Source organism: Allobosea sp., from assembly GCF_051860145.1.
Lineage (GTDB): Bacteria > Pseudomonadota > Alphaproteobacteria > Rhizobiales > Beijerinckiaceae > Allobosea.
In genome coordinates this window covers 397,854-454,324 of the sequence record NZ_JBHYEM010000001.1, presented here as the reverse complement: position 1 = coordinate 454,324, position 56,471 = coordinate 397,854, and the positions used below count along the sequence as shown (strand labels likewise).

The 56,471-nt window shown below is 65.1% G+C and carries 52 protein-coding genes and 1 pseudogene (1 of these 53 only partly in view); 24 read left to right on the top strand and 29 right to left on the bottom strand.

Annotation, left to right across the window (positions count from 1 at the left end; translation table 11 throughout):
* From ACTIF2_RS02110 to ACTIF2_RS02090, 5 genes are all read right to left on the bottom strand, one after another.
* Window positions 1-826, bottom strand: partial view of a hydantoinase B/oxoprolinase family protein gene (locus ACTIF2_RS02110; RefSeq protein ID WP_439495360.1) — the 5' end (the start) only. The gene continues 935 nt to the left of window position 1, outside the view; the window shows 826 of its 1,761 coding nt (coding positions 1-826); the start codon lies at window positions 824-826; its stop codon lies off the left edge, out of view.
* A gap of 12 nt (window positions 827-838) precedes the next feature.
* The gene (locus tag ACTIF2_RS02105) at window positions 839-2,878 is read right to left on the bottom strand and encodes a hydantoinase/oxoprolinase family protein (protein WP_439495359.1); all 2,040 of its coding nucleotides are present in this window, start codon (window positions 2,876-2,878) and stop codon (window positions 839-841) included.
* Window positions 2,879-3,139: 261 nt separating this feature from the next.
* The gene (locus tag ACTIF2_RS02100; protein WP_439495358.1) at window positions 3,140-4,192 is read right to left on the bottom strand and encodes an NAD(P)/FAD-dependent oxidoreductase; all 1,053 of its coding nucleotides are present in this window, start codon (window positions 4,190-4,192) and stop codon (window positions 3,140-3,142) included.
* Window positions 4,189-4,395 carry a hypothetical protein gene (locus ACTIF2_RS02095; protein WP_439495357.1) on the bottom strand — a complete coding sequence of 69 codons (207 nt, stop codon included), beginning with the start codon at window positions 4,393-4,395 and terminating at the stop codon, window positions 4,189-4,191. Before ACTIF2_RS02095 ends, ACTIF2_RS02100 begins: the two co-directional genes overlap by 4 nt.
* Window positions 4,395-4,592: a hypothetical protein gene (locus ACTIF2_RS02090; RefSeq protein WP_439495356.1), complete on the bottom strand. Its 198-nt coding sequence runs from the start codon at window positions 4,590-4,592 to the stop codon at window positions 4,395-4,397. The genes ACTIF2_RS02095 and ACTIF2_RS02090 overlap by 1 nt, the downstream gene beginning before the upstream one ends.
* A gap of 87 nt (window positions 4,593-4,679) precedes the next feature.
* On the opposite strand from ACTIF2_RS02090, the gene ACTIF2_RS02085 reads away from it, so the two are divergent.
* Window positions 4,680-5,618, top strand: coding sequence for a LysR substrate-binding domain-containing protein (locus tag ACTIF2_RS02085; RefSeq protein WP_439495355.1), 939 nt, complete (start codon window positions 4,680-4,682; stop codon window positions 5,616-5,618).
* Window positions 5,619-5,710: 92 nt separating this feature from the next.
* On the opposite strand, the gene ACTIF2_RS02080 is transcribed toward ACTIF2_RS02085, so the two are convergent.
* The 11 genes from ACTIF2_RS02080 to ACTIF2_RS02030 all read right to left on the bottom strand — a co-directional run bounded on the left by ACTIF2_RS02080 (window position 5,711) and on the right by ACTIF2_RS02030 (window position 15,712).
* Window positions 5,711-6,832 (bottom strand): mandelate racemase/muconate lactonizing enzyme family protein, encoded by a 1,122-nt coding sequence (locus ACTIF2_RS02080; RefSeq protein ID WP_439495354.1) that lies wholly within the window; start codon window positions 6,830-6,832, stop codon window positions 5,711-5,713.
* Window positions 6,833-6,885: 53 nt separating this feature from the next.
* On the bottom strand, window positions 6,886-7,245 hold the full coding sequence (locus ACTIF2_RS02075) for a RidA family protein (RefSeq protein WP_439495353.1): 360 nt from the start codon (window positions 7,243-7,245) through the stop codon (window positions 6,886-6,888).
* Window positions 7,246-7,293: 48 nt separating this feature from the next.
* Entirely contained in the window at window positions 7,294-8,661 is a 1,368-nt protein-coding gene (locus ACTIF2_RS02070) for an FAD/NAD(P)-dependent oxidoreductase (RefSeq protein WP_439495352.1), read from the bottom strand.
* A complete protein-coding gene (locus ACTIF2_RS02065) occupies window positions 8,658-8,990 on the bottom strand; it encodes a (2Fe-2S)-binding protein (RefSeq protein ID WP_439495351.1) in 333 nt (110 codons plus the stop codon). The genes ACTIF2_RS02070 and ACTIF2_RS02065 overlap by 4 nt, the downstream gene beginning before the upstream one ends.
* A complete protein-coding gene (locus tag ACTIF2_RS02060; protein ID WP_439495350.1) occupies window positions 8,980-10,116 on the bottom strand; it encodes an NAD(P)/FAD-dependent oxidoreductase in 1,137 nt (378 codons plus the stop codon). The genes ACTIF2_RS02065 and ACTIF2_RS02060 overlap by 11 nt, the downstream gene beginning before the upstream one ends.
* Before the next feature lie 97 nt (window positions 10,117-10,213).
* Complete coding sequence (locus tag ACTIF2_RS02055; RefSeq protein WP_439495601.1) at window positions 10,214-11,008, bottom strand: ABC transporter permease; 795 nt, start codon at window positions 11,006-11,008, stop codon at window positions 10,214-10,216.
* 11 nt (window positions 11,009-11,019) lie between these two features.
* The gene (locus tag ACTIF2_RS02050; protein ID WP_439495600.1) at window positions 11,020-11,841 is read right to left on the bottom strand and encodes an ABC transporter permease; all 822 of its coding nucleotides are present in this window, start codon (window positions 11,839-11,841) and stop codon (window positions 11,020-11,022) included.
* A 40-nt stretch (window positions 11,842-11,881) separates the two neighbouring features.
* Window positions 11,882-12,949 carry an ABC transporter ATP-binding protein gene (locus ACTIF2_RS02045; RefSeq protein WP_439495349.1) on the bottom strand — a complete coding sequence of 356 codons (1,068 nt, stop codon included), beginning with the start codon at window positions 12,947-12,949 and terminating at the stop codon, window positions 11,882-11,884.
* A gap of 48 nt (window positions 12,950-12,997) precedes the next feature.
* Window positions 12,998-14,101 carry an ABC transporter substrate-binding protein gene (locus ACTIF2_RS02040; protein ID WP_439495348.1) on the bottom strand — a complete coding sequence of 368 codons (1,104 nt, stop codon included), beginning with the start codon at window positions 14,099-14,101 and terminating at the stop codon, window positions 12,998-13,000.
* 88 nt (window positions 14,102-14,189) lie between these two features.
* Window positions 14,190-15,131 (bottom strand): LysR substrate-binding domain-containing protein, encoded by a 942-nt coding sequence (locus ACTIF2_RS02035; RefSeq protein WP_439495347.1) that lies wholly within the window; start codon window positions 15,129-15,131, stop codon window positions 14,190-14,192.
* A 14-nt stretch (window positions 15,132-15,145) separates the two neighbouring features.
* Window positions 15,146-15,712, bottom strand: a complete 567-nt coding sequence (locus ACTIF2_RS02030) for a helix-turn-helix domain-containing protein (RefSeq protein WP_439495346.1) — start codon at window positions 15,710-15,712, stop codon at window positions 15,146-15,148.
* A gap of 304 nt (window positions 15,713-16,016) precedes the next feature.
* Here ACTIF2_RS02030 and ACTIF2_RS02025 point away from each other — a divergent pair, with 304 nt between their 5' ends.
* Both ACTIF2_RS02025 and tdh read left to right on the top strand, forming a co-directional pair.
* Window positions 16,017-17,219 carry a glycine C-acetyltransferase gene (locus ACTIF2_RS02025; RefSeq protein WP_439495345.1) on the top strand — a complete coding sequence of 401 codons (1,203 nt, stop codon included), beginning with the start codon at window positions 16,017-16,019 and terminating at the stop codon, window positions 17,217-17,219.
* Window positions 17,219-18,268 (top strand): L-threonine 3-dehydrogenase, encoded by a 1,050-nt coding sequence (tdh, locus tag ACTIF2_RS02020; RefSeq protein WP_439495344.1) that lies wholly within the window; start codon window positions 17,219-17,221, stop codon window positions 18,266-18,268. The genes ACTIF2_RS02025 and tdh overlap by 1 nt, the downstream gene beginning before the upstream one ends.
* 143 nt (window positions 18,269-18,411) lie before the next feature.
* Here the strand turns inward: tdh and ACTIF2_RS02015 are convergent, their stop codons facing one another.
* The 3 genes from ACTIF2_RS02015 to ACTIF2_RS02005 all read right to left on the bottom strand — a co-directional run bounded on the left by ACTIF2_RS02015 (window position 18,412) and on the right by ACTIF2_RS02005 (window position 21,525).
* Window positions 18,412-19,542: a serine hydrolase domain-containing protein gene (locus tag ACTIF2_RS02015; protein WP_439495343.1), complete on the bottom strand. Its 1,131-nt coding sequence runs from the start codon at window positions 19,540-19,542 to the stop codon at window positions 18,412-18,414.
* 227 nt (window positions 19,543-19,769) lie between these two features.
* A complete protein-coding gene (locus tag ACTIF2_RS02010; protein WP_439495342.1) occupies window positions 19,770-21,125 on the bottom strand; it encodes an NAD(P)/FAD-dependent oxidoreductase in 1,356 nt (451 codons plus the stop codon).
* Entirely contained in the window at window positions 21,112-21,525 is a 414-nt protein-coding gene (locus tag ACTIF2_RS02005; protein ID WP_439495341.1) for a Rid family hydrolase, read from the bottom strand. The genes ACTIF2_RS02010 and ACTIF2_RS02005 overlap by 14 nt, the downstream gene beginning before the upstream one ends.
* Window positions 21,526-21,752: 227 nt before the next feature.
* Between ACTIF2_RS02005 and ACTIF2_RS02000 the strand changes: the two genes are divergently transcribed.
* The 8 genes and pseudogenes from ACTIF2_RS02000 to ACTIF2_RS01965 all read left to right on the top strand — a co-directional run bounded on the left by ACTIF2_RS02000 (window position 21,753) and on the right by ACTIF2_RS01965 (window position 31,638).
* Entirely contained in the window at window positions 21,753-22,889 is a 1,137-nt protein-coding gene (locus ACTIF2_RS02000; protein WP_439495340.1) for an NAD(P)/FAD-dependent oxidoreductase, read from the top strand.
* 73 nt (window positions 22,890-22,962) lie between these two features.
* Window positions 22,963-24,639: a peptide ABC transporter substrate-binding protein gene (locus ACTIF2_RS01995; RefSeq protein WP_439495339.1), complete on the top strand. Its 1,677-nt coding sequence runs from the start codon at window positions 22,963-22,965 to the stop codon at window positions 24,637-24,639.
* Window positions 24,640-24,645: 6 nt separating this feature from the next.
* Entirely contained in the window at window positions 24,646-25,599 is a 954-nt protein-coding gene (locus tag ACTIF2_RS01990; protein ID WP_439495338.1) for an ABC transporter permease, read from the top strand.
* Entirely contained in the window at window positions 25,599-26,492 is an 894-nt protein-coding gene (locus ACTIF2_RS01985; RefSeq protein WP_439495337.1) for an ABC transporter permease, read from the top strand. Before ACTIF2_RS01990 ends, ACTIF2_RS01985 begins: the two co-directional genes overlap by 1 nt.
* 52 nt (window positions 26,493-26,544) lie before the next feature.
* Window positions 26,545-27,447 carry a LysR substrate-binding domain-containing protein gene (locus tag ACTIF2_RS01980; RefSeq protein ID WP_439495336.1) on the top strand — a complete coding sequence of 301 codons (903 nt, stop codon included), beginning with the start codon at window positions 26,545-26,547 and terminating at the stop codon, window positions 27,445-27,447.
* A gap of 317 nt (window positions 27,448-27,764) precedes the next feature.
* Window positions 27,765-29,954 (top strand): TonB-dependent receptor, encoded by a 2,190-nt coding sequence (locus tag ACTIF2_RS01975; protein ID WP_439495335.1) that lies wholly within the window; start codon window positions 27,765-27,767, stop codon window positions 29,952-29,954.
* A gap of 23 nt (window positions 29,955-29,977) precedes the next feature.
* Window positions 29,978-31,129 (top strand): annotated as a pseudogene (locus ACTIF2_RS01970) (ABC transporter substrate-binding protein).
* Window positions 31,130-31,509: 380 nt separating this feature from the next.
* Entirely contained in the window at window positions 31,510-31,638 is a 129-nt protein-coding gene (locus ACTIF2_RS01965; protein WP_465248470.1) for a hypothetical protein, read from the top strand.
* A gap of 48 nt (window positions 31,639-31,686) precedes the next feature.
* On the opposite strand, the gene ACTIF2_RS01960 is transcribed toward ACTIF2_RS01965, so the two are convergent.
* Window positions 31,687-32,370, bottom strand: a complete 684-nt coding sequence (locus ACTIF2_RS01960; protein ID WP_439495334.1) for a hypothetical protein — start codon at window positions 32,368-32,370, stop codon at window positions 31,687-31,689.
* A 164-nt stretch (window positions 32,371-32,534) separates the two neighbouring features.
* The gene (locus ACTIF2_RS01955) at window positions 32,535-33,407 is read right to left on the bottom strand and encodes a MurR/RpiR family transcriptional regulator (protein WP_439495333.1); all 873 of its coding nucleotides are present in this window, start codon (window positions 33,405-33,407) and stop codon (window positions 32,535-32,537) included.
* Between the two features lie 99 nt (window positions 33,408-33,506).
* Between ACTIF2_RS01955 and ACTIF2_RS01950 the strand changes: the two genes are divergently transcribed.
* From ACTIF2_RS01950 to ACTIF2_RS01925, 6 genes are read left to right on the top strand one after another with little or no spacing between them, the layout of a single operon-like run.
* Window positions 33,507-35,117 carry an ABC transporter substrate-binding protein gene (locus ACTIF2_RS01950; protein ID WP_439495332.1) on the top strand — a complete coding sequence of 537 codons (1,611 nt, stop codon included), beginning with the start codon at window positions 33,507-33,509 and terminating at the stop codon, window positions 35,115-35,117.
* Between the two features lie 34 nt (window positions 35,118-35,151).
* Window positions 35,152-36,129 carry an ABC transporter permease gene (locus ACTIF2_RS01945; RefSeq protein WP_439495331.1) on the top strand — a complete coding sequence of 326 codons (978 nt, stop codon included), beginning with the start codon at window positions 35,152-35,154 and terminating at the stop codon, window positions 36,127-36,129.
* Window positions 36,126-37,034 (top strand): ABC transporter permease, encoded by a 909-nt coding sequence (locus ACTIF2_RS01940; protein WP_439495330.1) that lies wholly within the window; start codon window positions 36,126-36,128, stop codon window positions 37,032-37,034. Before ACTIF2_RS01945 ends, ACTIF2_RS01940 begins: the two co-directional genes overlap by 4 nt.
* The gene (locus ACTIF2_RS01935; RefSeq protein WP_439495329.1) at window positions 37,031-38,014 is read left to right on the top strand and encodes an ABC transporter ATP-binding protein; all 984 of its coding nucleotides are present in this window, start codon (window positions 37,031-37,033) and stop codon (window positions 38,012-38,014) included. Before ACTIF2_RS01940 ends, ACTIF2_RS01935 begins: the two co-directional genes overlap by 4 nt.
* A complete protein-coding gene (locus tag ACTIF2_RS01930) occupies window positions 38,011-39,018 on the top strand; it encodes an ABC transporter ATP-binding protein (RefSeq protein WP_439495328.1) in 1,008 nt (335 codons plus the stop codon). Before ACTIF2_RS01935 ends, ACTIF2_RS01930 begins: the two co-directional genes overlap by 4 nt.
* The gene (locus ACTIF2_RS01925; protein ID WP_439495327.1) at window positions 39,015-39,887 is read left to right on the top strand and encodes an alpha/beta hydrolase family protein; all 873 of its coding nucleotides are present in this window, start codon (window positions 39,015-39,017) and stop codon (window positions 39,885-39,887) included. The genes ACTIF2_RS01930 and ACTIF2_RS01925 overlap by 4 nt, the downstream gene beginning before the upstream one ends.
* Window positions 39,888-39,990: 103 nt before the next feature.
* Here the strand turns inward: ACTIF2_RS01925 and ACTIF2_RS01920 are convergent, their stop codons facing one another.
* A complete protein-coding gene (locus ACTIF2_RS01920) occupies window positions 39,991-43,101 on the bottom strand; it encodes an efflux RND transporter permease subunit (protein WP_439495326.1) in 3,111 nt (1,036 codons plus the stop codon).
* Window positions 43,098-44,210 carry an efflux RND transporter periplasmic adaptor subunit gene (locus ACTIF2_RS01915; RefSeq protein ID WP_439495598.1) on the bottom strand — a complete coding sequence of 371 codons (1,113 nt, stop codon included), beginning with the start codon at window positions 44,208-44,210 and terminating at the stop codon, window positions 43,098-43,100. The genes ACTIF2_RS01920 and ACTIF2_RS01915 overlap by 4 nt, the downstream gene beginning before the upstream one ends.
* A gap of 84 nt (window positions 44,211-44,294) precedes the next feature.
* Between ACTIF2_RS01915 and ACTIF2_RS01910 the strand changes: the two genes are divergently transcribed.
* Complete coding sequence (locus ACTIF2_RS01910; RefSeq protein ID WP_439495325.1) at window positions 44,295-44,900, top strand: TetR/AcrR family transcriptional regulator; 606 nt, start codon at window positions 44,295-44,297, stop codon at window positions 44,898-44,900.
* A gap of 108 nt (window positions 44,901-45,008) precedes the next feature.
* Here ACTIF2_RS01910 and ACTIF2_RS01905 read toward each other — a convergent pair whose 3' ends face one another.
* The 6 genes from ACTIF2_RS01905 to ACTIF2_RS01880 all read right to left on the bottom strand — a co-directional run bounded on the left by ACTIF2_RS01905 (window position 45,009) and on the right by ACTIF2_RS01880 (window position 50,789).
* Window positions 45,009-45,992, bottom strand: coding sequence for a LacI family DNA-binding transcriptional regulator (locus ACTIF2_RS01905; RefSeq protein WP_439495324.1), 984 nt, complete (start codon window positions 45,990-45,992; stop codon window positions 45,009-45,011).
* 114 nt (window positions 45,993-46,106) lie between these two features.
* Window positions 46,107-46,985 (bottom strand): ABC transporter permease, encoded by an 879-nt coding sequence (locus ACTIF2_RS01900; protein ID WP_439495323.1) that lies wholly within the window; start codon window positions 46,983-46,985, stop codon window positions 46,107-46,109.
* Window positions 46,982-47,824: an ABC transporter ATP-binding protein gene (locus ACTIF2_RS01895; protein ID WP_439495322.1), complete on the bottom strand. Its 843-nt coding sequence runs from the start codon at window positions 47,822-47,824 to the stop codon at window positions 46,982-46,984. The genes ACTIF2_RS01900 and ACTIF2_RS01895 overlap by 4 nt, the downstream gene beginning before the upstream one ends.
* Complete coding sequence (locus ACTIF2_RS01890) at window positions 47,824-48,870, bottom strand: ABC transporter substrate-binding protein (protein WP_439495321.1); 1,047 nt, start codon at window positions 48,868-48,870, stop codon at window positions 47,824-47,826. The genes ACTIF2_RS01895 and ACTIF2_RS01890 overlap by 1 nt, the downstream gene beginning before the upstream one ends.
* Before the next feature lie 84 nt (window positions 48,871-48,954).
* Entirely contained in the window at window positions 48,955-49,671 is a 717-nt protein-coding gene (locus ACTIF2_RS01885) for an RraA family protein (RefSeq protein WP_439495320.1), read from the bottom strand.
* Window positions 49,668-50,789 (bottom strand): Ldh family oxidoreductase, encoded by a 1,122-nt coding sequence (locus tag ACTIF2_RS01880; RefSeq protein ID WP_439495319.1) that lies wholly within the window; start codon window positions 50,787-50,789, stop codon window positions 49,668-49,670. The genes ACTIF2_RS01885 and ACTIF2_RS01880 overlap by 4 nt, the downstream gene beginning before the upstream one ends.
* A 353-nt stretch (window positions 50,790-51,142) precedes the next feature.
* Between ACTIF2_RS01880 and ACTIF2_RS01875 the strand changes: the two genes are divergently transcribed.
* The 6 genes from ACTIF2_RS01875 to ACTIF2_RS01850 all read left to right on the top strand — a co-directional run.
* Window positions 51,143-52,120: a Bug family tripartite tricarboxylate transporter substrate binding protein gene (locus ACTIF2_RS01875; protein ID WP_439495318.1), complete on the top strand. Its 978-nt coding sequence runs from the start codon at window positions 51,143-51,145 to the stop codon at window positions 52,118-52,120.
* A gap of 67 nt (window positions 52,121-52,187) precedes the next feature.
* On the top strand, window positions 52,188-53,297 hold the full coding sequence (locus tag ACTIF2_RS01870; RefSeq protein ID WP_439495317.1) for an isocitrate/isopropylmalate dehydrogenase family protein: 1,110 nt from the start codon (window positions 52,188-52,190) through the stop codon (window positions 53,295-53,297).
* Entirely contained in the window at window positions 53,221-54,009 is a 789-nt protein-coding gene (locus ACTIF2_RS01865; protein WP_439495316.1) for a GntR family transcriptional regulator, read from the top strand. Before ACTIF2_RS01870 ends, ACTIF2_RS01865 begins: the two co-directional genes overlap by 77 nt.
* Window positions 54,010-54,074: 65 nt before the next feature.
* A complete protein-coding gene (locus tag ACTIF2_RS01860; protein ID WP_439495315.1) occupies window positions 54,075-54,533 on the top strand; it encodes a tripartite tricarboxylate transporter TctB family protein in 459 nt (152 codons plus the stop codon).
* 10 nt (window positions 54,534-54,543) lie between these two features.
* Window positions 54,544-56,049, top strand: a complete 1,506-nt coding sequence (locus tag ACTIF2_RS01855; protein WP_439495314.1) for a tripartite tricarboxylate transporter permease — start codon at window positions 54,544-54,546, stop codon at window positions 56,047-56,049.
* Between the two features lie 148 nt (window positions 56,050-56,197).
* On the top strand, window positions 56,198-56,471 hold a 274-nt coding region (locus tag ACTIF2_RS01850; RefSeq protein ID WP_439495313.1), incomplete at its 3' end, for an SDR family NAD(P)-dependent oxidoreductase.

Sequence of the window (56,471 nt, the reverse complement as noted above, 5' to 3'; positions counted from 1 at the left end):
CGCCGATCGTGATGGTCGCGACGACCGGCACCGGCGCGCTGCCGCGTCCGTCGTCGTCAAGCCAGGTGGTGAAGCTGTGCTTTCCGGCCGGCAAGGCCGCCAGCCGGCCGCGCAGCCGCGCGGCGGTGTAGGACAGGACATCCTCGATGGCGGTCTGCGCGCGCTCGACGCCCATGCGCTGGAACACGGCCCGGGTCTCGTCGCCGCCGCGGATATTGACGGCGATCTGCACCTTCAGATCGAGACGCCGTTCCTTCATCAGCCGCGAGTTCTGGGCGATCAGGTTGAGCAGGTCCTCGTCGACGACGCCGCCACGCGCGATCTTGATGATCGGGATCCGCAGACCCTCCTCGTAGATCGTGCGGGACTCCGGCGAGATCGATCCGGGAACGCAGCCGCCGACATCGGTGTGGTGACCGATATTGGCAGCGAAGGCGACGATCTTCCCGTCAATGAAGACAGGCGTAATGATCGAAATATCGGGAAGGTGCGTGCCGCCGGCGAGATAAGGATCGTTGCAGATGAAGGCGTCGCCTTCGAGCATGTCCTCGATCTTGTAGCGCTCCAGCAGCGCCTCCATGGCGCCGAGCAACGACCCGAGATGCAGGGGGATATGGGTGCCCTGCGCCAGCAGGCGCCCGCCACCGTCGAAGATGCCGACGGAGAAGTCCCGCCGCTCCTTGATCTGGGTCGAAAACGACGATCGCATCATGTGGATCGCCATGCTCTCGGTGATGGAGAGCATGCGGTTGCTGAAGACCTCCATGGCGATGGCGTCGAACTGGCGCCCGACGTCCGGGATTGTATGCTGCGTGGTGTCGGTCATGGCTGGGTTCGCTCAGTTCGTGATGACGATGTTGCCGAAGGCGTCGATGACGGCGCTCTGTCCGGCGAGGACGACGGTCGTCGAGCTCATCTCGTCGATGATGGCGGGACCGCGGACCACGTCGCCCACGGGCAGCGCGGAGCGGCGGTAGATCGGCGTCGCGAGCCAGCCCTCCTCGGGACCGTAATAGACGCTGCGCTCGTCGGCCTGCGCCCCGGCGATGCTGGTGCCGCCGGCAAAGAAGGGCGCCATGGTCTTCGGCACCCGGCCTACCGCCTGCAGGCGGCAGCTCACGATGACGACGGGCTGGCCCGGAATGTCATAGCCGTAGCCCGCCTTGTGAGCCTCGGCGAAGCGATCGAGGAATTGATCGAGTCCGGCATCGTCGATCCTGTCGAACGGCACGCGGATCTCGTGGTTCTGGCCGGCATAATGGGCATCGATCGCCAGATTGAACGCGCGCAGCGCGGGATCGACCTTCTCCGAGACGAGCCAGCGGTCGCCGTCCTGGACCATGCCGCGCAGGGCTTCGCAGGCCTTCGCCCAGTTGTCGGCCGTCGCCGGCGCGAGCTGCATGCGCACGAAGTCGAGGCTGACGTCGGAGAGCAGTGCGCCGCGGGCGCACATCGTCCCCGGCTCCTGGGGAACGAGGATGCGGTGGATGCCGGATTCCCGCGCCACCTCCGCGGCATGCAGCGGACCGGCGCCGCCGAACGCGAACAAGGTGAGCTTTGCCACATCGTGGCCCTGTTCGGTCGTGACCGACCGGATCGCGCGGCTCATGTTGGCGGCGGCGACCTGGATGATGCCGAAGGCAGCCGCCTCCACGGAGATGCCGAGCCGGCGGGCGATGCGTTCCTCGATGCTCGCGATCGCGGCATCGCGATCCACCGGCATCCGCCCATCGAGCAGCGCGACGGGATTGAGACGATTGAGGCAGATATTCGCGTCCGTCAGGGTCGGCTCCTCGCCGCCCCGCCCGTAGGCGACGGGCCCCGGCGACGCGCCGGCGCTGCGTGGGCCGACCTTGAGGGCCTTGGCGTCATCGACATAGGCGATGCTGCCCCCGCCGGCGCCGATGACGTGGATATCGATCATCGGCAGCTTCACCGGGTAGCCGGCGACATCCCGACTCGAGGTGAACTTCGGCCGGCCATCGACGATGAGCGAGACGTCCGTGCTGGTGCCGCCCACGTCGAAGGTCACGATGTCCGGCGTGCCAGCGGCCGTGCCGACCACAGCGGCGCCCATGACGCCGGCCGCGGGGCCCGACAGACAGGTCGTGACCGGCAGGCGCTTGGCCGTCTCGATGGACAGAAGACCACCATTGGAATGGATGGTCAGCGGCGAGACGGCGATGCCGAGTTCGGCGATCTTCGCGTTCAGGCGATCGAAATAATCGGCCATCTTTGGGCCGACATAGGCGTTGAGCACGGTCGTCGAGGTCCGCTCGTACTCGCGGAACTCCGGCAGCACCTTGGACGACAGGCTGATATAGATCCCGGGCAGCTTGGACGCGATGAGGCGGGCAGCCTCCTCCTCGTGAACCGGGTTCCGATAGGCATGAATGAAGGATACTGCGATCGCCTTGACGCCCGTCTCGGCGATCTCGCCGAGCACCTCGTCCAGTTCCCCGGCATCCAGTGCACGCAGGCGCTCGCCCTTCGCATCGAGCCGTTCGTCCACCTCGCGGCGCCGATAGCGTTCGACCAGCGGGTCGGGCTTGCGGATCGCGTAGTCGTAGAGGGCCGGGCGCGTCTGCCGGCCGATGGCCAGCACGTCGCGGAAGCCCTTGGTGGTGACCAGAGCGGTTGGCACGCCCCGCCGCTCGATGATCATGTTGGTGGCGACCGTCGTGCCGTGACCGATATACGAGACGGCGTCCGGCGCGATCTTGTGGATGTCGAGGATCTGCGAGATCCCATCCACGATGGCGAGCGACGGATCGGCCGGCGTCGATGGCACCTTGAAGTACAGGTTGTCGCCAGTGCCCGCATGCGAGATCGTGAAATCGGTGAAGGTTCCACCGACATCGACGCCAATCCGATACATTATCTGTGCCTTCCTTGATGTCTTTTGGTCCAGCCGCGATTTGCCCATGCTTTCCAGGGGGTGCTCGCGCGTAAATCGGAGGCAGCGCGTGACTTGCGCCGTGGAGAGATCGATTGAGGCCGCGCGAAAGATCGACGATGAACCGGTGCGGGCTCGAAGGGCGCGGCTGAGGGCTTGACCTGCATCATGCTGCTGCTCGCCGGTGCATGAGCCGACCCGCGGAAAAGGCCTCGATCTGTCTGTTGGTGCCGCCACGGACGATCAGGTCAGCCAGGATGGCGCCGACGACGGGAACGAGCTGGAAGCCGTGACCCGAGAAGCCGAAGGCGTGATAGACGCCGCCCGCATTCGGCGAGGCACAGATGAGGGGAGATGATCGACGGTTGTCGCCTCCATGCCCGCCCAGGTCCGCACAATTCGCAGCGATTTGACCGAGGGAAAGAGATCGGTCGCCGCCCGCGCGCCCTTGGCGAGCTCCTTGAAATTGACGAAGCTCTTCTGCGCCTCGATGTCGGCGCTGCCCTGAAGCCCTCCGCCGATCACCAGGGTTCCCTGGCCTGATTGCTTGAAGGAGAGTGGCCTCCCAACGATGCTGACGACCGGTTTCAGGAGCGGTGCGACGCGCTCCGTCACCATCATCATCGAGGCCTTGAGGCCAAGCGGGATGTCGTCGCCGATCATGGCGGCGATTTTTCCCGCCCAGGCCCCTGCGGCGTTGACGACGGTCGGCGCGGCGAAATCCCCGGTCGTGGTGCGCAGCCGCCAGTCGGAGCCGACGCGCTCGATCGCCGTGACGCCGGCACCTTCGTGGATTGCGACGCCCGCGGCTTCGGCGCTCCGGCGGAACGCCAGCAAGGTCCGATGGGGATCGGCGGCACCATCGCGCCGGACGACCAACGCGGCGAGGCAATGGGGCGAGATCGCCGGAACGAGCCGCAGCAGCTCCGTTCGGTCGATCAGTTCCTCGTGCTGGTACCCGGCATCCCGCATGGCAGCGAGACGCTTCTCCAGCACGCGCAGCTCATTGGGGTGTTCCGCGACGTTGATCTGGCCATGAGCATGGAAGCCGCAACCGTCGCCGACGATCGCCTCGATATTGTGCCACATGTCCATGGATTCCAGCGCGATCGGAATCTCGGCCGGATGTCGGTTGAGCGTACGGACCCCGGCGGCCGATGCGCCGGAGGCGTGACGGCCGACCCATGACCGTTCCAGGATCGTGACGCGGCGGCCTGCACGCGCCAGATGCAGCGCGGCCGACAGTCCGTGCAGGCCACCGCCGACAACAAGGGCGTCGATCGCCTTCGCACTCATGACGCCGCATCCACGGTGTCGCGCCCTGCAAGTTCGCCGAGCGTGACGGGCTTCAGCGGCGGACGCGCCCTGTACAGGCCGACGTCCGGCACCGTCCTGGCTTCAGCGCCCGCGACGCTCTCCTTCGCCTCAGCGGCGGCAGGGACGCCGTCGATATAGAGCGTGAGGGTCTCCCCCGGCAGGTCATGCAGCTTTCGGAACATCAGATCGCCTGACGTGAAAGGATCTCATGCGGGGGGCGATGTTCATGCCGCGCGCCGAGACGGGCGAGATTTGCACGCACGCGAAAATCGGTGTCGCAGCTATCAGCAGAGATCACGACGCTACCCAAGCCCGGGAGGCCATAAGTGATTGCTGATACTATCGTTTCTGCGCCGATGACGCTGAATTCTGAACCCATGTTCCCCTCGTTGTTGACGAGGGTAAGAAGCCAGATGCTATTATGTCCAATACAAAATTACCCATATCCTATTCTCAAGGTTATACCATGCCGCGTGCCGTCACCCTTCGCCAAATCGAGGCCTTCAAGGCGCTGATTGAACACGGAACGGTTAGCCGAGCCGCAGAGGTCGTAAACATATCGCAGCCGGCGGCGAGCAAGCTGATGATGCACCTTGAGAGCGACAGCGGTCTCAAGCTGTTCGATCGTTACAAGGGCCGCCTAGCGCCAACAGCTCAGGGGCTGCGGCTCTACGAGGAGATCAACCGCATTTTCGTAGGCGTGCGCCAAGTAGACAGTGCAATCGCGTCCATCCGACGCGAGGAGCAGGCGAGGCTCGTCGTGGGCGTAATTCCTGCGCTTTCCGGTGCCTTCATCCAGCGGGCTACAATGAGCTTTCTGATGCGCAATCCGAACGTCTATTGTTTGATCAAATCGCCAAGCTCGCAATGGATTGCCGAGTTCGTTCTGACGCGCAAGCTCGATGTCGGCCTCGTCACCGCCCGGATCGACAATCCCTATATCCTTACCGAGCCACTGCTGGAGCATCCGCTGCTCTGCATCATGCCCATCGGCCACCCTCTCGCGCAACGCGAGGTCGTCCGCCCCGAACACCTGAACGGCGTTCCCTTCGTCTCATTCAACACCGATACCTACACGGGGCAGAAGGTCAGGAGCATGTTCGAAAAATATGAGGTCAAGGCCAACGTCGTGCTCACCGCAGACGCGAATCCTACCGTCTGCCAGTTCGTCGCTGCGGGGCTGGGAATCTCCCTCGTCCATCCGCTGTTTATCGCCGGGATGGAAAAATCTGTCGTCGCACGCCCTTTCGAGCCGGCAATCCCCTTGGATTTCCTGCTGTGCTTTGCCCGTGACGCCCGCAACACCGATCTCATTTCTGAATTTGCAAACGAGACGAAAGCGATGGCGTCGCGCTTCATCGAAGAACTCGCTGAATCCGGGACGTATCATCCAGCGAAGTTATAGAGCGTGATGCGAAAAAGTAGGAACCGGTTCTTCGCATCGATCCTGCTCTAACGTATTGATGCGATATGGATTCCAACTGAAGTCATCTGGCTCTAGGCAACCAGCCGTTCAGTGTCAGACGAAAGATCTCCCAGTTTGGATTCATCAATCTCAATGCCCAGCCCAGGCATATCTGAAACCGGATAGTAATCGCTCTTGATCAACGGCCCTTCTTTCACGAACTGATGTCGCGAGGGCGGATTGTTGTTCTCATACGACTCGAGGATGACGAAGTTCGTCAGGACCGCTGCAAGCGTGACGGAGGCGGCGATCGCGATCGGGCCATGCGGATTGTGTGGCGCGACGCCTATCGAATAGGTTTCGGCGGCGTGGCCAATCTTGATCGCCTCGGTCAGTCCGCCGACGCGGATGATCGATGGCTGCACCAGGCCGACGGCCTGCTTTTCGATGATCTCCGCAAATTGCCTGCGGGAATGGAAGCGCTCGCCGAAGGCAATTCTCGCATGCGTTGCCGCCGAGAGCCGTCCGAGTGCGTCGGCGCTTTGATACTCCGTCGGCTCTTCGACAAAGATCAGGTTGCAATCGGCGATCCCGGCGCAGAACTGGGCCGCCGACGCCCAGTCGAGCCGCCGCCAGATATCCACCATCAAGCCGACCGACGGACCCAGCGCGTCCCGCACCGCCTTCACTTCGGTGATGGCGCGTGGCACGTCATGCTTCATGACCTGATACTGGAATTGGTCGGGTGTGCCGAACGGATACCATTTGAGCGCCGTCGCGCCGCGCGCGACGGCAGCCCTGGCCTTCTCGATCAGATCGTCGGTCGAAGTGTAGCCGGCCCACCACTGGTTGAGGTAGACGCGGATTTTGTCACGAACGGCTCCGCCGACCAGCTTGTGCACGGGAAGGCCATATGCCTTGCCGGTTATGTCCCACAGAGCCTGGTCGATCGCGGCGAGAGCGGCCCGGCTGCTCGCTCCGTCGCTCCAGTAGACCTTGTCCTTCAGGGTCGCCCAGTGCTTCTCGACCCTGGTCGGATCCTGCCCGGCGATCGCGCGAAACCCCTCCTTGATTCCGGCGATGACGGATGGCCAGCGATGGTCGAGCGTTGCTTCGCCGACGCCGACAAGTCCCTTGTCGGTCTGGAGGACGGCCATCAGGTAATGCTTGTTCGCGTTCGGATGAACATAAGTCCGAAGCTCGGTCAGTTTCATGGTGCTGTCCTCGGGCCGGAAAGATCGGTGACGTTCGGGCCGGCGCTCGCCGCTTACTGCGACACGGCCGCCGTCACGATGATCTCGACCAGGACATCGGGCGCGCCCATCTCGCATTGAGCCGTCGCGCGCGTCGGGGCCGCATTCGGCGCGGTCCAGGCGTTCCAGACCTCGTTCATGCCTTCGAAGTCCCGGGCCAGGTCCTTGATCCAGATCTGCGCGGTCAGGAGGCGGCTCTTGTCGGTGCCGGTCTTCGCCAGGAAATCCTCGATCTTCGCGAGGGTCTGCTGCGTCTGTCCCTTGATATCCTGGCCGCGGTCATCGGCGGTCATGCCGCCGACGAAGACCATGCCGTTATAGATCACGGCGCGGCTGCGGCGCTTGTCGGTCTCGATGCGGACGATGTCGCTCATGGCGGTTCCTTTCGGTGGGCGGTGAAATTCTTGTCGGAAGGTCGTGGTCTACGGCACGAAATCGCCGAGCATGACGGGCTTGATCGGGGGGCGGATGCGGTAATATCCGACCTCTCCGGGCGCCGCGCTGCGCGCCCGGGCGATGATCTCGGTCACCGTCAGGCCGCAGAACCGCCCCTGGCACGGGCCCATTCCGCAGCGCCCGAACGCCTTGGTCTGGTTGGGGCCGAGGCAGCCCAGTTCGACATAGCGGCGGATCTGCCCTGCGGTGACCTCTTCGCACCGGCAAACCACGACGCCGGGGTCCTGCGGGATCCGGTTCTCGTCCGTCGGCCGGTACAGGGCGTTCAGGAATGGCCGGATATGGCTATGCCGCTTAAGCTCGGTCTGAAGCGCCGCGCGTCGCGCGGTGTCCACCGTGACGCCAAGACGTTCGCCGATGGCCAGGGCGGCCAGCCGACCCTGCACGGCGGAGGCTTGGGCGCCCACGATGGCGCGGCTGTCGCCTGCGACATAGAGCGTCGTCTCGCCCAGTCGTCCCCAAGGGTCCGTATCGGGAAGCCAGCAGAGTTGATCTGCATCCCAGCGGTGTTTTGCGCCTGTCGACCAGCTCAGTTGCGTGTTGGGGACGATGCCTTGATGCAGCAGCAGCAACGACGCCGGAATGCGAACCGCTTGCCCGCGATGCCTGAAGGAAAGGCTCTCGACCCGCTTCTCTCCCGCGATCGCGAGGCTGCTCGCGCCCGTGAAAACCGGGACGCCGTGGCGCCGCAGGGCCGAAAGCAGGTTGAGGCCCTTCACAAGGTCGCGCCAACCCTTCAGCGCCCCGAGAGCATGGGGCATAGCGCGCAGATGAGCTGACCGGGCGGTGGTATCGACCAGCGCTGCGATCGCCGCACCGGCCCGCAGATATTGCCAGGCGAGCAGGTACAGCAGCGGCCCGCAGCCGGCGAGGACGACCGGACCATTCGGCAGGGCTCCCGAGCCCTTCAGGAGAATCTGCGCCGCGCCGGCTCCCATGACGCCGGGCAGGGTCCAGCCGGGGATGGGAAAAGGCCGCTCCATGGCGCCGCTGGCGAGCAGGACGTGCTTGCCGGCGACCTGCTGGGACCTGCCGCTCTCGACATAATCGACAGTGCCATCCAGACCCACGTTCCAGACGACGGCGCCGCGAAGATGTCGCGCTCCGCTATTTCCGAAATCCGATGCCAGGCTGCGGCCGGCTTCGTAGTCCTTGCCGAGTATCTCGACGCGATCCGCCGGTGCGGACTCGATGTTGCGATAGATCTGGCCGCCGCTGGCGGCCTGCTCGTCGAGCAAGACGACGGACAGGTCGAGCGCGCGAGCTTCGCAGGCCGCAGCCATCCCGGCCGGGCCGGCGCCGACGATGACGAGGTCTGCCATGGCATCGCTCATGGTTCTTCTCCGAAGCTGACCTCATCCAGATGAGCGGCGCCGATCTGGCGGCGTACCGCCATCCCGTCCGTGACCGGGACGAGGCAGCTCTGCCGCGCAGGAACACCGTCGATTTCCACGAGGCATTCGAAGCAGACGCCCATCATGCAGTAGGGCGCTCGCGGTACCTGGCCGACGACGCTCGAGCGAAAGTCATGCACGCCGCCGACGAGCAAGGCCGCGGCGACGCTGATCCCGGCCGGCACCGTCAAAGGCTTGCCGTCGAAGGTGATCGTGACGGTTTCCAGATCCGCCGACCGCGGAATCGCGAACAGCGCTTCAGTGGTCATGAGAGAAGCTCGCATTGGGGTCGAGGAACCGGTCGCCCTTGAAGACGTCGAACTCGGCGGGCGCCTGTGCGAGGCCGGCCATCCATGGCCCGATCACGAAGCTATGGGCGGCGGCGAGGGTGACGCCGCTGTGGCTGGTCGCGACATAGGCGCCCGGGCACGAGGTCGAGCCCTGATAGATCGGGTGCCCATCCGGCGTCAGCGGCCGCAGCGCTCCCCAGGCCCGGACGAGGCGTGCCCGGGCCAGTGCGGGAAAGGTCGCGACGGCGCGGCGCGCCAGCCCTTCGATCTTCTCGGTCGTCGTGCCGTCGTCCAGCCCGACATCCTCCGAGGTGGAGCCGATCTGCACGCTGCCTTCGCAGGTCTGCCTGCATTTGTTCGTCGGGTAGTTGAGAAACGGCTTGAGCCGCTCCGTGATCAGGACCTGGCCGCGGGTCGAGGAGACCGGCGCATGCAACCCGACCTGCGGCGCCAGCCGGGCATTGCCGAGACCCGCGGCCAGCACCAGCCGCTCGCTCTTCCAGCGCTGGCCGTCGATCGCGAGAGCTTCGAACAGCCCGCTGCCGCGATCGTACTGGACGTCGGCGACGTCGACGCCGGTGATGACGTCGGCTCCCCTGTGGCGCAGGGCCGCGTGCAGACCACGCAACAGCTGCAGCGGGTTCGCGTGACCGTCCAGCGGACAGAAGCTGCCGCCGACCACGGACGGGCCGAGACCGGGCAGATATTGCCTGAGCTCGGACGGGTCCATCATCTGGTAGGGGATGCCGCCGACCTCACGATCGATCCTGTCCAGCAGGTCGGCGCGCGCCCTGACATCCGCTTCGCTGAACCCGAGCCAGAAGCCGCCGGGCTGCTGCAAGCCGGCATCGACGTCAGTCAGCTCGAGCAGTTCCTTCTGCAGCTCGGGCCAAAGCTTCAGTGCATCGCGGCTCCAGCTTGCATATCGCGGCATCTTGCCGCCCTTGCTCGACACCCAGACGAGCCCGAAATTGCCCCGCGAAGCCCGGAAGGCGACGTCGCCCTGATCGAGGACGCGGACCTGCATCCCGGCGCGCGTCGCACCATAGGCGATCGCCGCTCCGACAAGGCCGCCTCCGACCACAGTCATTGTCTGGTTGCTCATGTGCAACTCCAGTCCGCGCCCCTTCGCATCGCGAATTTCGGGCGCACATATCCTGTCCCCGCCCAAGGATGGCGGAGCTCATGCAGGTTCGAGTGAGCTATTTCTTGCCGATGAGGACCTTGTCCAAACCGACCATTCGGTCGAGCGCGAACATGAATGCCATCGTTCCGATGATCAGGATCGTCGAGACCGATGTCGTCACCGGATCGGTCAGCTGGGCTATGCGGTTGTACAGCGCGACTGGCAGCGTCGTCGTTCCCGGCGTTGCCACGAAGATCGTCATCGTGACCTCGTCGAAGCTCTGGATGAACGCCAGGATCCATCCGGCCGCCACGCCCGGCAGGATCAGCGGCAGGAGAATGCGACGAAAGGCGACGAAGCGTGATGCGCCAAGCGACCTGGCCGCGGATTCGGCGTCGCGTTCGAGCCCGATCACGGCAGCCAGCGTCAGCCGCAGCGAATAGGGCACGACCGTGAGCGCATGGACGAGTGCCAGAGCGACGAAGGAGCCAGTCAAATCCATGATGGAGAAGAAGCGCAGGAATGCGACGCCGAGCACGACATGGGGGATCATCAGCGGCGACATCAGGAACGCCATCAATCCGTCACGACCGATGAAGCGATGCCGCGCGATGGCGAGCGCCGCAGGCACGGCGACGAGCGACGCCAATGTCGCTGAGGCCAGGCCGAGCCAGACCGACAGCCAGAATGCGCTGATCAGCTCGGGCGCGGCCAGGATCTCGCGATACCAGCGCAGCGAGGCGCCGTCGAACGGCATCGAGATGTATTCCTTGTCGGACAGCGACACCAGCATCACGACGACGAGCGGTGCGATGATGAAGCCGGTGAGCAGCGCGTGGAATATCAGCGCCAGCGGTCCATTCTTTCCGATTTCCTGGCCGCTCATGCGAACACCTGCTTGAAACGCCGCTCCACGAGCCGGTTGCATCCGACGATGATGAGGATGTTGGCGATGAGAAGCAGGACCGCGATGGCGGCTCCGAGCGGCCAGTTCAGCGAATTGAAGAACTCGTCATAGAGCGTCGTGGCGACGACCTTGACCCGGCGGCCGCCGATGATCGCCGGCGTCGCATAGGCCGATGCGGACAGGGCGAACACGATGATCGCGCCTGAGAGTATCCCGGGCATGAGCTGAGGCAGGATGATGCGGCGAAAGCTCGTCAGCGGCCCGGCCCCGAGCGACCTCGCGGCATGTTCGACCTGGCTGTCGAGCCGTTGCAGCGCGCTCCAGACCGCGATGATCATGAACGGCAGGAAGACGTGGGTCAGGACGATGACCACGCCCGTCATGGAGAAGAGCAGCCGCAAGGGCTGATCGACCAGGCCAAGCCGCAGAAGCACGGAATTGACCAGGCCCTGGCTGCCGAGCAGGACCGACCAGCCCAGCGTGCGGACCACTACCGAGATCAGCAACGGGCCGAGAATGACGACAAAGAAGGTGCCGCGCCAAACAGGCTTCATCTTCGCCAGGATCAGCGTTTCCGGCACGCCGAGAACGATGCACAGGGCTGTGACGCCAAGGGCCATGCCGCCGGTGCGAAGGAATATTTCCTGGTAGTAGCCGTCGAACAGGATCTCGATGTAGTTGCCGAGACTATAGGTCGGCTGGATTCCGCGCATGCCGTCGAATGCGTTGAACGAGAGGATCGCCGTCAGGGCCAATGGCACGGCGAGCAGGCCCAGGAACAACGCCAGGGCCGGCATCGACAACACCCATGGAGACCCGCTCCCTTGGACTGCCCGGTCAGCCATGTGTCACCTCCGGCGCAATGACCCGCAGGTCCTCGGCGTGCCAGCTGACGCCGACCGCGTCTCCCTCCTGGGGCTGCGTCGTCCCGAGGTTTTGCGTGGTGACGCGCAGCGTGCCGACATCGGTGTCGACCTCGTAGATCCAGAGGCCGCCGAGGAACAGCCGCGTGCTGACCCGCCCGGCCACCGTCGCCTCGTCGCCAGGGCCGATCCGGAGGCGTTCCGGGCGAACGAACACCTTGATCTCGGAGCCGACACCGCTTTGCTCGGTCGGCGCCGAAAATGACGAGGAACCCACGCGAATGACGGCCGCGCCGTCGCGCCAGGACGCAATCTGCCCGGTCAGGACGTTGGTGTGCCCGAGGAACTTGGCCGCGAACTCCGTGGTCGGCCTGTCATAGAGCTCTTGTGGGCTGCCGAGCTGCGCGATCCCGCCATTGGTCATGACGGCGATCCTGTCGCTCATCGTCATCGCTTCGACCTGGTCATGGGTCACCAGGATCGCGGTGATGCCGAGCCGTCGCTGCAGCGCCCGGAGCTCGACATGCATCTCGCCGCGGAGCTTGGCGTCGAGATTCGACATGGGCTCGTCCAGCAGCAGGACGCGGGGGCGGATCGCAAGCGCACGAGCGATGGCGATCCGTTGGCGCTGGCCGCCCGAAAGCTGCGACGGGTACCGATCCTCGAGGCCGGAGAGGCGCACCATGGCGAGCGTTTCGTCGATGCGCTTGCGCAATTCGGCGCCCTTCACGCGCCGCATCTCCAGGCCGAAACCGATATTCTGAGCCACGCTCATATGCGGGAACAGCGCATAGCTCTGGAAGACGACGCCCATGTCGCGCTTTTCCGGCACGATGTCGGTCAGATCCTGTCCATCGACCACGACGCTGCCGGTGGTTGGCGGCACGAACCCCGCGACCATCTGCAATGTCGTGGTCTTGCCGCATCCCGAAGGGCCGAGCAGAGACAGGAATTCTCCCTGCTCGACCTCCAGATCCACGCCCCGAACCGCCTGGACGGGGCCATAGGTCTTCGACAGGTCTCGTAAAGACAAACTGCTCATATGACGGCTTTCGCTTGGACGGCTGGCGTGATCAGCGGAGAGCCGCGCTCACCTTTCGATCGTGCGGTTCCAGCGGTTCGTCCATTCGGCGCGCTTCTTGTTGATCTCGTTCCACTGCATCGGAATCATGTTGCCGACCCGGTTTCCGCCATAGGGCACCCCGGCGGCCAGCTTGTCGTCCAGCTTGGTCAATCGGTTCGTCGGCCCGAGGCCCTCCGAGGCGAGCTTGGCCTGGACTTCGGGCGTCACCAGATATTGCAGGAACGCCTGAGACGCCTCAGGGGCGCTGTTCTGAACGACCGGGCAGGCGCCCAGCACGAGCGCCGGCGCGCCTTCCTGGGGATAGACGAACTCGATGGGGAAACCGGTGTTCTTCAGCGCTATCGCGCGACTGCTGCCCCAGACCGCGACGTCGACATCGTTGTTCTGGAACATTTCGGCGAGCTTCGCGGGCGACGACGACCAGCTCAGGACATTCGGCACGAGATCCTTGCGAATGGCCTCGAAGCCCGGCTCGATGTTCCTCTCATCGCCGCCATTGATGCGGGCGAACATCACCAGCGTATGAACGCCATAGGTGCCCGACAGCGAAGATGCGGTGAAGCGCTGGGAGTATTTCTTGTCGGTCAGGTCCTTCCAGGACGTCGGAGGAGCCCAGCCCTTCTTCTCGAAACTCGCCTTGTTGTAGGCGATTCCGGTCCCGACGAGGCCGATGCCGATGCCGTTCCCACCGAAATGGGCGAAGGTGTAGACATCCTTGTAGACCGGCGCGTCAGCGAGCTTGTCGCAATATCCGTACTGGATCGCCTGATACAGCGGGCCGTCGTCGACGATGGCAACGTTGATCTCCTGCTTGCCGCTCTGCGCCTGCAGTTTCGCAACGATCTCGCTCGAAATCCCGGGAACGTAGGTGATCTTCACGTTGTGCTTGGCTTCGAATTCGGGAATGATCTGCGCCTGGATCAGTTTTTGCGTGCTTCCGCCAGGCCCTGCCACGTACATCACCTGCTGAGCATAGGCAGGCGAGCCAATAGCCGCCACGCCGGCGAGCAATAGGGTTCGTAGATACGTCATTATCCCCTCCGAATTTGCTTCGGTAAATCTGCAGACAGGGGCGCATCGCTCCCGCTCCAAAATCCTGCAGACGTCCAAGACTATTAACCGGCTCTCATTGGAGCAAATAGAAATGAGCCGAGGGGCTATGCGCTGATGATATAGGGGGCGGGTCCGGGCACGGGCCTCAGTCGGACAAGCGCCCCATGCCTGCCGCATGCGATTGCAGAGCCGCAAGCGCGTCCTGCTCTTCGCTCGTCACGAGCTTCAGGACCTCGACAAAGCTCGCGACCAGGCGATCTTCAGGGCGGGCTTTGGAGTAGATCACCATTGCGGCGTGTTTGAGCGCCGGGCGGAAGGGGCGCATCACGACGCCCATATGGCGGAAGTCCTGCGCTGCTAAGGGGTTGACGATGGCGAGGCCGAGCCCTTGCGCGACGAGGGAGCAGGTGATCGAGCTATAGGAGGTCTCGAGGGTGATCCGGCGGCCGACGCCGGCCCGCTCAAAAACCTCGTCGACGGCGGAGCGTCCGAAGTCGTTTCGGGCAAACGAAATATAGGGCTCTCCCGCCAGATCCGCCGGCTCGACGCATGTCTTGGCCGCGAGACGGTGGTGCTTCGGCATCAGGCACACGCCATCGATCTGGTATAGTTCCTCGCTTTCGAAGCCATAGCTTTCGGTGAGATGCGAGACGATGCCGATATCGCAGAACTGGTCGTCGACCCATTGCGAGACTGCCGTGGAATGCCCGGCATGAATCGAGATGCTCGCTTCCGGGTAGATTTCAGCGAAGCGTTTGATCGTCCGGGGGATCAAGCCGAGGGCCAGTGTCTGGATCGCCGCGATTCTCAGGATGCCGCCGCTGAACCTGCGGATGCGATTGGCGGCTTCGTCGAGACGCTGCAATCCGACGAAGCTGCGCTGCACCTCTTTGAAGAACGAGACCCCGTCGCTTGTCGGAACGACCTTCCCCGGCAATCGATCGAACAAGCGCAACCCGGTGGCTTTTTCCAACTGCGCGATCGATCGGCTGACATTGGGTTGAGATGTGTGAAGGATGCGGGCGGCGGCCGTCGTGGAGCCTGAGACCATGACGGCCCGGAATGCCTCCACATGAGAAAGCCGCATCTCCCCGCCTTTCCCTACCTGTAGAGCACGACAAGGAAACCGCGTGCCGATTTGTCGCCTGCATTGGCGATGCAATGCGAAGTATCAGCGGGGTAACGAGCCGTTTCGCCTTCCTTGAGGGCCATGACGCTCTCGCCACACGTGACTTCGAAGCCCTCCGTCAGGGCTGTGAAATGCTCGAATGTTCCAGATGCATGTGGGTCGCTATCCAATCTACCGCCGGGCTGCATCTCCACGTCATACCATTCCGTTTGACCGGCAAGCCGCGGAGAGCTGAGGATCTTCAATCTGCAAAGTCCGTCCGCACTCCGAATTTCAGGCGTGTGCGTCTTCGTCGTGATCTCGACGTGGTCCGGGCTTGCCGCCGCGCTGCTTGTGCCGACAAGGTCCGAGAACTCAATGTCGAGCGCTTGCGTCAAGCTCCAGACGACGGCGAATGTCGGGTTGGCCTCTCCTCGCTCGATCTGGCTGAGCATCGACTTCGAAACGCCGGATTGGACCGAGAGCTGCTCGAGCGTCAGCTTTCGCAGCTTGCGCTCCTTCTGGATGGCTGGCCCGATCCGCGGCGTTCTCTGAGACATCCTCGCCTGCTTTTGGACTGGGCCGGACGCGCGCGCAGCGGCTTCGTTCCCGTATATAGGATTTTTCCTGTTTCTCAAAATTTATGGTGCCTTGCCACGCTGATCTCGTCTTTATCGCATATGCGGGAGAGAGACGACTAGAGGCGGATGGCTTCATCCGGCTCCATCGGCAGCGACAGCGGAGATGGCGACCCACTCAAGATGAGCCATCGCGCGGGGTCTGGCCCCGCGGGTGCCTTGCCCTCCCTTGACAAATATCCATTATATCGGAATCGTTCTTCGTCGCCGGAAAAGTGAGGACGCCATGACATCGAGTGTCGACGATCGCATTCGCGAGCTGCTCTCGCAGATCCGGGCCGACGGTCTCTACAAGCAGGAGCGGCTCATCGCCGGCCCGCAGGGGGGAACCGTCCGCATTCGGTCCGGCGGCGTGGAGCGCGAGGTCGTCAACCTGTGCGCCAACAACTATCTCGGGCTGGCGAGCCACCCCGACGTGGTCGCAGCGGCCAAGGCAGGATTGGACGAGTTCGGCTTTGGGATGGCGTCGGTGCGCTTCATCTGCGGCACGCAGACTTTGCATCGAGAGCTCGAACAGACGATCGCCCGCTATCTGGGGAAGGATGACGCTGTCCTGTTCGCGGCCTGCTTCGACGCCAATGGCGGGGTGTTCGAGCCGCTCCTGGAAGCGGATGACGCCATCATTTCGGACTCGCTGAATCACGCCTCCATTATCGATGGCGTGCGTCTTTGCAAAGCCAAGCGCTACCGTTTCGCCAATGGCGACATGAATGAGCTCGAAGACCGGCTGAAGGAAGCCGATCGAAATGGCGCGCGCTTCAAGCTGATCGCAACGGACGGCGTCTTTTCGATGGACGGTTACGTCGCCAATCTTCCGGCCATCTGCGATCTGGCCGAGCGCTACGGCGCGCTCGTCATGGTCGACGACTGCCACGCCACCGGCCACCTCGGAGAATCTGGACGCGGGACCCCGGCATTGACCGGCGTCAAGCAGCGGGTCGACATCGTCACCGGAACGCTTGGCAAAAGCCTGGGCGGCGCGATGGGCGGGTTCGTCGCAGCCTCGCAGCCGATCATCGATCTGCTGCGGCAGCGATCGCGGCCCTATCTCTTCTCCAACAGCCTTGCTCCCGCCGTCGCGGCCGGTTCGATCAAAGCAATCGAAATTGCCCAGGGCGCGGATGACAGGCGCCAGAAGCTGGCGATCCATTCCGGGCGTTTCCGGTCCGGTCTGGAAAACGCCGGGTTCGAACTCCTTCCAGGGGTGACGCCGATCATTCCCGTGATGCTCCACGAAGCGCCTCTGGCGCAGAAGATGGCGGCCGCGCTCGATGAACGCGGCGTCTACGTCGCCGGGTTTTTCTATCCGGTCGTCCCGAAGGGCAAGGCGCGCATCCGGACCCAGATGTCTGCAGCTCTCACTGAAAAGGATGTGGACCACGCGGTCGACGCCTTTGCCGACGCCGGCAAAGCGTTGGGCATCATTTGATGGTCAATAGAGGTGTTCTCATGAAGGCTCTCGTTAAGTGGGACGCGCAGCCCGGCTTGCTGCTGGACGACCGCCCGGTCCCGTCGATCGGACCGGACGATGTTCTGATCAAAATCAAAAAGACCGGGATCTGCGGCACCGACATCCACATTTACTCTTGGGACGAATGGGCACAGCGGACAATTCCGGTTCCGATGGTGATTGGTCATGAATATGCCGGTGAGATCGTCGAGCTCGGTGCGAATGTTCGGAATTTGGCAGTCGGCCAGCGCGTCTCCGGCGAGGGACATGTCGTCGGCATGAAGAGCCGGGCGGCGCGGGGCGGGCGCTTCCATCTCGACCCCGAGACCAAGGGCGTGGGCGTAAACATCCCCGGTGCTTTTGCCGAATATCTTCGGCTCCCGGCATTCAACGTCGTTCCCCTACCGGATTCGATCGATGACGAACTCGGCGCCATCCTCGATCCTCTCGGCAATGCCGTTCACACAGCCTTGTCGTTCGACCTTGTTGGCGAGGATGTGCTCGTCACCGGTGCCGGTCCAATCGGTATCATGAGCGCGGCCGTCGCGCGCCACGCCGGCGCACGACACGTGGTGATCACCGATATCAACCCGACCCGCCTCGCTCTCGCTGCGCAAGTGGCGGACATCGAACCCGTCGACGTCAGCAAGGAGGATCTGAACTCCGTCATGGACCGTCTTGGCATGAAGGAGGGTTTCGATGTCGGGCTGGAGATGAGCGGCGCGCCGGCGGCGCTCGACCAGATGGTCGAGCATCTCGTCATGGGCGGGAAAATCGCGATGCTCGGCATTCCAGCGAGGCCCGCAACGGTCGATTGGACCAAGGTCGTTTTCAAGATGCTGACGATCAAAGGTATCTATGGACGCGAGATGTTCGAGACATGGCACAAAATGCTCGCGATGCTCGAAAGCGGTCTCGATATCCGCAAAGTGATCACGCACCGTCTGCCGGCGCGCGAGTATGAAAGCGGCTTCGAAATCATGATGAGCGGCGATAGCGGTAAAATTGTCCTGGATTGGACAATATAACCCTCGGAATCACGCTCTCCTGTTGGCTCGGGCGGGCCGTGGCAGCAGAGGTTTTCGACGGCATGACCCATGACGAGCTTGCCGATTTCCGTCCAGGCAGGATTGGCCACCCGCAGCTCAACGCTGGCGGGCCCGTCGGAGTCTTAAAGAGCCCTTCCGAGGGCTGCGAAGAAAGCGTCGTCGTTGATCTCGAGGCGACTCCGATACCCCGGCTTGGAGCGTGCGCTGAGGACGACGACGACGAGCCCCTTGTGCGGGTTGATATGGATGAATTGACCGTAGATTCCCTCGGCCTGGAAGGTGCCCTCCAGGGCCGAATCCTCAAGCACGGGAATCCACCACATGTAACCGTAAGGGATACGTTCGCTGCCGATGTGATAGGCGGAGCCCGCCTCCGCGTTCCAGCCGTCGGGCAGGAACCTGTCGCCGCCGATACGGCCTTCATCCAGCACGAACTGCCCGAAGCGCCCATAGTCCCGCAGCCGGGCATTGAAGCCGCTCCCCGAAATGGTCATTCCGTCCGGGCATTCCGACCACCAATGGGCATCCGCCTCCGTGCCGAGGCGATGCCAGATCCGTGAAAGATAGTCGGCCAGATTAGTTCCGGTCGCGCCCTCCATCACGGCGCTGACCAGATAGGAATCGCCGGTATTGTATTTCCATGAGCCGCCAGCCGGAGTTTCGGCAGGCAGCGACTCCATGTGTCTGAGGATGCCGCCTTTTTCCCAGCGGCTCTGAATCGCCATGAGCTGGCGGCGGTCGGAGGTTGGATCGCCGTAGTCCTCGCGCCAGCGCACGCCGGAGGCCATGCGCAGCAAGTGCCGCAGGCTGACGTCGGAATAGATGCCGCCGACTTTCGCGTAGCGCGAGACCGGATCGTCGAGGCTCTCGATCAGCCCCTCCTTCAAGGCCATGCCGACCAGCGTCGCGGTGATGGATTTAGCCAGCGAACAGGATTTCCAGATCGTCTCCCGGCGCGTGCCCAGGGCATGGACTTCCTCGACCACTTCGCCATCCTTCAGGATGAGAAGCCCCGCGACACGGTTCACCGAGAGATAGTCGTAAAAGTCGAAGATGCGGCCGTGATCGGCGATCTCCAGTCGTGGCAAGGAGACGGCAGAGCGCCGCAGCGGCCTCACCTGCGATCCACCGCTCACGGTGCGAGCGGGGAACCAGCCGGTGTCGCTGCACATCACTTCCACGAGCTCGTCGGGCAGCATCGTGCCGTCGTAGTAGCGTTCGACCTGCTCGCGGGCCAATCGACTCATGCTCATCGTAGGGTCTCCTCAGCTCGGCATACCATTGGATGGTATCGGGCACTTCGGTCCCGATCTCCTTCCGGCAGTCGCGGATCGGCTTGCCGCGGGATGGTGGTCGCCATCACGGCCTCGCTGCTTGCGGCGACGAACGCTCCGTCGATGAAGGCGCGTCCGGGGGAGCGATCCGGCTGGCGATGGCGCGATAATGCGCGGCATTCTGAACTGTCATGGGCGGCTCTCCGTCACAGGGGCGCGTGCGGGCGCGTATAGGTGCCGCGGGCGAAACGATCGAAGCGCAGCGGTGCAAGGATGTCGGCCGGCTCCGTTCCATCGGCGAGCCGCGCGACGTGGCGCCCGACTGCGGGTCCGAGGCCGAAGCCGTGTCCCGAGAACCCCGTCGCGACGATCAGACCCGCGATCTGGCCCGGCGCGTCGAGCACGGGCAGCGCGTCCGGCAGCACGTCGATGCGGCCGGCCCACGACTTGACGATCGCGATCGCCTCGGCGCCGGCGAAAAGCTGCCGCACGGCCTCGTTCGTCTTGGTAGCGTATTCTCGATTGGCTTCGATAGGCGGTCGCCTTGCAGCAAGGGCGCGCTCGCGCCGCGGAACCACCAGCCGCTCATGCAGATCGTCCATGAAGGGGCGTCCCAGCCGCAAGGCAAAGCCGTTGCGGTGGCGCAGCAGTTCCGGCAGGAAAAACCGCGCGGCCCGGAAGGAGTCGAGCGACAGATCGATGTCGGAGTTCGAATCCGCGGCGATGATGCATGAGCCGTCAGGCCGTTGCCGAAGGCCGATCCCGAAGCCGCAGAAGCAGGCATCCGTCAAGGGCGGCAGGGGCGCGGTCAGCGAGACGGTGCTGCGCACGCTCTGCTGTGGCAGGGAGAGCCCAAGCGGCGCGAGCAGGCGATGGCTCAGCGATCCGGCAGCGCACACTGCGACGTTGCATCGGATCAGTCCGTGCTCGGTCTGAACGCCGCTTACCTTGCCGCCTGCCGTCTCGATGGCGATGGCTCCGCAATCTTCCAAGATCGTCACGCCGCCGCGGATTCCAGCGCGGGCGAAGGCCGTCGTGGCCAAAGCCGGCTCAGCCTGTCCGTCCGAAGGCGTGTGCAGCCCTCCTGCCGTCGCGCGCCGCAGAGAGGGGAGCAGCGCCGAAACCTCGGGGCCCGACAGAAGCCGGGTGTTGGGAGAGATATCGCGCGTACGTTCCTGCCAGCGAACGAAGGCGTTCTGCTCCTGCTCGGTATCGGCGACGAAGATGCAGCCGTTGCGACGCCAGCCGGTCGCCTCGCCGAGTTCTTGCTCCAAACCCGGCCAGATCGACAGCGCCTCCATCGCCAGCGGCAGTTCGAGCGGGTCCCGGTACTGCGTCCGCACGAAGCCCCAGTTGCGGCCCGATTGCTGGGAGGAGACGCGGTCCCGCTCGATCAGCACCGTCTCCATCCCCGCCCGGGCGAGATAATAGGCGGCTGCAGCGCCCATGATACCGCCGCCGATCACGACGGCGTCGGCCCGTTCCGGCAGCACGGCCGGCCGCGCAGCAAGCCGCGCCATCACGTCGTCGGGGACGTGCGAGAGCAGGCTAAGCGCGGGCATCGAGGATGGCGTCCATGTCCATCTCGACCAGGATGTCGGGGTCGAACAGGCCGGCCTGGACTGTGGTGCAGGCCGGGTCCACGCCCCTGAAGGTCGAGGCGAAGACGCTCATCACCGCCTCGTAGTCGCTGCCGTTCGCGATATACATCCGGACACGCACCACATCCGCGAGACCCGCGCCGGCCTTGGCAAAGGCGGCAGCGGCGTTGCGGAAGAGCTGCCTCGTCTGCTGCTCGGCGCCGGCTGCGAGCGTGCTGGCGGCATAGTCGTAGCCGGTGGTGCCCGAGAGCATGATATGCGGACCGGCGACGACAGCACGGCTGTAGCTGTAGGTCTTCTCGAATTCACTGCCCGAGGAGATCAATCGCCTGCCGCCCGCCGCGGATGTCTTGTCGCCCATCGCTGTGCCTCACCTGTTGACTTGAGACACGCATCGGCGGGGGCGGCGGCGATGTCGATTTCAATAATTGGAGGCAGGGAGCGAGGAATTCGCGGGCCGCGCTTGAACTTTTGAGCCCCTGACCCCGAATTATTGAAATCGACAAGCAGAACCGCCGGTGACCTTGTTTCCGGCATGGCGTACCCGATCGGCGGCTGCGCATGGCGGCTCGAGGATATTGTCGACTGATGAAGGTGGACGTCGTCATCGTCGGAGGCGGGATTGCGGGTGCCTCCGCAGCGTACTTCCTGTCGCAGTACGGCTCGGTCGCGCTGGTCGAGCGCGAGGAGCATTTCAGCTATCACAGCTCGGGACGAACGGCCGCTCAGTTCACGGTCGGGATCGGCGCGCCGACGATGCGTCGCATGGCGCAGGCCAGCCGCAGCTTTCTCGAAACGCCTCCGGAGGGCTTCTGCACGCATCCGATTCTGACGCCGCGCGGCTGCCTGACGGTGGCGAAGGCGGGCCAGGAAGGCGTGCTGCGGCGGCTGCAGGACAATCTCGCTTCAGCCGGAGCCCGCGCGGACTATCTGGACAAGGAGGCCGCGCTTTCGCTGTTTCCAGCGCTTGTTGCCGACAAGGTCGATGCCGGCGTTTACGAGCCCGACGCCATGGATATCGACGTCGACATGTTGCTGCAGGGCTATCTCCGCGGCGCCAGGGCCAGAGGGGCTGAACTCCTTACCGGCGCTCCGGTCCAGGGTGTCAGCCGGGAGAACGGCGCATGGCTCGTGCGCTGGCAGGGCGGCGGGATCGCGGCGCCGATTCTCGTCAACGCAGCCGGGGCTTGGGCCGACGAGGTGACGCGCATGGCGGGGCTCGCGCCGATCGGCGTCGTCCCTTATCGGCGCACCGCTTTCACCTTCGCCCTGCAGAAGGAGTTCGACACGCGCTCCTGGCCGCATGTCGGCAGCATCGACTACAACTGGTACGTCAAGCCGGAGCCAGGCTGCCTGATGGGGAGCCTGTCCGACGCGGTTCCGACGCAGCCCGGGGATGTCTATCCCGAGGATCTCGACCTCGCACAGGCGATCGCGAACATCGAGGCGGATACCCGGCTGCATGTGGGGCGCCCCTTGAGCCAATGGGCCGGGCTGCGCAGCTTCGTCGCCGACAGAAATCCCGTGGCCGGTACCAGGCCCGATGCGCCGGGCTTCTTCTGGCTCGCCGGTCAGGGAGGCTGCGGCATCCTGACCTCGCCTGCGATGGGGCAGGCGCTCGCCGCACTCGCCGCTGGTCATGAATTACCCGGAGATCTGGCTGGGATCGGCGTGTCGTCTGGCGATCTTTCGCCAACGCGCGAGGGCCTGGGTCAAGGAATCTGAAGATCTCCACGCCGCTCGGCGTGACGCGGTTTCGAGGCTGAAAAGCAGCCCGTGCAACAAAGGGGATATCACGATGACGGATCGCAACAGGGAGCAACGTCTCGGGTGGCGGCGCCGCGACATGCTGGCGCTCGGCCTGCTCGCCGGAAGCGGTGCGCTCGTCGGCGCGAACGGGCAGTCGATCGCTCAAACGAAACCCGCAGCCGCTCCTGCAAAGCCGCGCGGGCAGGTCGTCGCCGGCATCTCGCAGGAGCCGACCGTTTTCAATCCGCTGATGCCGGGCAGCGAAGTCGATCAGGGCGTATGGTGGCAGATATTCAGCCCGCTCTGGTATATCGATCCGACGGGGCGCTTTGTGCCCGATCTCGCCCGCGAGGTGCCCAGCGTCTCCAATGGCGGGCTCTCCGCTGACGGTCTCACCTGGAAGATCAGGCTGCGCAGCGACGCAAAATGGCACGATGGTACGCCCTTCACCGCCGAGGACGTGAAGTACACGCTCGACCTGATCACCACGCCGGGCTTCCGCGTCCGCAATCGCATCGGCCACAATCTCCTGCGCGACATCGTCATCGTCGCGCCCGACGAGATCCATTGGCGGATGGAAAGCGCCTATTCGCCTTATCTTTCGATCCTGGCACTGACCTTCATGGTTCCCAGGCACGTCCTGGCGAAGGCCGAGGACCCGAACACCGCGGCCTTCAACAACCGGCCGATCGGGACGGGTCCATTCCGCTGGGGCGAGCGCGTCGCGGGCGACCACCTCCTGCTGCACGCCGGCGAGAGCTATCACGGCGCGGGGCCGCATCTCGAACGCGTCGTGTTCAAGTACATCCCCGACCTGACCGCGCTCTACACCCAGTTCAGGACCGGGCAGGTCGATTATCTCGGTATCGGCGGCATCCCGGCTCATTTCGCCAAGGAGGCCGAGGGGCTGAAAGGGCGGCGGATCTCGCGTTCGCCGACGCCTTTTGTCGAGCACATAGCGCTCAATCTCGAATTCGGCCCCTTCGCGGACAAGGCGGTGCGCGAGGCGCTCTATCTCGCGATGGACAAGCAGGCGCGGATCGACGCGATCTATTACGGCCTGCCGGTCGCGACCGAATCCTTCCTGCCGCGCGAGTCATGGGCCTTCGAGCCGGGACTTCCGGTCCACAAGCACGATCCGGCGCGCGCCAACGCGCTGCTCGATGCCGCGGGGTGGGTGCGCGGCGCCAGCGGAATCCGCGAAAAGGGCGGCGTGCGCCTCTCCTTCGCCAACTCGACCACGACCGGCAATCCCGGCCGCGAGCAGTCGCAGCAACTCCTGCAGCAGGATTGGCTCGCCATCGGCGCGGAGATGAAGATCAGCAACATGCCGGCGGCGGTGATCTGGGGCGATTTCTGGCAGAAGTCGAAATTCGAGTCGGTCGCCGTTGGCTCGAACTTCATGATCGGCAACGACCCCGACGCCACGCCGCGCTTCTCCAGCAAGGCGATCCCTGCCAAGCAGGGAGCGGGGCTGAATACCTACCAGTATCAGAATGCCGAGGTCGACAGGCTGCTGGCGCTAGGCGCCAGCCAGTTCGATCAGCAGGAGCGCAAGGCCACCTATAGCAGAATCCAGCGCATGATCCGCGAGGATCTGGTTCTGCTCCCGGTCTATCAGTCGGTCATGGCCGAGGGCTTGAAGGATGGGCTGAACGGTTTCGCCCCGAACATCAACTGCTCTTCCAACTGCTGGAACATGCGCGACTGGTTCTGGGCCGCGTAAGACCCCATGAGCGCCTTTCTTCTGCGCCGTTTCGGGCAGGCCGTGCTGTTGTTGCTCATCGTCTCGATGGTCGGCTTCGCGATCCTGCATCTGGCCCCCGGCGGGCCGATGTCGCAATTCGCCGCCAGCGGCGAGATGTCCCAGGAGGATCTCGATCGCATTGCCGGGCAGCTCGGCCTCAACCGGCCGCTGCCGGTGCAATATGCCGAGTGGCTCTGGCGCATGCTCTCGGGTGACTGGGGCCGCTCCTATCGCGACGGACAGCCGGTGACCGCGGTCATAGGCTCGCATGTCGGGGCGACGCTGCAGTTGATGGCGACCTCGACATTGCTGGCCATGCTGATCGGTGCCTGGATCGGCATCCTTGGCACCATCCGCCGCTATTCGCTGTTCGATTCGCTGGCTACGGTCGGCGCGATGATCGCACTGTCGATCCCGACCTTCTGGTTCGGGCTGGTCGTGATCTACGTCTTTTCGGTCTGGCTCGGCTGGCTGCCTTCGGGCAATCGCTACACGATCGGCGACGGTTCGCTGCTGAACCAGATCCACCACATGGTCGGGCCAGTCATGGTGCTGGCCCTGGTCTCGACGGCGGTGTGGAGCCGCTACATGCGCTCCTCCATGCTCGACGTCGTCAACCAGGACTATATCCGCACCGCCCGCGCCAAGGGGCTCTCGCAGCGCTCGATCCTCATCCGACACGCGTTGCGCAACGCGCTGCTGCCGATGATCACCATCACGGGCCTTCATGTACCCACGCTCCTGTCCGGCGCGCTGGTGACGGAGACGGTCTTCACCTGGCCCGGCATGGGCCGGCTCTTCCTGGATTCGATCAGCTACCGCGACTATCCCGTGGTCATGGGCGTCCTGATGTTCAGCGCCGTACTCGTGCTCATCGGCAGCTTGACCGCCGACCTGCTCTACGGCGTCGCCGATCCGCGCATCGCAAGGGGCGGCTGATGAGCGCGTCAGATATCTCCGTCGAAACGCTGTCTCGACCGCAGACCGGGTTATGGCGGCGGCCCGGCTTCAAGCGCTTCCGGCGCCACAAGCTGGCCGTGTTCGGCGCCTGCAGCATCGCCCTGCTGACGCTCGCCTGCCTGTTCGGTCCGATGCTGCTGCCCTATAGCGATACCTTCATCGATATCCGCCAGCGCTTCGCGCCCCCCTTGTCGGGGCCGCATATCCTCGGCACCGACCCGCTTGGCCGCGACCTGCTCGCGCGTCTGTTGATGGCAGGTCGCATATCGCTCGCGGTCGGCTTCTGCGCGATGATCATCGCCATGGCGATCGGAATTTGCATCGGGCTCGTCGCAGGCTTCTACGAGGGCGTAGTCGGGACGGCGCTGATGCGCTTCGTCGACGCGATGCTGTGCTTTCCATCGATCTTCCTGCTGCTCGCCATCTCGGCGCTGATCCAGCCCTCCGTCCCCTCGATCGTGCTGCTGATCGCGATGACCTCGTGGATGGAGGTGGCGCGCGTCGTCGAGGCGCAGGTCCGCTCTCTGAAGACGCGCGAGTTCGTGCAGGCCGCGGTGTCCTTCGGGGCATCCCACCGGCGCATCATGTTCCGCGCGCTCTTGCCGAACGCGATCGCCCCGATCATGGTCGCGGCCACGCTCAACGTCGCCCACGCGATCCTGGCCGAGAGCTACATCTCCTTCCTCGGCTACGGCATCCAGCCGCCGACCCCGAGCTGGGGCAACATGCTCGAAAGCGCCCAGAGCTACCTCACCAGCGCACCCTGGCTCGCCATCCTGCCAGGTGCGGCCATCACGCTTGCCGTCACCTCCTTCAACTTCGCCGGCGACGGACTCAGGGATACGCTCGATCCGAGGATGGATCTGAGCTAACTGAAAACCCGCCGATCCGGCATGGCCGGGATGATTGCGGGAGGGAGACGCCATGACCAGACGGTTGCCCTCCCTCAATGCTCTGCGCTGCTTCGAGGTTGCGGCGGCGCAACTCAGCATCAAGAAGGCGGCGCTGATCCTGAACGTCAGCGAGAGTGCGGTCAGCCGCCAGGTGAAGATCCTCGAGGACCAGCTCGGCGCTCAGCTTTTTCTGCGCAACCACAATGGGCTGGAGATCACCGATGCGGGCCGCCGCCTGGCACTGAGCGTCAAGGAGGCGTTCGACCACATCGCCAATGCCGTCAATCCGTTTCGCAACGACCGCGAGGCGGTCACGATCAAGGCGCTCCCGACCTTCGCGCTGCGCTGGCTGCTGCCGCGGCTGCGTGACTTCAAGGAGCGGCATCCGCTGATCAAGGTCAATGTCCATACCCGTCTCAACGACATGACGTTGAACGATACCGATGCCGATCTCGGCATCCGTTACGGCATCGGCAACTGGCCGCTGGACTGTGCCAGTGAGCTCTATCCCGAATGGATACTCCCGGTCTGCGCGCCGGGCTATCTCGATGGAACGATCGCCGGCGATGCCGGTCTGTCATTGGCGACGCTGCTCCCCCCGTTGCCAGACCGGCAGGATTGGCAGACATGGTCGGAAAAATCGGGAACGCGGCTGGACACCAGCGGCGGCCTGGACTTCGACGCGCTCGACATGGCCCTGAGCGCGGCGGAAGCCGGACTGGGCGTCGCGGTGACCGACGTCGTGCTGGCCCATGAAGCCATCCAGGCCGGCCGGCTGGCCGTGCCCGTGCCCAAGGCGGTGCCGACCGGCTCCTCCTATTACCTCGTGCGCCCGCCCGAGATGCGCAGGCGGCGTGAGGTCGCTGTGGTCGAAGAGTGGATCCACGACGAGATCGAGGACGCCCGCGCGCTCGTACGCCGGTACGCAAGCTGAAGGCGGCGGCTGCCTCTGATTTTGAGGGGCAGGATTTCAAAAATCATCATCGACCAATGCGGGCTGAAGGATTTAACCACGGCGCGCGGCACTGCCGCGTCAGGAATCCGCTCCTTCCGGCAAGGATCGGGCCTATTGTCATGCGCGTTTATTTCGCGTCTTTGTAGTAGTTATAATACTCGAGTTGTAATTCTGTGACATTTACCCGCTAGTTGAACGGAAATAATATATTACATTTGTCATTCTGCGTTTAGCCTGACAGTAAATCTCCGCAATATCAGCCGGCATCGGCTGGGTATTTCTTGACGGAGACATGCATGACGATTCAGCGCACCCCTCCCGCCCCGACCGAAGCGTGCGCAGAGCCTGGCCTCGGGTTGTGCAGGCTGGCGCTGACAAGTGCAGCGATTACCTTGGGAGCGGCTGCGGTTCTGGCGCAGGAGACACCTCCCACGGTCCAGCTCGACGCGATCGTCGTCGAAGGGCCGGCAAGCCCCGGTTCCGTTCCTCCTGCCTTTGCCGGCGGGCAGGTGGCGACGGGCGCGCGCCTTGGCCTTCTCGGCAATGCAGAGACGCTCAACACGCCATTCAACGTCACCAGCTACACGGACGAATTCATCCGCAATCAGCAGGCGCCGACGCTGAGCGACGCACTGATCCTCGATCCGTCGGTGCGCAGCTCCCACCCTTCCGGCGGCATCGTCGAATCGTTCAATATCCGGGGATTTCCGGTTGGCGAGGGCAACAGCGGCGAAGTTGCCTTCGACGGCGTTTTCGGCGTGGCGCCGAACTACAAGATCTTCACCGATTACGCCGAGCGGATCGAGGTTCTGAAGGGTCCGGCCGCGGCGCTGACAGGCCTTGCGCCCAATGGCGGCGTCGGTGGCGTCATCAACATCGTGCCGAAGCGCGCGGAGGCCGATCTGACACGCGCCGGAACGGAATTTTCTTCGACAACCTATGGCGGCGCCACCTTCGATGTGGCTCGCCGATACGGCTCCGGTCGCGAATTCGGCGTCCGCGTCAACGGCAGCCTGCGCGGCGGCGATACGGCGATCGACGGGCAGCGCAATGTCACGGGCATCGGCTCGCTGGCCCTGGACTATCAGGGTGAGCGCTTCAGGAGCTGGGTCTATGCACTGGCCCAGCGCGACAACTGGGACGTGCCTTCACGCCCCTACAGGATGAGCCCTGGCATTCCGGCTCCGAAGGCGCCGAATGGCGCCCGCAACATGATCCAGCCCTGGGAATTCTCGCAGGTCGACGACACTTCGGCGCTGATCAAGAACGAGTACGATCTCACCGACAATGTGACGCTGTTCGCCAATGCCGGCGGCTCGCACACGCGGGTCAATCGCTTCTTCGCCAATGCGCCCCTGCCCACGATTCTCAATTCGCGAGGCGATACCACACAGGCACCGCAATATTTCGATATGACGATCGATCGGCGGACCTACGATGCCGGCTTCCGCGCCCGCTTCGATACGGGCTTTGTCAAGCATGCGCTGACCTTCCAGGCATCCTACTACCATGAAGACACCGATCGGGCTTTGACCGCCGGTCGTGCCTTCTCGTCGAACATCTACGTTCCGGCGCTGACGGCACCGCAATTCGCGACGCGTGCGCAGCGCATCCGGCTCTCGGACAGCGAGCTGACGAGCATTGCGCTGGCCGACACGCTGTCCGTGCTGGACGAGCGCATCGCTCTGACGCTCGGGGTGCGACGCCAATCCGTCGAATCGACCAATTATTCGACTGTGACCGGAGCCGTCACCTCCCGCTATGACGAGAGCGCCACGACCCCGCTGGTCGGCCTCGTCCTGCGGCCTCACCAGAACGTGTCGTTCTATGCAAATTATGTCGAAGGGCTGAGCCGCGGCGACATCGCCCCGACCACCGCCAGCAACGCCGGCGAGACCTTCGCCCCGTACCGGACGAAGCAATACGAGGCCGGCGTGAAGCTGCAATATGGCAGTTTCGGCGCGACGCTTGCCGGCTTTCAGATCACCAAGCCGAGCGGAGAACTCAACGGCAATCTGTTCGTCGTCGGCGGCGAGCAGCGGGTTCGCGGCCTCGAGTTCAACATTTATGGCGAGGTCGCGCCCGGGCTGCGGCTTCTGGGCGGGCTTGCCTTGCTCGATGGCAAGCTGACCAAGACGGCGGTCATGGCCAACCGCGGCAACGATCCGATCGGCGTACCGTCCACGCAATTCAATCTCGGCGCCGAATGGGATGTGCCGTGGCTCAAGGATCTCACGCTGACGGGCACGCTGGTCTACACCGGCAAGCAATATATCGACGCCGCCAACACCCAATCCCTGCCTGACTGGGCGCGGGTCGATATCGGCGCGCGCTACGCCACCGAGATCGCCGGACGCAAGACGACCTTCCGGGCCACCGTTCAAAACGTCACGGCGGAAAAATACTGGTCGAGCGTTGCATCCTTCGGCACCTTCTATCTCGGTGCGCCGCGGACCTACCGCCTTTCCATGTCGGTCGACCTGTGAGAAGGCGCTTCGTGCCGGGGCGGATGAAAAGGATCGCAGGGTTCGTCGCTGCACTTGCGATGCTCGCCGCCTCAACGCCGACGCGGGCCGAGCAGGTGACGCTCACGGACATCAAGGGCCGCAGCGTCAGCCTCGCTCTGCCCCTCCAGCGTGTCCTGCTCGCGGAAGGCAGGCAGATCCATACGGTTGCGGCGCTTGATCGCGAGGCGCCGTTCGCGCGGGTGGTCGGTTGGGGCGCCGATCTGGAGAAATCCGACCCGGAGAGCTATGCCGCCTATGTGGCGCTCTATCCGCAGGCGGCCGCGCTGCCAAAATTCGGGAGCGTGACGGGTGGCGGCTTCGACGTCGAAGCTGCCATCGCCCTGAAGCCGGACGTCGTCCTCCTCAACTACGAGGCGTAACGGGCGAGTGATGAAACACGGCTCATCGACAAACTCGCCTCTGTCGGCATCGCCGTCGCCTATATCGATTTTCGCCATGCCCCGTTCGAGAACATCGAGCCTTCGCTGCGTCTTCTAGGCAAGTTGTTCGGGCACGAAGAGATCGCCGAACGGTTGATCACCTTCCGCGCAACCCAGATGGCGCGCGTTACCGAGCGATTGGCTCAATACCCGATGCTGAAGCGCCCGCTCGTGATGGTCGACCGCATTCCAGGCTATTCGGAAGACTGCTGCCTGACCTTCGGACCGGAGAATTTCGGCCGGATGGTCGAGGTCGCGGGCGGCCGAAACCTCGGCTCGGAGCTGCTTTCCGGCACCTTCGGGGTCATCAATCCCGAGGCGATCGTCGCGCGTGACCCAGAGGTATTGATCGTGACCGGCGGAAGCTTCGGCGCGCTGGCGCCCGGCGGCGGTTGGGTCGGGCTCGGGCCGGGAGCGGATATGGCGCTGGCACGCAGCAAGCTCGCCGCGTTGGCGCGACGTCCTGCCTTCCTGCACTCGTCGGCGGTCGCGAACCACCGTGTCCATGGGATCTGGCACCAGTTCTACAACAACCCCTACCAGTTCGTGGCGATCCAGCGCATCGCGACATGGCTGCATCCGGACCTCTTCACGGATATCGATCCCGACGCGACGCTTCGCGAACTCCACGAACGCTTCCTGCCGATCCCCTATCGGCCAGGCTATTGGGTCGACCTCAGCCCCGCTCGTGGCAAAGCCCTGCACTTGCCTTGAAAGGCACGTACGGCCTCCAGAAGGCGCCGCGAGCTCTTGCTGGCCGATGCCTGCGCAGTGCGGGGCGAGATGCGGCCCTTGCCGGCATCGGTGACGATCCGTTCCTTGTCGAGATCGACCAGCATCCGCGCCGAGCTGGCGCGTGCCCTTGCCGGGTGCAGCCCAGAGCGCCGCGTCGGGTTCCCCGGAAAAGGCGATCAACGATCATGTCGAGGTCGTCAGGCTCGACATCGTCTTCCATGACTTGATCGCCCAGGCGGCGCGCAACCGCGCCCTGGGCCTCGCGCGCGAGCCGATCAGCCAGCTGTTCATGCCTGCAGGCAAGGCGATCCTGCCGCGCCCTCAAGACGCAGAAGCGCATCATCGACGCCCATCACGCTTTGCTGAAGGCCCTGAAGGAGCGCGATGCCGACGAGGCAGCGGCCTGGATGCATCGCCACATCGCCGATTTCAAGCGCGGCTTCGAACAGACCGGCCTCGATATCGACAGGCCGCTGGAGAGCTTCTGAAGCACGACCTGCCGGCAGATTCTGCACAGACGGCAGCAACGTCCTCGCTCAGCCCGCAGGGCCACTCACCATGTGATCCGCCAGGCTGTAGCAATGGCTCGCCTGATAGGCGTTCCGGCCCCGGTTCATGTGCGTCAGGTTGAACGCCCGGACGGCCCGCAACGCATCGCGCTCCGCGAGGAATTTGCCGATCGAGTGGAAGCCGCGGACCTTGATGCCGAAAATGTCCTCGCCGCGGGGGAAGACATGGCTGACGTCTTCCGGCGTCGTCACGCAGCGCTCGAGGAGAGCTTCGTCCACCTCGCCCTGATCGAGCGAATGGTCCCTGGTGAAATCGGAAAGATGCACCAGGAATAGCGCGCGGATGCCCTCGCCGTCCGCATAGAGCGAGAAAAGCTCCATCCAGCTCGCATTGACGCGAACGAGCGCCTTGCCCGGGGTCGACGGCAGGCACGAAACCGACCAGTAATGCCGCTCGGTCCGGCTCGGGATCGGGATGCAGTCGCGGCCGTATCGCCGGAGAATCTCCAGGACCTCTTGCGCCTGCGGCCGGCGCAGCAGCTTCTCGAACCGCGCGACGTATTTGAGACGCAGCTCCAGCGACTCCGAGCGCTCGTCGGCGTCGCGCAGGATCATCTCGCCCTGCATCCAATCGCGCTGCTGCTGGAGATCCAGGAATCGGCGCAGACCGGTCGTGCTTGGGCGGCGAGTCGCGCTCACGTCAGGTACCATGTCGACCCAGTCAGTTCGGATGGGCTGTCGGCAATTCGATCAACAGACCGCTGGAATACCACAGTGCCCTGGAGACCCACGCTAAAATTACCATCCTGTTGGCTCATGCTGGCTTCTCCGCAGGAGCCGGGTTTCGCTGTCAAAACCTGGAGGGGGCCGCGAGATTAGTAGTGGAAGGTCCAGAGCAGGCTTTCGCTCAATCCCTTCAGCGCCTCGACCGCATCGGGCCGCTCGCGCGCCAGCGTCGTGATCAGCGCGTCCGCCACGGCGAAGGCTGCCGTCGGCGAGTTGGGCAGGAACCCGTTACGAGCAGGCGCGAAGAGGGTCATGTCCGCCAGGCCGACGAGCGGCGACGAAGGCCCGTCCGTCAGTGCGAGCAGCACGGCGCCGCGCTTCTTGCCGAAGCTCGCGAGCTCCAGCGTCGAACGCGAATAGCGCGGCATTGAAATCGCAATGACGAGATCTTCCGGCCCGGCCGAAAGCATGTGGCGAATGGCGCGCTCCGGCCCGCCGCGAGAGGCGGCGAAGACGACATCGGCCTGCAGGTAGAGCGCGAGCCCGTCCTCGAGGAAAGAGCCGACATGATGGCTCGCGCCCGAGCCGACGATGAAAATGCGGCGCGCCTTGAGCAGCATGGCGATGGCGCGGTCGACCGTTTCCTCCTCCAGCGTCGCGATAGCCTCGTCGAGATTGGCGGCTTCCTGTCTCAGCGTCGTCGCCATGGTCGCGAAGACGGAGCCGGCCATGGCGCGGGCATCGGCGAGACCTTCGACCGGGGCGAGGGCGACCTTGAGCGCGGTCGACAGCGCCACGCGGAAGTCGGCATAGTTGGCATAGCCGAGGGCCCGGACGAAGCGGGTCACGGTCGCGGTCGAGGTGCCGCTCTGCTCGGCCAGCCCCTCGATCGTCATCGTTGCGGCGTCGAGCGGGCTTTGCAGGACGTAATCGGCGGCCTTACGATGGCCCTCGCTGAGCGAGGGGTAGACCCGGGCGATGCGGTTGGCGAGGTCCGTCGTCGGTTTCAGGGCGCGTGACATTAGCTCTCCCGCTGATTGACGTCGGATTATTTTCATGTTTGCTAACGCGTGAAAATAAAGCTGTCAAAGGCCGCCGGCCAAGGGAACGGAGAGAGACCGATGCGTCACCGCGCGCTCGTCACCATCATGCTCGGCGCCAGCATGCTGAGCGCGCCGGCGATGGCGCAATCCCTGCGCATCGCGCTCGCCTCCGAGCCGACCGCCGTCGATCCGCATTATCACGACCTGACCCCCAACAACGCGCTCGCCGCCCATATCTTCGACAGCCTCGTGCTGCAGGACGAGAAGCAGGCACTGAAGCCCGGCCTCGCCACCTCGTGGGAGAATGACGGCAAGAACCGCTGGACCTTCAAGCTGCGCCAGGGCGTCAAGTTCAGCAACGGCCAGGCCTTCGGCGCGCAGGACGTGGTCTTCACCTTCTGCCGCACGCTGAAGAACGAGACCAAGGTCTCCGGCTCCTTCGCCGACATCACCGGCAATTTCGCCAAGGTCGAAACCCCGGACGCCGGCACGCTGGTGATCGAGACCAAGGCGCCGGAGCCACTGCTGCCGACGCTGCTGTCGGGCCTGCCGATCCTTTCGGCCTCGATCGTCCAGCACGGCACGATCAGCTACGACATCGAGAAGAATTGCGGCGTCACCAGTGCCTGGCCGGCCGTCAACAACTTCAACGACGGCACGGCGGCGATCGGCACCGGCGCCTACAAGCTGAAATCCTATGTCCGCGGCTCGGCGATCGAGCTCGAGCGCAATCCGGACCATTGGGGCGGGGCTGAGCCCTGGGCGAGCGTGCGTTTCGTGCCGGTGACCAATGCCGGCCCGCGCCTCGCCGGCCTGCTCGCCGGCGATTACGACGTGATCGAGAACCCGGCCGCGCGCGATCTCGGCCGGATCAAGAGCGACAAGCGCTTCGCGCAGGTGGTCACGCCCTCGACCCGCGTGATCTATTTCCAGCTCGACGTCGGTCGCGACGAGAGCCCCTTCGTCAAGGCGCCGGACGGCAAGAACCCGCTGAAGGATGCACGCGTGCGCAAGGCGATGTCGCTTGCGATCGACCGCGACGCGATCGTCAAGCGCATCATGGACGGCGCCGCCGACCCGGCCTACCAGTTCCTGCCGACGGGCATGTTCGGCACGCTGCCGAACCCGGCCAAGCTCGCCTATGACCCGGCCGCCGCCAAGAAGCTGATGGCCGAGGCCGGCTATCCCAACGGCTTCCAGGTCACGCTCTCGGCGACGAACGACCGCTACATCAACGACAGCCAGATCACCCAGGCCGTCGCGCAGTACCTGACGCAGATCGGCATCAAGACCGAGGTCGATGCGATGACGCGGGCGATCTATTTCCCACGCCGCGCCAAGAAGGAGTTCAGCATCGCGCTCGGCGGCTGGGGCTCGAATACCGGCGAGGCTTCCTCCTTCCTGCGCCAGTGGCCGCCGACTCCCGACGAGGCCAAGACCATCGGCGGCTCGAACTATGGCGGCTACAAGAACGACGAGTTCGACAAGGTGATCCGCGCCGCGATCTCGACGCTCGACGACAAGAAGCGCGCCGAATTGCTGCAGCAGGCAATGACGCTCGTCCTTGCCGACGGAGCCTTCATCCCGCTGCATTTCGAAAGCGGCATCTGGGCTCACAAGGCCGAGCTCAAGGTCACCGGTCGCGCCGACCAGTTCACGCTCGCCATGTCGGTGAGGCCGGCGAAGTAGGCCGGCGCCGTCATCGCCATCGAGGTTCGGCGCGATGTCCGCCTATGTCCTGCAGCGGCTGATCCAGAGCGTCCTCGTGCTGCTCGTGGTCTCGGTCGTGGTCTTCTTCGCCGTCTATGGCATCGGTGACCCGATCGAGCTTCTGGTCTCGCCGCAGGCCAGCGCCGCCGACCGGGCGGCGCTGATCCAGCGGCTCGGGCTCGACCTGCCGGTCTGGCAGCAATACCTGACCTTCATGGCCAACGCCTTCAAGGGCGATCTCGGCCGTTCCTTCGTGCATGGCGTACCGGCTGTGCAGCTGATCCTGGCGCGGCTGCCGGCGACCTTCGAGCTCGTCCTTCTGGCGATGACGCTGGCGCTCGCCGTCGGTATTCCGCTGGGGCTGATGGTCGGCCTCGACCCGGAGAGCCGGCGCGCCCGCATCGTCATGGCCGGCACCGTGCTCGGCTTCTCGCTGCCGAGCTTCTGGAAGGGCATGATGCTGATCCTGCTCTTCGCCGTGCTGCTCGGCTGGCTGCCGACGGCCGGGCGCGGCGAGACGGTCTCGATCTTTGGCCTCGAGACCAGCCTGCTGACGCTCGACGGGCTGAAGCACATCGCCCTGCCGGCGCTCAATCTCGCGATCCCGAACCTCGCTTTGATCATCCGTCTCGTCGCCGCGGGCACGACCGAGACGATGACGCAGGACTATGTCAAATACGCGCGCGCCAAGGGCGTGCGCCGGACGCGGATCGTCAACCGGCACGTGCTGCGCAACATCCTGATCCCGGTCGTCACCGTGGTCGGCATCGAGTTCAGCAGCCTCGTCGCCTTCTCGACCATCACCGAGACCGTCTTCGCCTGGCCGGGCATGGGCAAGCTGCTGATCGACTCGGTCTACCAGCTCGACCGGCCGGTGGTCGTCGCCTATGTGCTCATGGCGACGTTGCTCTTCGTCACCGTCAACTTCCTGGTCGACGTGCTCTATGCCGCGCTCGACCCGCGGGTGAAGCTCGCCGGAGAACAGGCATGAGCCTGGACGCTCCCCGTCTCGCGGGCCCGGCGCAGGCCGAGACCCCCTTGCGCGAAAAGGTGCTGCGCCGCCTGCGCAACCGGCCGACGACGCGCGGCGCGACGATCCTGCTCGGCATCATGGTGCTGCTCGCCTTGCTGGCTCCCTTTATCGCACCGCAGAACCCGCATGATCTCGGCGCCCTCAGCGTGATGGACAACCGGCTGGCGCCGGGCGAGCAGGGCATGAGCGGCTTTACCTTCTGGCTCGGCAGCGATGCGCAGGGGCGCGACATGCTGAGCGCCATCCTCTACGGCCTGCGCACAAGCCTGCTCGTCGGCCTCGCCTCGACGATCGGGGCGCTTTCGATCGGCATCATGGCCGGGCTCGCCGCGGCGCAGTTCGGCGGCGCGGTCGATGCCGTCATCATGCGCGTCGTCGACTTCATGCTCGGCTTCCCGTCGATCCTGGTCGCGCTCGTGCTGCTCGCTTCGATCGGCCGCGGCGTCGACAAGGTCATCCTCGCGATCGTGCTGGTGCAGTGGGCGCAGTATGCGAGGCTGATGCGGGCGGCGGCGCTGGTCGAGCGGCGCAAGGAATATATCGAGGCGGCGGTCAATTTCGGCCTGCCGACCCGCCACATCATGCTGGCGCATCTGCTGCCGAACTCGGTCGGCTCCGTGCTGGTCGTCGCGACGATCAGCATCGCCTCGGCGATCACGCTGGAGGCGACGCTCTCCTTCCTCGGCGTCGGCGTGCCGGTGACGCAGCCCTCGCTCGGGCTCCTGATCGCCAACGGCTTCGAGTTCCTGCTCTCCGGCGAATACTGGATCGCCGTCTTCCCGGGTCTCGCCCTCGTCGCGCTGATCATGTCGCTCAACCTCGTCGGCGACCGCCTGCGCCGCAGCTTCAACGTCCGCGCATGAGCGAAGCCCCCCTCCTTTCCGTGCGCGGCCTCAAGACCGTGTTCCATGCCGTGGACGGCGCCTGGCCGGCGGTCGACGGCGTCGACTTCTGTGTGGCCAAAGGCGAGGTGCTCGGCCTGGTCGGCGAGTCCGGCTCGGGCAAGTCGGTGACCGGCTTCTCGCTGGTGCAGCTGATCGATCCGCCGGGCGAGGTCGTCGCAGGCGAGGTCCTGTTCGAGGGCGTCGATCTGCGTGCGGCCTCGCAGGAGCGCCTGCGCAGCCTGCGCGGCGACCGGATCGCGATGATCTTCCAGGACCCGCTGATGACGCTGAACCCGGTGCTCAGCATTGGCGAGCAGATGAGCGAGGCGATTCTCGAGCACCGCGACTGCAGCCGGCAGGAGGCGCTGGACAAAGCGGCGAAGGCGCTGGCGCGGGTCGGCATCTCCTCTCCGGAGACGCGCTTGAAGCAGTTTCCGCACGAATTCTCCGGCGGCATGCGCCAGCGCGTCGCGATCGCGACCGCGCTCCTGAACGATCCCGACCTGATCATCGCCGACGAGCCGACCACGGCGCTCGACGTCACCATCCAGGCGCAGATCCTCTACGAGGTCCAAAAACTCTCGCGCGAGAGTGGCGCCGCGGTGATCTGGATCACCCACGACCTCGCCGTCGTCGCCGAGCTCGCCGACCGCGTGGCGGTGATGTATGCCGGGCGCATCGTCGAGATCGGCGAGGTCGAGACCGTGCTCGACCGGCCGCGCCACCCCTATACGCTCGGCCTGCTCAACTCCTCGGCGACCATGGTCGAGCCTGGCGAACGGCTGCATCAGATCGACGGCGTCGCCCCGCGCATCGACTCGCGCCCCTCCGGCTGCCCCTTCCGGCCGCGCTGCGAGCGGGCACTGCCCGTCTGTGCCGAGGTCGACCCGGCGCCGCATGACCATGACGGCCGGACCCTGCGCTGCCACAACCCAGTGCCCAATCGGGAGGCCGCATGAGCGAGCCCCTGTTCGAGCTGCGCGGCGTTCGCAAATATTTCCGCGGCAAGGCCAATATCGCCGAGCGCATCCTGACTGCGGTCGGCCGGCATGCGCCGCCCGCGACGCTGCGCGCCGTCGACGGCGTCGATCTCAGCGTCGCCAAGGGCGAGGTGCTCGGGCTCGTCGGCGAATCCGGCTGCGGGAAATCGACACTGGCGCGGATCGCGACCGGCATCCTGCCGCCAACCGAAGGCGAGGTCTTCTACAAGGGCCGCTCGGCCGCCGGCCTCAGGGGCAAGGACCGGCTCGATTATCTGCTCAAGGTGCAGATGATCTTCCAGGACCCCTATGCCTCGCTCGATCCGCGCATGCGGGTGAGCCGGATCGTCGGCGAGGCGCTCTCGGTCCACAAGCTGGTGCCGAAGGCGGAGATCGACGGTGCGGTCGACCGGGCGCTGACCGAGGTCGGGCTCGATCTCGCCTATCGCGAGCGCTATCCGCACCAGTTCTCCGGTGGGCAGCGCCAGCGCATCGGCATCGCCCGCGCGCTGGCGGTGAAACCCGACTTCCTGGTCTGCGACGAGCCGGTCTCGGCGCTCGACGTCTCGATCCAGGCCCAGGTGATCAACCTGTTCATGGACGTGCGCGAGCGCCATGGCCTGACCTATCTCTTCGTCAGCCACGATCTCGGCCTGGTCCGCCATATCAGCGACCGGGTCGCGATCATGTATCTCGGCCGCATCGTCGAGATCGGCAGCGCGACCGCGATCTTCGCCGAGCCGGCGCACCCGTATAGCGCCGCGCTGATCAAGGCGATCCCCTCGGCGCAGCGGCGCAAGAGCAGCTTCCAGCCGCTCAAGGGTGAATTGCCGTCGCCGCTCGCGCCGCCCCCGGGCTGCCCCTTTCACCCGCGCTGCGAGCACGCCATGCCGGTCTGCCGCGAGATCCGCCCGGAACTCGCGGAGATCGCGCCCGGCCGCAGCGCCGCCTGCCACCTCCACACGATCCAGGAAGCCGCATGACCACGCTCAGCCTCGATCCACCGCTCGGCCGCAGCACCTTGCCCTTCGTCGATGTCCGCCATCCGGAGCGGCCGCTCGAGATCAACTGCTACCGGCCGGCGGGCCATAGCCCGGACGACGAGGTCGTCTTCGTCCAGCACGGCATGCTGCGCAATGGCGACGACTACCGCGACTTCTGGATCGAGGCGGCCGAGAAGCACAGCCTGCTGATCGTCGCCCCGACCTTCGGCAATGAGCACTTTCCCAAGGCCGAGGGCTATAATAACGGCCTCCTGGTCGGCGAGGACGGCACGATCGCCGCCCAGGACGGCTGGCTCTATGCCGTGCCGGCCCGCGTGCTGGCGGCGCTGCGCAAGGCCGGCGTCACCAAGCGCGACAAGGTCAAGCTGTTCGGCCATTCAGCCGGCGGCCAGTTCGTCCACCGCCTGCTGGCGACGCAAGAGCAGACGCCGTTCGAGGTCGCCTTCGCCGCCAATTCGGGCTGGTACACGCTGCCGACGCTGGAGCGCCGCTTTCCGGAAGGACTCGGCGGTCTCGGCCTCGGTGAGGCGGAGCTGGCGCGCTGGCTGGCCTGGCCGATGGTGATCTTCGCCGGCGACCAGGACATCGTGACGAGCGACCCGAACCTGCCGGCTCAGGCCGAGGCGTTGGCGCAGGGGCCGATGCGCTATGCCCGTGCCCATTTCATGCTCGACTTCGCCAAGGCGGAGGCAGCCAAACGCGGCCTGCCGTGCAACTGGTCGCTGGTCACCGTGCCCGGCATTGGCCATGACGGCGCCGCGATGTCGCGAGCGGCAGCGGCGTATTGGTACGAAGGCCGCATTCCGCCGGTCGAGGAACTGAAGCCTCAGGAGACGGCAGTGGCCTGACGTGCTCGCGCGTCTCGCGGGGACAGGCTGGTCGGTCGCCGGCTGACACGAGTGGCTGACCATCCAGGCGGGTGTTCTATGGGGAATTCCTGGATGTCTGGTTTCACTCGGCAGCCATTGCCGTTCGCAGCTCCGGTTCCTCCGTCGAAACCTCGTGGTTCTCTGCCGCAGCCGGCTTGATCCGGAACCACGCGATATAAAGCGCGGGCAGGAAGAGCAGGATCAGCACGGTGCCGACCGCCGTACCGCCGATCAGCGTATAGGCCATCGATCCCCAGAAGACGGAATGCGTCAGCGGGATGAAGGCGAGCACGGCGGCAAGCGCCGTCAGGATGACGGGGCGCGTGCGTTGTACCGTCGCTTCGATCACGGCGTGATAGTCATCGAGGCCGGCGGCGCGGTTCTCCTCGATCTGCTCGGTCAGGATCAGCGTGTTGCGCATCAGGATGCCGGCCAATCCGATCAGCCCCAGGATGGCGTTGAATCCGAACGGCTGGTTGAAGACGAGCAAGGTCGGCACGGCGCCGACAAGCCCGAGCGGCGCCGTCAGCAGCACCATGGCCATCATCGAGAAGGACCGGACCTGCAGCATGATGACGATCAATGTGACGGCGATCATCACCGGGAAGACCTTGCCCAGGGCGGCGTTGGCCTTCGTCGCCTCCTCGATCGAGCCGCCCGTTTCGATGCGATAGCCGGCCGGAAGGGAGGCGATCAGCGGCTGCAGGGCCGTCATGATCTGCTTGGAGACCTCCGGAGGCTGGGTCGCCTCGTTGATGTCAGAGCGTATCGTGACGACGGGCGTGCGGTCGCGGCGCTTCAGGATCGGCTCCTCCAGACGGATCTCGGAATGGCTGATCTGATCGAGTGGGATCTGGCGACCGTCGCGGCTCATCAGCGAGAAATCTGCCAGCCGCGTCGGATCCAGCCGCTCAGCCCCGGCGCTGCGCGCCACGATAGGAACATTGCGGATATCCTCGCGGACCTGCGTGACGGCGATGCCGGTGAGCAGGAACTGGAGCTGCTGGCCGACTTCCGCCGAGGAGAGGCCGAGGAGGTTCAGCCGATCCTGATCCGGGACGAAGCGAAGCACGGGCGTGCGGTTGCCCCATTCGCGGTTGGCCTGCCGCACATCCGGGACGCCCCGCATGATATCGAGGGCCTTGTCGGAAATGCCGTAGAGCTGCGCGGGATCGGGGCCCGTGACCCGGAACTCGACCGGGAACGGCGTGTAGGGTCCGAACACGAGCTGCGTGACGCGGATAGAGGCCTCCGGTGCAAGCCCCTGCGCCACCGCCTCGCGGAGCCGGTGCTTCAACGCTTCGCGCGCCTCGGCGTCCGGGGTCAGGACGACGATCTTGGCGAAGGCGGGATCGGGCAACTCCGGCGACATCGCGAAGAAGAAGCGCGGAGCCCCCTGGCCGACATAGCTCGTGACGATCCTGGCCTCGGGCTGGCGGTCCAGCCAGCGTTCGAGCTTCTCGACCGCGGCGGTCGTGGTCTCGATGCTGGTGCCCTCGGGCAGGCGGATCTCCACGAGCACTTCCGGCCGGTCGGAGGTCGGGAAGAACTGCTGTTTGATGCTCCCCATGCCGATGACGGCCAGCGCAAAGGCGATGGCGACGGCGGCGCATGTCACGAATTTGTGGCGTGCGGCGAAGGTGATGAGCCGCCTCAGGCGCCGATAGTTCGGCGTGTCGTAGATCGCGTGGCTGCCGCCGGGGACCGGTTTGATCTCGGGCAGCATCTTGACGCCGAGATAGGGCGTGAAGACCACCGCGACGATCCAGGAGACGATCAGGGCGAAGCCGACGACCCAGAAGATGTTGCCGGCATATTCGCCGGCCGTCGAGCGCGCGAAACCCACCGGCAGGAAGCCGGCGATCGTCACCAGCGTTCCCGAGAGCATCGGCGCGGCCGTATGGCTCCACGCATAGGCGGCCGCCTTGATGCGGTCCATGCCCTCTTCCATCTTCACCACCATCACCTCGATGGCGATGATGGCGTCGTCGACGAGAAGACCGAGCGCCAGGATGAGGGCGCCGAGCGTGATGCGGTCGAAGAAGCGGCCGGTTTCCAGCATGATCAGGAAGACGACCGCAAGCGTCAGGGGAACGGCTGCCGCCACGACGATGCCAACGCGCCAGCCCAGGCTGAGCAAGCTGACCAGCAGCACGACGCCGAGCGCCATCGCGAACTTCATCATGAACTCGTCGACCGCCGAGGCGATGTTGACGGCCTGGTCGGTCACCTTGTCGAGTGTCATCCCGAGGGGGAGTGTCTGGGCGATCGCCGCTGACTTGTTTTCAAGCGCCTTGCCGAGCGCGAGCCCGTCCCAGCCGCCCTGCATGACGGCTGCGACCAGGATCGTTGCCTCTCCCTGACGCCGGATCAGATAGGTCGGAGGATCCTGGTAGCCGCGGCGGATATCGGCGATATCGGAGAGCTTCAGGGTCCGTCCCGCAGCGACGATCGGCGTGTCGGCGATGGCCTTCAAGCCTTGGTAGGCGCCATCGACCCGGATGAACATCTGCGGCCCCCTGGTATCGATCGAGCCTGCCGGGGTGACGGTGTTCTGCCGCTGCAGGGCGGCGACGATGTCCTGTGCCGAGACGCCGAGCGTCGCCAGCCTGGCATAGGAGAATTCGACGAATATCTGCTCGGGACGCTCGCCGAGGATGTTGATCTTCTTGACGCCGGGCACGTGCAGCAGGTCCTGGCGGATCGCTTCGGCTTGCCTGGCCAGTTCACGCATCGGCATGCCCTTGGCTTTGAGCGCATAGAGGGCAAAACTCACATCCGAATATTCATCGTTGACGAAGGGGCCGAGAACGCCCGGCGGCAGGTTGCGGGCTTCATCCCCGAGCTTCTTGCGGGCCTGATAAAACTCTTCCTGCACGACGCCGGGCGGTGTGCTGTCCTTCAGCGTGACCGTCATATAGGCGTAGCCCGGCCGCGTCGTCGTCTCGACGCGGTCATACCAGGTCAGCTCCTGGATCCGTTTCTCCAGCGGCTCGGCGACGAGGTCCTGCATCTCGCGCGCGGTCGCGCCCGGCCATACGGTCGTGACCGTCAGGGTCTTGATGGTGAAGTTGGGGTCTTCCGCCCGTCCGAGTGCGAAGAAGGCGTAGGCGCCGGCGGCCACCAGCAGCATGATGGAGAACAGGGTGACGGCCCGTTCGCGAACGGCGATCGCCGAAAGATTGAGGCTCATCGGTTGCCCCCGCCCTGGGACGCGGTCCGGACGCGAGCGCCCTCCTGGAGGAGGTGAGCGCCGAGCGAAACAACCGGTTCTCCGGAACTCAGCCCGGAGATCACGGCGGTTTCGCTGGTCACGCGCACAAGCGTGACGGGCCGGAATCTCACCGTCGAGGTGGCGCCGTCCAGGACCCAGACGCCGGTCCGCTGGCCATTGTCCAGCACGGCGGCGAGGGGCACTTCGACCTCGGGCTGGCTCGCCTGATTGACCAGTCGAATGGTGACCGTCGCCCCGAGCGGTGCTGCCGCGGCCTCGCCGCCGAGCACATAGCGGGCTTCATAGGTGCGGGTCTGGGCATCGGCGGAATCCGATAGCTGCCGCAGATGCGCGGTGTAGCGGCGTCCATCGCTGCCATAGACGCTGGCCTCAGCCGCCGAGCCGATCGCCGGCCGGATCGTTTCGGGAAGCGCGACCACCGCCTCGCGCGGACCGGCCTGGGCGAGCCGGACCACGGTCTGGCCGGCGGAGACGACCTGCCCTGGCTCGCCAAGCGTTTCGACCACGGTTCCATCCGCATCGGCCACCAGGGTGGAATAGGTCGCCTCGTTTTCCGAGACCCGTGCGTCGGCTTCGGCCGCGGCGAGTTGTGCCGTGGCCGTATCGAGCGTGGCCCTGGCTTGCTCGTAGCGCTGGCGGGAAGACCATCCATTGCTCACCAGATTGGCGTAACGCCGCTCGTCCGCGTCCGCCTGAACGACAGATGCGCGCGCCGCAGCAACGGCGTTGCGCTTGGCTGTGAGCGCAAGACGCAGGTCGGTCTCGTCGATCCGCAGCAGCGGCTGCCCGATTTTGACCTGCTGCCCGACATTCACGAGCCGTTCCACGATCTTGCCGGGGACGCGAAAACCGAGATTGCTCTGCACCCTCGCCCCGATGATGCCGGTGAAGCCGCGTTCGGACCCATTCACCCGCGCGGCGCTCGCGAGCCTGACGATCGGTGGTTCCTGCCTCGGGTCGCTCACGGCTGCGGCTTCCCGCGAGCGAAGGGACAGCGTGAAGAATGCGGCCGCCCCCGCCCCCGCGATCAGGACGCCTGCCAGCACAATAGCGGGTCTCTTTTTAATGCCCGTCGCCTTGCCAAATTAGATTGCATTCGAACTCCATATCGAGTATAGATGTTGAACGCAATCTAATTATGGAGACCGACAATGCGGGTCAATCGCGTGCAGGCCGAGGAAAACCGACAGACGGTGATCAACGTGGCGAGCCGCCTGTTTCGGCAGCACGGCTTCGACGGCATCGGCCTGAAGGATCTGATGCAGGGGGCCGGACTGACGCAGGGCGCCTTCTACAAGCAGTTTGAGTCCAAGGATGACCTGGCCGCGCAGGCCTCGCGGCGCGCCCTGGAGAGCGCCTCCGGCCGATGGTCGGCCGCTGCCGAGTCCAATCCTGAAGACCCGCTATCGGCAGTCGTCGACTTCTATCTCAGCATGGGTCACTGCGCCGAGAAGGCGGATGGCTGTCCCGTCGTCGCGCTCGGTTCGGATGCCGCCAGGCAAGGCCCGGACGTGAAGGCGTCATTCGAAGCCGGAATCAAGGACTATCTCGAGATGCTGGGCAGCTGGATCGGCAAGGCCGACGCCGATGAGTCGGACGGCAAGGCCATGGCCATCCTCTCGACGATGGTCGGTGCGGTGCTCCTCTCGCGCGCCGTCAACGACGAGCGGATGTCGAAGCGGTTCCTGCAGGCGGCTGCCGAGAGCGTGCTGTCACAGTCGTCTGCGGGCGATCCACGGCCGGGACGGCGCCAATGACGATGTCGTCGGGCGAGGGGCCCAGCGCGGCTGTCGCAATCCCCGTATCCCTGCACGAAGCCGCAACGAGACCACGGGCGGCGTTCAGGCGATCCGTCCCGATTGAGTTCAGGTACTGTCGCGCTTCTTGAACGCGAAGCCGAGGTCGATGATCTCGGGTCCCGTATGCTCCCCTCTCAGGCGTGCGAGGATCAGTTCGCCTGCCTTCCGGCCGATCTCGTAGCGCGGAACGCGGATCGTGGTGATGGCTGGATCCGTCTCGGTTGCGATCTCGTGGTCGCTGAATCCCGCGACGGCCAGATCGTCCGGCACGACAATGCCGCGGCGGCGGCACTCGGCGATCATTCCTGCGGCCCAGAGATCGGAACCGCAAAAGACGGCGTCGGGATTGCAGCCGCGCGCGAGCAGGTCCTGGAGGGCCAGGCGTCCCTCGCGAATGCCGAAGCCCGTCTCCACGACCAGGGCGGGATCGAACGCGAGCCCGGCTTCGGCGAGCGCCAGCCGATAGCCGTCCAGCCGGGCAGCCGCGCGGTCGTTGTAGTGGGGTGGATAATTGACGAAGGCGACGCGCTTGCGGCCGCCGGCGATGAGATGCGCGGTCATGGTGCGGGCCGCCTCGATATTCGAATAGCCGACGACCGAGTCGATCGGTGCTTTCGGCAATGTCCCGATCTCGACGATCGGGACATTGGTCCGGCGCAACATCTGGCGCGCGGCCTCCGTATGGTCCGCACCCTGGATGATGACCCCGGCGGGACGATGCCCCAGCAGCATCCGCACGATGCTCTCCGAGCGCTCCGGCGCGCCGCCGCTATTCCCGAGCAGCACGCAGTAGCCGGCCGGTTCGAGCGCCTCGGCGACGCCCTGGATGTTGTCCGCGAAGACGCCGTGAGCGACATAGGGCACGATCACCGAGACGATCCGGGTCTCGGTCGCGGCGAGCCCGCCCGCGACCAGATTGGGGACATATCCAAGTTCGGCCATGACGGCCGCGATGCGCCGGCGCGTCGCGTCGGTGACCTGTTCGGGATGCCGCAGCGCCCGCGACACCGTGATCAGCGAGAAACCGGCGGCACGGGCGACGTCACTCATGCTCGCCTGCTTGGCCGAACGCCGGATGCGGCCGCGGCGCTTGTGAAGATGCTCGGTTTCAGCGTCCATATCGCGTCTTCGATCGCTTTGGCCGGCGCCGGAACGGGCTCCGTGTCAGGTGACGGCCTCGGAGAACTGCGGCTGCCAGCGCAACAGATAGCCCTGAACGCGGCGCACGACCACCGATAGCAGCATGCCGACGACCATCAGCACGAGGATCGCCACCATCATCTCCGACGCATTGGCGCGCGCCTGCGCCTCGATGATCAGCTTGCCGATGCCGCGTTCGGCCCCGATGAACTCCGCCACGATGACTCCGACCAGCGCGAAGGAGACTGCCGGCGTCAGCGAGGCGAAGACCCAGGCCATCGCCGATGGAATGACGACCGTGCGCAGCACCGTCAGTTCGCTCGCGCCGAGCAGCCGCGAGGCGGCGATCTGGTCGCGGTCGACGGCGCGGGTGCCCTCGAATGTGTTGAAGAACACCACGAAGAACACGACGATCCAGGCCGTCACCACCTTCGACATGTCGCCGAGGCCGAACATCAGGATGATGAGCGGAACCAGCGCGATGCGCGGAACCGAGTTGAGCGCGGCGATATACGGCCCGAATATGCTGGTGAGGAAATCCGACCGGCCCAGCAGGAGGCCGGCCGCGACGCCGAGCAAGGCCCCGCCCGAAAAGCCCCAGAATGTATTGCGGAGGGTCACGCCGGTTGCAGCGAGCAGGTTGTTCGGATCGAGCCCGAAACAGGCTCCGATCGCAGCCCGGTCGAAGCCGTGATAGACGCCGTCCGCATTGGCGAGGCATGACAGGCGCAGAAAGCTCTGCCAGACCTCCGATGGCTTCGAGACGAAATAGGGGTCGAGGATGTCCGGCACGAACGCACGCAGCGCCTCGATTCCCCGCAGCGAATAGCCCCATTGCCAGATCGCCAGTGCAACGCCGAGAATGGCGAGGCGCCAGAAGATGATCGTCGCACCGCGCCTCATGACGCCGCTCCCTGGGCCTTGCGGAACTCCTCGCCCAGCGAGTGCCAGACATGCGAGAACAGGCGGCCGAATTCCGGGGCCTCGCGCAGCGCGACCGCATCGCGCGGGCGCGGGAAGGTGACCGCGAAATCCTCCTTGAGGCGGCCGGGCCGGGCCGAGAGGAGGATGATCCTGTCGGCCAGGGTGAGCGCCTCGCCGAGATCATGCGTGACGAACAGGACGGTTTGGCGCTCTTCCTCCCAGATATCGAGGAGGATGCGGTGCATCTCGAGCTTGGTATGGGTGTCGAGCGCGCCGAACGGCTCGTCCATCAACAGGATCTCGGGCTTCATGATCAGCGTCCGCATCAGCGCGACGCGCTGCCGCATGCCGCCCGACAAGGTGCTCGGGAACTTGCTCTCGAAGCCGCTCAGCCCCGCCATCCGCACGGCCCGTCGCACCCGTTCGGCGCGCTCCCCGGCCGGAACCCCGGCGATCTCGAGCCCGTAACCGATATTCTGCTCGACCGTCCGCCACGGGAAGACCGTATCGCGCTGGAAGACGTAGCCGACCTTGGGGTTGACCTGGCCGTGCTCCATCGGCGCGCCGTCGATCCGGATCTCGCCGCCGGAGCGCTTGATCAGCCCTGCGACCATGTTGAGGATCGTGCTCTTGCCGCAGCCGGACGGACCCAGCAGCGCGACGAACTCGCCCCGTCGGATCTCGAAGGAGACGTCGCTGACGGCGACGACCTTGCCGTCGCCGCTGCCATAGACCTTGTCGAGGTTGGCGACCCCGATGCGGGTCTCGGCCGGAGCGACGGTGGGGGCGGGCCTGTCCGCCAATGCCAGCGCCGCCATCACCCGATCTTCCCGCGCGCCGCCTCGAGGAAGCGCATGTCGACGACCTGCTCGTAGGGGACCGGCTTGATCTGCGAGCCCGTCCGGTACCAGATTTTGGCGCCGCGCTCGAAATCCGCCTTGCTGATGCGGCCGTCATAAGCCGAAGTGTCGCGGTCGAAGGTGAGCTCCGCGCGCGTCGAGGTCGGGTCGGCCGAGCCGAAATAACGGCGGCCGACAGTCTCGTAGATCTCGTCCTCCGAAGTCTCCTTGATCCACTTCATGGCGCGGTAGAAGCTGGTGACGACGGCCTGGGTCAGCTCCGGCTCGCGCTCGACCGTTTCCGTCAGCGCATAGAGGCTGAGGGTCGGCACCGGCCCGCCGAAATCCTTGTCCCACACGCCCGGCTTTCGCGTGTCGTAGATCGTGCGGCCGAAGCCTTCGCGCTCGGCTTCGATCTGCCAGCCGGGCTGTGCGACGATGGCGTCGAACTGCTTGGCGGCGAGGCCGGCCAGCATCGTCCTCGGGTTGCCGCCCGAGACCCAGTTGATGTCGTTCGTCGAGCCGCGCGTCTCGAACAGGTAGGTGCCGAGCATCCAGCCGCCGGAACCGATCGATGTCGGCGCGACGATCGGCTTGGCGCCGTCCGGCCGCCGCCATTTCGCGAAGGCCTCCAGCGTCGTGACCCCTTGGTCGAAAATGTCGCGCCGGATCACGATCTCGCAGGTGCTGGAGACCATTTGCGTGGCCAGCAGGATCTTGCTGGGCTTGTTGCGATTGCTGAGCTGCAGCGGGTGGCTGGTGTCGCCATGGCCGAAGAGGATCTGCCCGGCGGCGACGAGCTCGCGCGACCGCGCGCCGCCATCCGTCGCGGTCATCTTCATCTCGAGCCCGGCTTCCTTGAAGTAGCCCTTCTCCAGCCCGACATAGGTCGGCGCGTAGATCGGCGCCGATGGGCCGAAGGAGACGCTGGCTTCGCGCAGGGCCGCCCTTGCGCTGCTGGCAAAGGCGAAATGGGCGCCGACGGCGCATCCGCCCGCCAGCAAGTCTCTCCGCGATAATGTCATTGTTCCCTCCTTGGGTGGCGCGCCGGTTTTTGGCGCATTTTATGGTCGTGGCCGGTTCTGGTCGTGTCCCGGGCAGGCCGCGCTTCAGCGCGGTCGCACATGGTCGAAGCGCGGATTGAGCCTGAAGGCCTCCTTGCGGGTCTCGCCCGAGCGCAGGGCGCCCGCGATGGCTGCCTCGATGCGCTGCAGCGCTTCGCTGTCGGCGATGATCTGCTCGGCGTATTCGGCCGGTACGACGACGACGCCGTCGCCGTCGCCGAGCACGAGATCGCCGGGCCGGATCGTCACGCTCGCGCCGCCGATCCCCGGCAGCGAGACCGGCTCGTCGGCCGCGACATAGCGCCAGCGCCTAGCGCCGTTGACCGGCGTGACCGCCGCCGCGACCACCGGGAAGCCGTAGCCGCGGATCTCGTCGGCATCGCGCACCGGAGCGTCGGTGACGAAGGCGCGGCAGCCCTGCCGCTGCAGGCTGTAGGCGACGAAGCCGCCCATGATCGCACCGCCGTTGAAGCCTCCGGACGCGACGATCAGCACCGAGCCCGCCTTGGCGGTGAGCTCCAGCGCATCGTTGGGCAGGGCCGGGCTGGCATGCCTGCCCGCGAAGCTGGCCTCGCCGCGCAGGCAGGCCGCCCGTCCGGCGAAGCGGAGCGTCGCGTCGAGCGGCACCAGCGTCGGCGACAGGGCGTGGTTGGGAAGGCCGGCCTCGTCCAGGACATCGCTGACCTGTCCGGTTTCGAGACGGGCGAGCCTTGCGACGAGAGGGTCGTCCGCCATCGCGATCGTCGGCGCGGGGGCGTTCATGCCGTGGTCCTCACCTGCACGCCGACCTCTTTCGCGGCGGCGAGCAGTTCGTCGACGACCTTGCGGCTCAGATGGATGCCCTCGCGCTCCTGCCGCGCGGCGCGGCGGAACTCGATCTCGCCCGGCATCAGGATCTCCTCGAAGCCGGGCGCCAGCTCGGAGGCCTTCATCGCCCGGACATAGCCGTCCATCCGCCGCCTGAACGAGTCGAGGTCGATGAACGAGGCGATGTCGATCGCGATGACGAAATGACCGTTGTGCTGCGGCTGGTCGAGATCGTCGTAGAGATTGGTCAGCTCCTGTCCGATTGCGCCGCCCGTGAGCAGGCCCGACAGGATCTCGCACATCAGGATCAGGCCCCAGCCCTTGTGGCCGCCGATCGGCAGGATCCAGCCGCCGTTCTTGACCCAGTTGGGATCGGTCGTCGGGTTGCCGTCGGCATCGACGAGCCAGCCCGGGGGCAGCTGCTGCCCACGCTCCGCATGATAGAGGATCTTGCCCCGCGAGCTCATCCCGAGGGCGGCGTCGAGCACGATCGGCTTTTCCATATGCGTCGGCACGCCGACCGTGATCGGCAGCGGCCCTGTCATCGGGGTCTTGCCGCCCCAGACCGGCATGATCGGGGAGCCGTTCGTGGTCGCGATCCCGATCATGCCGGCCTCGACCGCCTGGATGACGTAGGGGGCGCCCTCGCCGTTGTGATTGCTGTTGCGGACGCCAACGGCGCCGATGCCATTTTTGCGGGCCTTCGCGATGGCGAGGTCCATGGCCCGTGCCGTCAACACGGCCCCGAGCCCGCCGCCGCCGTCGATCAGCGCGGTGCCGGCGGTCTCGCTGATGAGATCGAAGCTCGACACCGGCGAGAAGCCGCCTTCGATCAACCTGCGGATGTAGACCGGCAACCGCAGGATGCCATGCGAGTTCATCCCGCGCAGATCCGCTCCGACCAGCCCGTCGGCGACGGTCTCTGCGTCGGCTGCGGGGACGCCGACCTGCGTCAAGCTGGCGATGGCGAGCGCCTTGAGGTCCCTCGCATCCAGAAGATAGCCGTCGCTGTCGCCCGGCCTGAGCGTGATCGAGCAGGTAGCCGCTTCGGCGACCAGCGTGGAAGGCGGCATGGCTTATGATCCTGTTGAAATGATATGCGCTAACATCAATGTTAGCGCATATCATTGCCACGTCAACCGCCCTCGGAGCGTCGGTTGCGCTGACGGGCGCTGGTCACTCGAAAACCTCTGTGCGGGCGGGGCCGGTCAGAGCCAGCGCCGCCCGGAACATTCGACACCCGAAGAGGGCGTCCCACTCGACATGCCCGCTCCTCCTCCGAACGAGAGATCACGGCGCCGGGCGGGGTGCGGGTGGGAGCTAGCCAACACAGCAAGGCAGAAAAGGCAATTGACATTCCAATTGAAATATCACGTCATACATCAGAGCCACCGCAGAGCGGCACGAAGAAACCTGGGAGAAATTCATGACCTCGAAGATGCTGCGTCTCGCTTTCTCGCTGCTGGCTGCGAGCGCCGTGATGGGCGTTCCGGCTCGTGCTGACGACTATCCGTCCCGCACCGTCACGGTGATGGTGGGCGCCAATCCCGGTGGCGGCAGTGACGCGATCGGACGATTGATCGCCCAGAAATTTTCGCAGCTTCTCGGCCGGTCGGTGGTGGTCGAGAACCGGCCGGGCGCTTCGAACACCATCGGTGCTTCGGCGACGACCAAGGCCAAGCCCGATGGCCACACGCTGTTCGTCGCGGCGAGCACGCCCGTGTCGATCGCGCCGCATCTCCTCAATCTGGATTACGATACGCTCAAGGATTTGCAGCCTGTCGGCCTGATCACGCTCGTTCCGAATGTCCTCGTCATCAACAAGGACATGGGCATCAACTCCGTCGCCGAGCTCGTCGCCTACATGAAGGCCAGCCCGGGCAAGGTGAAATACGGTTCATCCGGTTTCGGCACGACCCATGTCATTCTGGCCGAGCAGTTCAACATGGCCGCCGGCGTCAAATCGGTGCACGTTCCTTACCCGGGCGCCGCGCCGACCCAGGTCGACATCATCGCCGGCGTCATCCAGATGACCTTCGACACGGTCCCGGCCGCAGCCGCCCAGATCAAGGCCGGCAACCTGAAACCGATCGCTGTTACCTCGCCACAGCGCCTGCCCGACATGCCCGATGTCCCGACCATCCGCGAGGCGGGCTATCCGCAAGTCGAGATGCAGACGATGTATGCGCTCTATACCACCGGCAAAACACCGCGGCCGGTCGTCGAGAAACTCAACGCGACCCTCGCCAAAGCGCTCGAGGATACTGACTTCAGGAAGCGCATCGACGCGTTCGGCGGCTCCGTCAAGGTCATGAAGACCGCCGAATTCGAGGCGTTCAGCCGCGAGGAATATGACCGCTATGGCGAGGTCATCCGCAAGGCCGGCCTGAAGCCCGGCAACTGAAGCCGCGACCGTTCCGAGCGCGGCGGCCGATCGGGGCGCTGCGCCCTCTCATCGAAGGAGTTTTTTGGTGCCTAGATCCTACGATATCGCCGTCGTGCGAGGAGACGGTATCGGTCCCGAGGTCTGTTCCGCGGCTGTCGAGGTGATCTGTGCGGCGGCGGGTCGCGATCGCTTCAGCCTGAGCGACTATCCTGCCGGTGCCGAGCATTATCTCAAAAGCGGAACCGCGCTCCCTGAAGAGACGTTCGAGGCCTGCAAGGCTGCGCACGCGATCCTGCATGGTGCGGCGGGCATCCCCGGGGTGGTCTACCCGGACGGCACGGAAGCTGGGATCGAATTCGGCCTGCAACTGCGTTTCCGCCTCGATCTCTACGCCAATATCAGGCCGATCAAGCTTCACCCAGGCGTGAGTTCACCTCTCAAGGATGTGGAGCCGAAAGACATCGACTACGTCATCCTGCGTGAGAATACGGAGGGGCTTTATGCGAGCCGCGGCGGCGGCGTGAACGTGCGCGACGAGATCGCGACCGATACGGTCGTCATGACCCGCAAAGGCGTCGAGCGAATTGCGCGCAAGGCCTTTGAGCTTGCCCGCAAGCGCAACGGTGCGCCGCTGGATGGCAAGAGGCGCGTCACCGTTTGCGACAAGGCCAATGTGCTTCGCAGCTACGCGTTCTTCCGGAAGATCTGCACGGAGGTGGCTGCGGACTACCCCGATGTCGAGCTCGATTTCGGCTATGCCGACGCCATGATGGTTCACATGGTACGCCGCCCGTCCTTCTACGATGTCATCGTCACCGAGAACATGTTCGGCGACATCATCTCGGACCTCGGGGCGGTCACCGTCGGTAGCATGGGCATGTCACCCTCTGCCGAAATTGGCGACCGGCAGGGCTTTTTCCAGGCGGCTCATGGCTCTGCGCCTGATATCGCCGGACTTGGCATCGCCAATCCGCTTGGCACGATCCTCGCGGGCGCGATGATGCTCGACTGGCTGGGTGAACGGCACCAGGATCGGGCGCTGATGGAGGCTGCAAAGCAGATCGACACGGCCGTTCAACGGGTGCTCTCCGCCGGCGAAAAGCTGCCGAAGGATCTCGGTGGTCAGTCAGGTACGCGCGCGGTTACCGATGCGGTCTTGCGCGCACTCGACGAGCGCCGGGTCGCGGCGGCATAGGATAGCCAACGCGAAGGAGCAGCAGATGACGGTCGATGCAGCGGCAGGCGAAGTGGAAACGGGTTCGCTGGTCGACCGGGCCTATGGCTGGCTCAAGCGCTCCATCGTCACCAACGAACTGTCGGCTGGCGCCTTCATCGACGACGCCAAGATCGCGCTCGGGCTCGGCATGAGCCGGACGCCCGTGCGTGACGCCCTGCGGCTGCTGCAGGCCCAGGGCTATGTCGAGGTCCTGCCGCGGAAGGCGACGCGGGTCGCCTTCCTCAATGTCCAGGATATGCGGCAGATCTATCAGATCATCACCGCTCTGGAGGTCCAGGCGGTGTCGCTGCTGGTCCAGCGTCGACCTGGCGCAGTGGAACTGGAGCCGCTGCATCAGGCTGTTGTCGCGATGCGCGCGGCCGAGGGCGGCGAACTGCCTGAATGGCATGAAGCCGACGAGCGCTTCCACCGCGCCCTGCTGCAGCTCTGTGGCAACGCCCGTCTTGCGGCGGTCGCGTTCGAATACCGGGATTTCGTCCAGCGGGCTCATCTCGTGGCCCTGCGCCTGCGCTCGGTTACGAAGCGCTCGACGGAGACGCATGCGGATCTCGTCGCGCTGATCGCAGCCGGCGATTCCCAGGGCGCCTATAGCAATCATCTCGGCCAGCGCACCCGCATGGAACACGATCTGATCGGCGCCGTCGAACGCGCCGGTCTTCGCATGCTGTGACGATAACGCCCCGCAAGAGGGCGACATGCGGTGCCACGACGCCGCGTCCAAAGGGAGAAATCAAGGTGGCTTTCACGCTCAACAAGCGGGCGCTGTCGAGTCTGCTGTTCATTCTGATCGGCGGCGGTTTTGCAGCGGTTTCCTGGCTGCAGCATCCGCTCGGCACCGCGGCAAGCATGGGGCGCGGCTTTTTCCCGTTCTGGGTCGGGCTGACGCTTGCAGTCCTGGGGAGCCTCGGCCTGATCCGCTCGCAAGGCCTCTCGGCAGATGGGGAGATCGCGATCGCCTGGCGACCCTTCATCCACATCATCGGCGCCGTCCTGGTTTTCGCAATCCTGCTGCCGGAGGGGGGCCTCTATCTCGCGTCGCTGGCCGGAACCTTGCTCGCGTCGCGCGCTGACCGAGGTTTTCCCATCGGGGCGGCGCTGCTGCTCGGGCTGGGTCTGGCGATGGCGGCGCATCTTGCCTTTGTCTTCGGGCTGAGCCTGCCGATCAGGGCGCTTCCCTCTGTCTTTTCCGTCTGAGGGGGCGACGATGGATCTTCTCGCCAACCTGGCCCTGGGCTTTGAGGCAGCGCTGACGCTGCAGAACCTGGGCTATGCGACGCTCGGCGTCGTGCTCGGTACCGCGATCGGCGTGCTGCCTGGACTGGGGCCGGTTCCGACCATCGCGATGCTGCTGCCCTTGACCTATGCGTTGCCGCCCGAAACTGCGGTGATCATGCTCGCAGGCATCTTCTATGGCTCCCAATATGGCGGGTCGACCACGTCGATCCTGGTCAACATCCCCGGCGAGTCCTCCTCGGTCGTGACCTGCCTGGACGGGCACAAGATGGCGCGAAACGGCCAGGCCGGATTGGCGCTCGCGACAGCGGCTCTGAGCTCGTTCTTCGCCGGCTGTGTCGCGACCGTCCTGCTCGCAGCCTTCGCCCCGACGCTGGCTTCAGTGGCGTTCAAATTCGGCCCGGCCGAGTATTTCTCGCTGATGGTCCTCGGACTGCTCGGCGCCGTGGCCCTGGCGCACGGCTCGGTGTTGCAGGCGATCTGCATGATCCTGTTCGGCATCCTGCTGGGTCTCGTCGGGACCGATATCACCTCCGGTGGCCAGCGTTTCACCATGGGCTTCTCGGAGCTGTTCGACGGCATCGAGTTCGTCGCGCTCGCGATGGGGCTGTTCGGTCTCGCCGAGGTCATCGGCAATGCCGGGCGGCAGGACGACCGGCAGCTCGTGACGAAAAGGGTCGCCGGATTGTGGCCGAGCCGGAAGGATCTCCGGCGCATGTCGGCCCCCGCCATACGAGGCACGGCTCTCGGCTCTCTGTTGGGTCTGCTCCCTGGCGGCGGCGCCACGCTCTCATCCTTTGCCGCCTATGCATTGGAGAAGAAGGTCTCGCGACGTCCCCAGGACTTTGGCACCGGCGTGCTCGAAGGCGTCGCCGCTCCGGAGGCCGCCAACAATGCCGCGTCTCAGACCTCGTTCATCCCGATGCTGACGCTGGGACTGCCGAGCAATGCCGTGATGGCCCTGATGATCGGTGCCCTGATGATGCACAACATCCAGCCCGGACCGCAGGTGATCACGACCAATCCACAGCTGTTCTGGGGGCTCGTCGCCTCGATGTGGATTGGAAACGTCATCCTGGTCGTTCTGAACCTGCCGATGATCTTCATTTGGGTGAAGATGCTGAGTATTCCGTATCGTTACCTTTATCCGTCGATTATCCTGGTCTCATGCGTTGGCGTATTCAGCGTGACGAACGATGTCTTCGGGGTATTCATGATGGCTGCATTCGGAGCCATCGGATATATCCTGCTCCGCCTCGATTGCGAGGTCGCGCCGATGTTGCTCGGATTCGTGCTGGGGCAGTCTCTGGAGGCCTATTTCCGGCGTGCCATGCTGATCAGTGACGGAAGCCTCTGGGTTTTCCTGGAGCGTCCTCTCTCCGCGGTGATGCTCGTCCTGGCCGCTGCGATCGTCGTGACGTTTTTCATTCCGACGATGACGCGCAAGCGAACCGAGGTATTCCAGGAAGCCGAGTAGGCCGGTCATATCGGCGATGGAGGCCATGACGATGGTTTCCGGCCGCAGCGGCGGGCGGTCCGTGTCAGTCCGAAGCCCATATCTGGCCAGGTCCAGAATCGCGCGTGGCAAGATCCACCGGTTGATTGACCAGTGAAGGCCGTTTCAAGTGCAGGAGATCATCATGGCTGGACAGGATGCGGCGATCTCGCCCTTTCGCCTCGAGGGGCAGGTGGCGGTCATCACAGGTGCTGCCCGCGGTATCGGCCGGAGGACGGCTGAGCTCTTCGTGGCGAATGGCGCCCAGGTCGTTCTGCTCGATCGCGATGAAGCGGAGGCGGCGGGCGCCGCCCAATCGATCGGCGCGGGGGCGGGCCCCAATGTCGCAAAACTCCCGGACGAAACCCACGGGGATGACCCGTTAAACCCCCACCCGTCGCCGC

Bases quoted from the DNA above. Each gene is read 5' to 3' on its own strand.
- ACTIF2_RS01875 (WP_439495318.1), top strand. From the start codon at position 51,143: ATGACCTCGAAGATGCTGCGTCTCGCTTTCTCGCTGCTGGCTGCGAGC.
- ACTIF2_RS02065 (WP_439495351.1), bottom strand. From the start codon at position 8,990: ATGACCACTGAAGCGCTGTTCGCGATTCCGCGGTCGGCGGATCTGGAA.
- ACTIF2_RS02050 (WP_439495600.1), bottom strand. From the start codon at position 11,841: ATGCCGGCCCTGGCGTTGTTCCTGGGCCTGCTCGCCGTGCCATTGGCC.
- ACTIF2_RS02030 (WP_439495346.1), bottom strand. From the start codon at position 15,712: ATGTCTCAGAGAACGCCGCGGATCGGGCCAGCCATCCAGAAGGAGCGC.
- ACTIF2_RS01935 (WP_439495329.1), top strand. From the start codon at position 37,031: ATGAGCGAAGCCCCCCTCCTTTCCGTGCGCGGCCTCAAGACCGTGTTC.
- ACTIF2_RS01955 (WP_439495333.1), bottom strand. From the start codon at position 33,407: ATGTCACGCGCCCTGAAACCGACGACGGACCTCGCCAACCGCATCGCC.
- ACTIF2_RS01940 (WP_439495330.1), top strand. From the start codon at position 36,126: ATGAGCCTGGACGCTCCCCGTCTCGCGGGCCCGGCGCAGGCCGAGACC.
- tdh (WP_439495344.1), top strand. From the start codon at position 17,219: ATGGTCAATAGAGGTGTTCTCATGAAGGCTCTCGTTAAGTGGGACGCG.
- ACTIF2_RS02045 (WP_439495349.1), bottom strand. From the start codon at position 12,949: ATGAGCAGTTTGTCTTTACGAGACCTGTCGAAGACCTATGGCCCCGTC.
- ACTIF2_RS01885 (WP_439495320.1), bottom strand. From the start codon at position 49,671: ATGAACGCCCCCGCGCCGACGATCGCGATGGCGGACGACCCTCTCGTC.
- ACTIF2_RS02005 (WP_439495341.1), bottom strand. From the start codon at position 21,525: ATGGGCGACAAGACATCCGCGGCGGGCGGCAGGCGATTGATCTCCTCG.
- ACTIF2_RS01960 (WP_439495334.1), bottom strand. From the start codon at position 32,370: ATGGTACCTGACGTGAGCGCGACTCGCCGCCCAAGCACGACCGGTCTG.
- ACTIF2_RS02000 (WP_439495340.1), top strand. From the start codon at position 21,753: ATGAAGGTGGACGTCGTCATCGTCGGAGGCGGGATTGCGGGTGCCTCC.
- ACTIF2_RS02090 (WP_439495356.1), bottom strand. From the start codon at position 4,592: ATGGGTTCAGAATTCAGCGTCATCGGCGCAGAAACGATAGTATCAGCA.
- ACTIF2_RS02025 (WP_439495345.1), top strand. From the start codon at position 16,017: ATGACATCGAGTGTCGACGATCGCATTCGCGAGCTGCTCTCGCAGATC.
- ACTIF2_RS01945 (WP_439495331.1), top strand. From the start codon at position 35,152: ATGTCCGCCTATGTCCTGCAGCGGCTGATCCAGAGCGTCCTCGTGCTG.
- ACTIF2_RS01900 (WP_439495323.1), bottom strand. From the start codon at position 46,985: ATGAGGCGCGGTGCGACGATCATCTTCTGGCGCCTCGCCATTCTCGGC.
- ACTIF2_RS01905 (WP_439495324.1), bottom strand. From the start codon at position 45,992: ATGAGTGACGTCGCCCGTGCCGCCGGTTTCTCGCTGATCACGGTGTCG.
- ACTIF2_RS01980 (WP_439495336.1), top strand. From the start codon at position 26,545: ATGACCAGACGGTTGCCCTCCCTCAATGCTCTGCGCTGCTTCGAGGTT.
- ACTIF2_RS01985 (WP_439495337.1), top strand. From the start codon at position 25,599: ATGAGCGCGTCAGATATCTCCGTCGAAACGCTGTCTCGACCGCAGACC.
- ACTIF2_RS02010 (WP_439495342.1), bottom strand. From the start codon at position 21,125: ATGCCCGCGCTTAGCCTGCTCTCGCACGTCCCCGACGACGTGATGGCG.
- ACTIF2_RS02075 (WP_439495353.1), bottom strand. From the start codon at position 7,245: ATGAGCGACATCGTCCGCATCGAGACCGACAAGCGCCGCAGCCGCGCC.
- ACTIF2_RS02105 (WP_439495359.1), bottom strand. From the start codon at position 2,878: ATGTATCGGATTGGCGTCGATGTCGGTGGAACCTTCACCGATTTCACG.
- ACTIF2_RS01880 (WP_439495319.1), bottom strand. From the start codon at position 50,789: ATGCCGCCTTCCACGCTGGTCGCCGAAGCGGCTACCTGCTCGATCACG.
- ACTIF2_RS02070 (WP_439495352.1), bottom strand. From the start codon at position 8,661: ATGAGCGATGCCATGGCAGACCTCGTCATCGTCGGCGCCGGCCCGGCC.
- ACTIF2_RS01930 (WP_439495328.1), top strand. From the start codon at position 38,011: ATGAGCGAGCCCCTGTTCGAGCTGCGCGGCGTTCGCAAATATTTCCGC.
- ACTIF2_RS02035 (WP_439495347.1), bottom strand. From the start codon at position 15,131: ATGCGGCTTTCTCATGTGGAGGCATTCCGGGCCGTCATGGTCTCAGGC.
- ACTIF2_RS02080 (WP_439495354.1), bottom strand. From the start codon at position 6,832: ATGAAACTGACCGAGCTTCGGACTTATGTTCATCCGAACGCGAACAAG.
- ACTIF2_RS02085 (WP_439495355.1), top strand. From the start codon at position 4,680: ATGCCGCGTGCCGTCACCCTTCGCCAAATCGAGGCCTTCAAGGCGCTG.
- ACTIF2_RS01950 (WP_439495332.1), top strand. From the start codon at position 33,507: ATGCGTCACCGCGCGCTCGTCACCATCATGCTCGGCGCCAGCATGCTG.
- ACTIF2_RS02060 (WP_439495350.1), bottom strand. From the start codon at position 10,116: ATGAGCAACCAGACAATGACTGTGGTCGGAGGCGGCCTTGTCGGAGCG.
- ACTIF2_RS01995 (WP_439495339.1), top strand. From the start codon at position 22,963: ATGACGGATCGCAACAGGGAGCAACGTCTCGGGTGGCGGCGCCGCGAC.
- ACTIF2_RS01925 (WP_439495327.1), top strand. From the start codon at position 39,015: ATGACCACGCTCAGCCTCGATCCACCGCTCGGCCGCAGCACCTTGCCC.
- ACTIF2_RS01920 (WP_439495326.1), bottom strand. From the start codon at position 43,101: ATGAGCCTCAATCTTTCGGCGATCGCCGTTCGCGAACGGGCCGTCACC.
- ACTIF2_RS01890 (WP_439495321.1), bottom strand. From the start codon at position 48,870: ATGACATTATCGCGGAGAGACTTGCTGGCGGGCGGATGCGCCGTCGGC.
- ACTIF2_RS01975 (WP_439495335.1), top strand. From the start codon at position 27,765: ATGACGATTCAGCGCACCCCTCCCGCCCCGACCGAAGCGTGCGCAGAG.
- ACTIF2_RS02095 (WP_439495357.1), bottom strand. From the start codon at position 4,395: ATGTTCCGAAAGCTGCATGACCTGCCGGGGGAGACCCTCACGCTCTAT.
- ACTIF2_RS01895 (WP_439495322.1), bottom strand. From the start codon at position 47,824: ATGGCGGCGCTGGCATTGGCGGACAGGCCCGCCCCCACCGTCGCTCCG.
- ACTIF2_RS01910 (WP_439495325.1), top strand. From the start codon at position 44,295: ATGCGGGTCAATCGCGTGCAGGCCGAGGAAAACCGACAGACGGTGATC.
- ACTIF2_RS02015 (WP_439495343.1), bottom strand. From the start codon at position 19,542: ATGAGCATGAGTCGATTGGCCCGCGAGCAGGTCGAACGCTACTACGAC.
- ACTIF2_RS01990 (WP_439495338.1), top strand. From the start codon at position 24,646: ATGAGCGCCTTTCTTCTGCGCCGTTTCGGGCAGGCCGTGCTGTTGTTG.
- ACTIF2_RS02100 (WP_439495358.1), bottom strand. From the start codon at position 4,192: ATGAGTGCGAAGGCGATCGACGCCCTTGTTGTCGGCGGTGGCCTGCAC.
- ACTIF2_RS01855 (WP_439495314.1), top strand. From the start codon at position 54,544: ATGGATCTTCTCGCCAACCTGGCCCTGGGCTTTGAGGCAGCGCTGACG.